The 57,671-nt window shown below is 63.6% G+C and carries 44 protein-coding genes and 1 pseudogene (1 of these 45 running past the window's edge); 28 read left to right on the forward strand and 17 right to left on the reverse strand.

Annotated features, from left to right (window positions below):
* From KF886_13260 to KF886_13270, 3 genes and pseudogenes are all read right to left on the reverse strand, one after another.
* Positions 1-236 (reverse strand): hypothetical protein (locus KF886_13260; GenBank protein ID MBX3178323.1); only part of this gene is annotated, 236 nt, incomplete at its 3' end.
* A gap of 666 nt (positions 237-902) precedes the next feature.
* Positions 903-1,090, reverse strand: a pseudogene (locus tag KF886_13265) (type II toxin-antitoxin system HicA family toxin).
* Between the two features lie 30 nt (positions 1,091-1,120).
* Positions 1,121-1,345 carry a type II toxin-antitoxin system HicB family antitoxin gene (locus tag KF886_13270; GenBank protein MBX3178324.1) on the reverse strand — a complete coding sequence of 75 codons (225 nt, stop codon included), beginning with the start codon at positions 1,343-1,345 and terminating at the stop codon, positions 1,121-1,123.
* Positions 1,346-1,727: 382 nt separating this feature from the next.
* On the opposite strand from KF886_13270, the gene KF886_13275 reads away from it, so the two are divergent.
* Positions 1,728-1,883 carry a hypothetical protein gene (locus KF886_13275; protein ID MBX3178325.1) on the forward strand — a complete coding sequence of 52 codons (156 nt, stop codon included), beginning with the start codon at positions 1,728-1,730 and terminating at the stop codon, positions 1,881-1,883.
* A 96-nt stretch (positions 1,884-1,979) separates the two neighbouring features.
* Here KF886_13275 and KF886_13280 read toward each other — a convergent pair whose 3' ends face one another.
* The 4 genes from KF886_13280 to KF886_13295 form a co-directional block, all read right to left on the reverse strand.
* Complete coding sequence (locus KF886_13280) at positions 1,980-2,870, reverse strand: hypothetical protein (GenBank protein ID MBX3178326.1); 891 nt, start codon at positions 2,868-2,870, stop codon at positions 1,980-1,982.
* A 237-nt stretch (positions 2,871-3,107) separates the two neighbouring features.
* Entirely contained in the window at positions 3,108-3,911 is an 804-nt protein-coding gene (locus KF886_13285; protein ID MBX3178327.1) for a TatD family hydrolase, read from the reverse strand.
* Positions 3,908-4,192 (reverse strand): hypothetical protein, encoded by a 285-nt coding sequence (locus tag KF886_13290; protein MBX3178328.1) that lies wholly within the window; start codon positions 4,190-4,192, stop codon positions 3,908-3,910. The genes KF886_13285 and KF886_13290 overlap by 4 nt, the downstream gene beginning before the upstream one ends.
* A 274-nt stretch (positions 4,193-4,466) precedes the next feature.
* Positions 4,467-5,636 (reverse strand): 3-dehydroquinate synthase, encoded by a 1,170-nt coding sequence (locus KF886_13295; GenBank protein MBX3178329.1) that lies wholly within the window; start codon positions 5,634-5,636, stop codon positions 4,467-4,469.
* A gap of 289 nt (positions 5,637-5,925) precedes the next feature.
* Here KF886_13295 and KF886_13300 point away from each other — a divergent pair, with 289 nt between their 5' ends.
* From KF886_13300 to KF886_13380, 17 genes are all read left to right on the forward strand, one after another.
* Positions 5,926-7,515, forward strand: coding sequence for an aminotransferase class III-fold pyridoxal phosphate-dependent enzyme (locus tag KF886_13300; protein ID MBX3178330.1), 1,590 nt, complete (start codon positions 5,926-5,928; stop codon positions 7,513-7,515).
* Positions 7,516-7,629: 114 nt separating this feature from the next.
* Positions 7,630-8,454 (forward strand): DeoR/GlpR transcriptional regulator, encoded by an 825-nt coding sequence (locus KF886_13305; protein MBX3178331.1) that lies wholly within the window; start codon positions 7,630-7,632, stop codon positions 8,452-8,454.
* Positions 8,448-9,938, forward strand: a complete 1,491-nt coding sequence (locus tag KF886_13310) for an FGGY-family carbohydrate kinase (GenBank protein MBX3178332.1) — start codon at positions 8,448-8,450, stop codon at positions 9,936-9,938. The genes KF886_13305 and KF886_13310 overlap by 7 nt, the downstream gene beginning before the upstream one ends.
* Positions 9,935-11,341 carry a hypothetical protein gene (locus KF886_13315; GenBank protein ID MBX3178333.1) on the forward strand — a complete coding sequence of 469 codons (1,407 nt, stop codon included), beginning with the start codon at positions 9,935-9,937 and terminating at the stop codon, positions 11,339-11,341. Before KF886_13310 ends, KF886_13315 begins: the two co-directional genes overlap by 4 nt.
* A gap of 8 nt (positions 11,342-11,349) precedes the next feature.
* Entirely contained in the window at positions 11,350-13,074 is a 1,725-nt protein-coding gene (locus KF886_13320; protein ID MBX3178334.1) for a sodium/solute symporter, read from the forward strand.
* A gap of 157 nt (positions 13,075-13,231) precedes the next feature.
* Complete coding sequence (locus KF886_13325; protein MBX3178335.1) at positions 13,232-14,299, forward strand: amidohydrolase family protein; 1,068 nt, start codon at positions 13,232-13,234, stop codon at positions 14,297-14,299.
* A 108-nt stretch (positions 14,300-14,407) separates the two neighbouring features.
* Positions 14,408-15,610, forward strand: a complete 1,203-nt coding sequence (locus tag KF886_13330; protein ID MBX3178336.1) for a Gfo/Idh/MocA family oxidoreductase — start codon at positions 14,408-14,410, stop codon at positions 15,608-15,610.
* Positions 15,611-15,639: 29 nt separating this feature from the next.
* Positions 15,640-16,839, forward strand: a complete 1,200-nt coding sequence (locus tag KF886_13335; GenBank protein MBX3178337.1) for a Gfo/Idh/MocA family oxidoreductase — start codon at positions 15,640-15,642, stop codon at positions 16,837-16,839.
* Positions 16,840-17,046: 207 nt separating this feature from the next.
* Positions 17,047-18,240, forward strand: coding sequence for a Gfo/Idh/MocA family oxidoreductase (locus KF886_13340; GenBank protein ID MBX3178338.1), 1,194 nt, complete (start codon positions 17,047-17,049; stop codon positions 18,238-18,240).
* 348 nt (positions 18,241-18,588) lie between these two features.
* On the forward strand, positions 18,589-19,563 hold the full coding sequence (locus tag KF886_13345) for a Gfo/Idh/MocA family oxidoreductase (protein MBX3178339.1): 975 nt from the start codon (positions 18,589-18,591) through the stop codon (positions 19,561-19,563).
* Positions 19,564-20,568: 1,005 nt separating this feature from the next.
* Complete coding sequence (locus tag KF886_13350; GenBank protein MBX3178340.1) at positions 20,569-20,829, forward strand: type II toxin-antitoxin system MqsR family toxin; 261 nt, start codon at positions 20,569-20,571, stop codon at positions 20,827-20,829.
* Positions 20,830-21,001: 172 nt separating this feature from the next.
* Positions 21,002-21,250, forward strand: coding sequence for a hypothetical protein (locus tag KF886_13355; protein MBX3178341.1), 249 nt, complete (start codon positions 21,002-21,004; stop codon positions 21,248-21,250).
* Positions 21,251-21,684: 434 nt separating this feature from the next.
* Positions 21,685-22,077 (forward strand): BlaI/MecI/CopY family transcriptional regulator, encoded by a 393-nt coding sequence (locus KF886_13360; GenBank protein MBX3178342.1) that lies wholly within the window; start codon positions 21,685-21,687, stop codon positions 22,075-22,077.
* The gene (locus KF886_13365) at positions 22,074-24,389 is read left to right on the forward strand and encodes a hypothetical protein (protein ID MBX3178343.1); all 2,316 of its coding nucleotides are present in this window, start codon (positions 22,074-22,076) and stop codon (positions 24,387-24,389) included. The genes KF886_13360 and KF886_13365 overlap by 4 nt, the downstream gene beginning before the upstream one ends.
* A gap of 190 nt (positions 24,390-24,579) precedes the next feature.
* Positions 24,580-24,804 carry a DUF4926 domain-containing protein gene (locus KF886_13370; GenBank protein MBX3178344.1) on the forward strand — a complete coding sequence of 75 codons (225 nt, stop codon included), beginning with the start codon at positions 24,580-24,582 and terminating at the stop codon, positions 24,802-24,804.
* Between the two features lie 160 nt (positions 24,805-24,964).
* The gene (locus KF886_13375; protein MBX3178345.1) at positions 24,965-25,183 is read left to right on the forward strand and encodes a hypothetical protein; all 219 of its coding nucleotides are present in this window, start codon (positions 24,965-24,967) and stop codon (positions 25,181-25,183) included.
* Positions 25,180-25,449: a hypothetical protein gene (locus KF886_13380; protein ID MBX3178346.1), complete on the forward strand. Its 270-nt coding sequence runs from the start codon at positions 25,180-25,182 to the stop codon at positions 25,447-25,449. Before KF886_13375 ends, KF886_13380 begins: the two co-directional genes overlap by 4 nt.
* Before the next feature lie 422 nt (positions 25,450-25,871).
* Here KF886_13380 and KF886_13385 read toward each other — a convergent pair whose 3' ends face one another.
* Positions 25,872-26,123 carry a UPF0175 family protein gene (locus KF886_13385; protein MBX3178347.1) on the reverse strand — a complete coding sequence of 84 codons (252 nt, stop codon included), beginning with the start codon at positions 26,121-26,123 and terminating at the stop codon, positions 25,872-25,874.
* Positions 26,124-26,294: 171 nt separating this feature from the next.
* Between KF886_13385 and KF886_13390 the strand changes: the two genes are divergently transcribed.
* Complete coding sequence (locus KF886_13390; protein MBX3178348.1) at positions 26,295-28,313, forward strand: right-handed parallel beta-helix repeat-containing protein; 2,019 nt, start codon at positions 26,295-26,297, stop codon at positions 28,311-28,313.
* Positions 28,314-28,320: 7 nt separating this feature from the next.
* On the opposite strand, the gene KF886_13395 is transcribed toward KF886_13390, so the two are convergent.
* Complete coding sequence (locus tag KF886_13395) at positions 28,321-29,883, reverse strand: aldehyde dehydrogenase family protein (GenBank protein MBX3178349.1); 1,563 nt, start codon at positions 29,881-29,883, stop codon at positions 28,321-28,323.
* 152 nt (positions 29,884-30,035) lie between these two features.
* Positions 30,036-31,343, reverse strand: a complete 1,308-nt coding sequence (locus tag KF886_13400; protein MBX3178350.1) for a hypothetical protein — start codon at positions 31,341-31,343, stop codon at positions 30,036-30,038.
* A 246-nt stretch (positions 31,344-31,589) separates the two neighbouring features.
* Here KF886_13400 and KF886_13405 point away from each other — a divergent pair, with 246 nt between their 5' ends.
* Both KF886_13405 and KF886_13410 read left to right on the forward strand, forming a co-directional pair.
* A complete protein-coding gene (locus KF886_13405; GenBank protein MBX3178351.1) occupies positions 31,590-32,753 on the forward strand; it encodes an SPFH domain-containing protein in 1,164 nt (387 codons plus the stop codon).
* Positions 32,750-33,784, forward strand: a complete 1,035-nt coding sequence (locus tag KF886_13410) for a prohibitin family protein (GenBank protein ID MBX3178352.1) — start codon at positions 32,750-32,752, stop codon at positions 33,782-33,784. The genes KF886_13405 and KF886_13410 overlap by 4 nt, the downstream gene beginning before the upstream one ends.
* 129 nt (positions 33,785-33,913) lie before the next feature.
* On the opposite strand, the gene KF886_13415 is transcribed toward KF886_13410, so the two are convergent.
* Genes KF886_13415 through KF886_13425 form a run of 3 tightly spaced genes read right to left on the reverse strand, consistent with a single transcriptional unit; the run spans position 33,914 to position 38,308 of the window.
* Positions 33,914-35,503 (reverse strand): ribonuclease H-like domain-containing protein, encoded by a 1,590-nt coding sequence (locus KF886_13415; GenBank protein MBX3178353.1) that lies wholly within the window; start codon positions 35,501-35,503, stop codon positions 33,914-33,916.
* Positions 35,500-37,821 (reverse strand): DEAD/DEAH box helicase, encoded by a 2,322-nt coding sequence (locus KF886_13420; GenBank protein ID MBX3178354.1) that lies wholly within the window; start codon positions 37,819-37,821, stop codon positions 35,500-35,502. Before KF886_13420 ends, KF886_13415 begins: the two co-directional genes overlap by 4 nt.
* Positions 37,822-37,879: 58 nt before the next feature.
* Positions 37,880-38,308: a virulence RhuM family protein gene (locus KF886_13425; GenBank protein MBX3178355.1), complete on the reverse strand. Its 429-nt coding sequence runs from the start codon at positions 38,306-38,308 to the stop codon at positions 37,880-37,882.
* Between the two features lie 433 nt (positions 38,309-38,741).
* On the opposite strand from KF886_13425, the gene KF886_13430 reads away from it, so the two are divergent.
* The gene (locus KF886_13430; protein ID MBX3178356.1) at positions 38,742-38,915 is read left to right on the forward strand and encodes an XRE family transcriptional regulator; all 174 of its coding nucleotides are present in this window, start codon (positions 38,742-38,744) and stop codon (positions 38,913-38,915) included.
* Between the two features lie 46 nt (positions 38,916-38,961).
* On the opposite strand, the gene KF886_13435 is transcribed toward KF886_13430, so the two are convergent.
* A complete protein-coding gene (locus KF886_13435) occupies positions 38,962-41,439 on the reverse strand; it encodes a hypothetical protein (protein ID MBX3178357.1) in 2,478 nt (825 codons plus the stop codon).
* 433 nt (positions 41,440-41,872) lie between these two features.
* Between KF886_13435 and KF886_13440 the strand changes: the two genes are divergently transcribed.
* A complete protein-coding gene (locus tag KF886_13440; protein MBX3178358.1) occupies positions 41,873-46,168 on the forward strand; it encodes a PKD domain-containing protein in 4,296 nt (1,431 codons plus the stop codon).
* Positions 46,169-46,474: 306 nt separating this feature from the next.
* On the opposite strand, the gene KF886_13445 is transcribed toward KF886_13440, so the two are convergent.
* A complete protein-coding gene (locus KF886_13445) occupies positions 46,475-46,951 on the reverse strand; it encodes a hypothetical protein (protein MBX3178359.1) in 477 nt (158 codons plus the stop codon).
* Positions 46,952-47,089: 138 nt separating this feature from the next.
* Here KF886_13445 and KF886_13450 point away from each other — a divergent pair, with 138 nt between their 5' ends.
* Both KF886_13450 and KF886_13455 read left to right on the forward strand, forming a co-directional pair.
* Positions 47,090-47,857, forward strand: a complete 768-nt coding sequence (locus tag KF886_13450; protein MBX3178360.1) for a YHS domain-containing protein — start codon at positions 47,090-47,092, stop codon at positions 47,855-47,857.
* Positions 47,858-48,005: 148 nt separating this feature from the next.
* Entirely contained in the window at positions 48,006-50,936 is a 2,931-nt protein-coding gene (locus KF886_13455; protein MBX3178361.1) for a c-type cytochrome, read from the forward strand.
* A gap of 9 nt (positions 50,937-50,945) precedes the next feature.
* On the opposite strand, the gene KF886_13460 is transcribed toward KF886_13455, so the two are convergent.
* Complete coding sequence (locus KF886_13460; GenBank protein MBX3178362.1) at positions 50,946-52,292, reverse strand: tetratricopeptide repeat protein; 1,347 nt, start codon at positions 52,290-52,292, stop codon at positions 50,946-50,948.
* 496 nt (positions 52,293-52,788) lie between these two features.
* Between KF886_13460 and KF886_13465 the strand changes: the two genes are divergently transcribed.
* The 3 genes from KF886_13465 (at position 52,789) to KF886_13475 (ending at position 56,016) form a co-directional block, all read left to right on the forward strand.
* Positions 52,789-53,184 (forward strand): response regulator, encoded by a 396-nt coding sequence (locus KF886_13465; GenBank protein MBX3178363.1) that lies wholly within the window; start codon positions 52,789-52,791, stop codon positions 53,182-53,184.
* Positions 53,184-54,788, forward strand: coding sequence for an FHA domain-containing protein (locus KF886_13470; GenBank protein ID MBX3178364.1), 1,605 nt, complete (start codon positions 53,184-53,186; stop codon positions 54,786-54,788). Before KF886_13465 ends, KF886_13470 begins: the two co-directional genes overlap by 1 nt.
* 244 nt (positions 54,789-55,032) lie before the next feature.
* Positions 55,033-56,016 carry a DUF3616 domain-containing protein gene (locus KF886_13475; GenBank protein ID MBX3178365.1) on the forward strand — a complete coding sequence of 328 codons (984 nt, stop codon included), beginning with the start codon at positions 55,033-55,035 and terminating at the stop codon, positions 56,014-56,016.
* Positions 56,017-56,187: 171 nt separating this feature from the next.
* Here KF886_13475 and KF886_13480 read toward each other — a convergent pair whose 3' ends face one another.
* Positions 56,188-57,671, reverse strand: the 3' portion of a protein-coding gene (locus tag KF886_13480) for a hypothetical protein (GenBank protein ID MBX3178366.1). It continues 520 nt past the right edge of the window; only the last 1,484 of its 2,004 coding nucleotides appear in the window; its start codon lies off the right edge, out of view; its stop codon occupies positions 56,188-56,190.

The raw sequence follows: 57,671 nt of genomic DNA on the forward strand, positions 1-57,671 counted from the left end.
GTCAGTCCAACGACGGCGGCTACCGAAAACGACGCCCAAGTTGCTAGTCTTTGCGAGCGCTGAAGGTCGAGCATCTTCAGTTCCATCTCGCGCCGGTCAAGATCGTGATACTCGCGGAATAGTCTTTCGGCATCGAGCCGGGCGGACTCAAGCCGAAGTTCATCCTGCGCCCGTGCATCCGGGTCTCCATAGCCGCTGCCAAGTTGGAAAAGTTCGGAGGCAAGATTCGAGGCCAACTAGCTTGCCTCAAGCCATCTCGCTCGTGCTGATTCGGTTGCGCTGCTCGTCATCATTTGATTCATATCGTTACACCATCCATTGTGTTGCCACTCCGTCCAATGAATTGCCACCCATGAGCATTCCCACCCGAAGAAGCAGAGTTCGAAGACAATATCGCCTATATTGTCCGGTCATCGCATTAACCCTGTATACAACTCGACGCTGAATTTGATTCATTTAGAATATCACTCGTCCCGCCCCTCGATCTTCTTCTGCGTCTCTGCGGGCGGCAGGGAATTCTCCTCCGTCACCACGCTCTTTCCGGTTTTTATTCCAATTCGAGCCGCGCCCTTATTTCTCTCGTTACCACGGTCCTCCGTGGTAACGGGATGTTCGTACGCTTCTGCGTACGAAGGCGCGTCGCGAGCACCTTCGTTCATCCAGGGATGCCGGTACGTGCGTTCGCCGCCTGCGATACGCCTGTTCCGCGGTAGCGTAACGGTATGCATTGCCACGGGGACCGTGGTAACGAGGAGAGTCGTGGTTGGCGGTCTGAATCTGGCATTCAAGTTGGGCCATGCGCCAGCCGATTGCCCCAACACAGCGCTCTCCTATTCACTATGCCGCCATGACGGTGTTGCTGGGTTCGGCTTTCGAATCCCAGTCTCCGGCTTAAGCCTTTCTCAAAGCAGTTCTTTCATTTGCTCCACGGATAGGCCGGCACCCCTCAAGATGCTATGCAGGACCTTTGGAGCGTCTTGCCCGCGTGGACGGGAACGGTGGCGCGCTTGCCCGCCGCGTTCTTGTAGATGTGATGGCTTCCGCTCGACCGGGTGAGGGAGAAACCGCGCTGTTCGAGAACGCGGACAATCTCCCTGGCCGTGACGCGGCAGCCGTTCGCTCATACGGCCACTTCGACCGTGGTAAGATTGATGCTCTCGGAGACTTTGATTTCCTCGCCGCCAGCCAGGCGGTCTTCGACGTGGAGCCGGATGGCGTCGGCAAGGTTGGCCCGGGCCTCCTCAAAGGTGTCGCCGCTGGAGTAGCACCCCTGTAGTTCAGGACAGAAAGCGTAATAGCCATCTTCGTCTTTCTCGATCACGGCGGCGAAATGATAGATTCTCATCGGTCTAGCCTTCTTTCATGTTCGGTGCCAGATGTTTGAGTATAGGGCGGCGGGCCAAATTGATCAAGTATTCAGGTATTGGCGGTCGAGAAGGGCGGGACGCCCGGGATGGCGACGATGCCATGCGGCAGGGCAATCGCGTTTAAACTTCGTGTCCGAGTTGATCCCCCGATCAGCCACCTGCATTTTAGAAAAAGGCGCTCCAGCACGCTCACATTCCTTGATTCGAGGTTTCCAATCCTCCCCCGCAAACCCACATCCATCCCGATCCAGTTTAAATGCGATTGCCCTGTGCCATGCGGGCGTGCCTTCCTCGTGGTAGTATGATGGTGTGCGATGCGGATTGGTGCATTGGTTTCAGTACAATGGAAAGTAGACGGCAATGACCACCTATTCGAGAGAGGATTCTCCCGAGACACTGCCGCTGACGGACGGGCAAAAGGCGGAGCTGGATCGGCGGCTCCCCGCGTGGCGCGAGCGGCCTTCGGAGGGGGCGTCGTGGCCGGTCGTCCGGGCGCGGCTTCAGAACCGGGGATGAACCCGGCATTGCTCGTCTGCCCCGAGGCGGAAACTGGATTTGAAGGAAGCGTTCGGGGCGCCGGCGGGGGAGTGCTATCCGTGGTTCGGTGGCGGTTCAGTCCTCACTTGTGTCTTTGATGTGTTTTCGGGGCGCCTTGGGCGGCAGAAAATTCTCCTCCGTCACCACGCTCTTTCCGGTCTTCTTTTCCAATTCGAGCCGCGCCCCTTTCGCGATCCGTCCCCCTTTCCTTCCCGCCGCCGCGTTCTCCGGCATGCCGGTGGCCTGCACGCTTTCGGCGATTTGGCGGGTGGAGAGTTCGGCGAGCGCCGTGAAGATGAGTTCCGCTTCGCTCATGTGGTCGCGCAGGTTTTGCGTTTTCAGGCCCTTGAGGTCTTTGTGCTTCTTGACGGAGACGCCGCTCCATTCCTGGTGGATGATGTTGGTGAGGATGGCGTATTCCTCTTCCCCCGAGATTTCGTGGTCCTTCCAGTAGTCGGTCAGCTTGTTGCGGGTCTCCTGGCCCATCATCCGCTGCTGGATCCACTTTTCGCTGCGGCCGTGCTGGCGCCAGTAATCCCGGGCGCGGTCGAGGGAGCGGGCGGGGTCGCCCATGTCCTGAATCCGCTCGTACCCCACCTTCGCGAGCCAGAGTTTGATGGGCTCGGCCTTCGGGCTGGGGACGGACTGGATGAGGCGGAGGAGGGTCTCGGGATTGGCTACGTCCGTCATATACAATTTTCCGTCGGCCGCGGGTAATTTCAGTCGGTTACAATCTGTAACCGACTGACTGCCCTCTTTCTTCAGGCGGTTCTTCAGGACTTTCCAGTAATTGCGGGCCGCCTGATAATCCGGTTGCTGGATGAGCGCAGCGATGATGTCCACCACGGAGAAGTACCAGGTTTCCGTTGCCTCGTCATAGACCCGGCGGATCTTGAAGTCTTCGAAGACGGCGAGGGCGTTTTCGTTTTTCGCCCCTGTCGTGTTGCCCTGCTCTCGTTTCGCCATCGTGCGCCTCCCCTTGGTGGAACGTCCTGGAGCCGAGTTTCCGTGTCGACGCCCTGGAGTATAGACGTTCCGGAATGCCTGATCAAGTGTTCAGGTATTGGCGGTCGAGACGGACGGGACGCCTATCCTACGTTTGAGCAGGCTTGCGCCGGCAATGGACAGGCGGGACGCCTATCCTACGTTCGAGCAGACTTGCGCCGGCATTGGACGGGCGGGACGCCTATCCTACGCTCAGCCCTATTCCGCCACCCGAAAATTCGCCGACTGCCCCAGGAACGTCCGCGGGTTGTCCCACGTCAGCCGCTGGATCGTCGCGTCCGAGTGCCCCCGGCGCTTGAGCTCGATCCTTGCCTTCGGCACCGCCAGCGGATCGCTGATGCCCCAGTCGCAGGCGGAATTCATCCAGAGCCGCTCCGTGCCGTGCATTTCGATGATGTCGGCGGCGCGCTGGCTGGTGCATTTGGTTTCGGGGTAGAGGGTCATACCGGCCCAGTAGCCGCGATCGAGGACCTCGGCGACGGTGTGTTCCTCGACGTGGTCGATGAGGACGCGGCCGGGGTCGGCGCCGTGGTTCTTGAGGGCGTCGAGGATGATCAGCGTGCCCTTGCGCTTGTCTTCGAGGTGGGGGGTATGCACGAGGATGAGCTGGTCGTGCTGGAGCGCGAGGCTGATCTGCTCTTCGAGGATGGACAGCTCGTTGCGGGTGTTCTTGTTGAGGCCGATTTCGCCGACGCCCAGAACATTGGGCTTCTGGAGGAATTCCGGGATAATCGCGATGACCTCCCGCGCGAAGCCGGGGTCGTCGCCTTCCTTCGGGTTGATGCAGATCCAGCAGTAGTGCTGAATGCCGAATTTCTTCGCCCGCGCCGGCTCGTATTCCGTCAGCTGCCGGAAGTAGTCGTAAAAGCCCTTCACCGATGCGCGGTCAAAGCCCGCCCAGAAGGCCGGCTCCGAAATCGCCACGCAACCCGCCAGCGCCATGCGCTCGTAGTCGTCCGTCGTGCGGGAAACCATGTGTCCGTGCGGTTCGATGTACTTCACGTCGACTTCTCCGGCGCCGCGCCGAGGGCGCCCTTCATGCCGCGCGCGGACTCGGGGATTTCCGTGGAGGGATCGCTCAACAGCTCCAGCACACGCCGCGCGCGCTCGCCCTGGCCGTCGCCCAGGAGCCCCAGCGCGTCCCGCAGCGCGGCCACGCGGAAGTCGTCGCGCGCGGGCGGGCCATCGGCGGCGCGCTCGAGCCGGTCGAGAAACGCCGCGATATCGAGCACCTTCGCCCGGTGTTCCAGGAAGTACGCGTCCACGATTTCCCGATAGGTCATGGGGCAGCTGCTTGGGTAATTCATACGCAACTTCCTACGGTGCGCCCAACAGGGAGCGGTACTGTGCCACGCGATCCGGCTTCGCCGGTTCGTGTGTCAGGAGCAACGTGTGCCGGGTATCCAGCCATTGTGCTCAATCGAGCGGCACAATTGGAAACCGTCACAGGCCGCTGGGTTTCCAATGCTCTTGGGGGCGCCACGCTCATCTCACAACGGGCACACGAACCGGCGTTGCCGGATCGCGTGGCACGGGCGTTGAAGCGCCGCGGTTGGATCATGGTAGTCCGCTCCCCGGTTCAGCGAGGGCCGGTTGCCAGGCCCGGAGCGTTTCCAGGGCCTGTTTCATTACGGCATCGTCTATTTCATGCACTTCGAAGGCGTCCCCCGCCGCGCGGATCATGGGGATCGACCGTTGGCCGCCCAGGTGTTCCTGAAACTCCGCCAGGCCGCAGAGCAGCGCGTCGCCGTCCGCCATCGCGGCGTGATAACGCGGAAAGCCCAGGGCGTCCAGGCAATGGAGGATGCGTTCATGCTCCGCCTCGGGCAGCCAGCCCTGCAACCGCGCATAGGTCACGTCCAGCGCCAGCCCGATAGCCACCGCCGTCCCGTGCCGCACTTCGTAGCGGCTCAGCTGTTCGAGCTTGTGCGCCGCCCAGTGCCCGAAATCGAGCGGGCGCGCCTCGCCCCGTTCAAAGGGGTCGCCGTTCCGCGTAATGTGGTCGAAATGGTGCTTCGCCGAAGCGCGCAAAATCGGGATCGCCGCCTCTTCGTCCCGCGCGTGGATTGCGCTCGCGCTTCGCTCGATGGCGTCAAAAAGCGCCGGATCCTTGAGCAGCGCCACCTTCACCGCCTCGCTGAAGCCCGCGGCCCAGTCTTCGTCGTCCAGCGTCGCAAGCGTAGCCTCGTCGTGGATCACCGCCCACGGCACATCGTAAACCCCCAGGTAGTTCTTCTGGTCGAACGCGTTGATGCCGTTTTTCACCCCCAGCGCCGAATCCGACTGGCTCAACGTGGTCGTTGCGATGCGGATCAGGCGCACACCCCGGTGCGCTAAGGAGGCCGCCAGCCCTACCGCATCCAACAGCGCGCCGCCCCCCGCCACAATCACATACGAGCGGCGGCAGAGGTGCGCCTCGCTGATCAGTTCGAGGGCCCGATCCAGCGTCGCGCGATCGCGCTTGGCCGTCTCGCCGCCCGGCAGCACGCAGGGCGGCGCGACCAACTCCAGGCGGTCGTGGTGCGCGTCGAAATAGCCGGCGGCCTCGCGCAGCAATTCGGACTGGGCGCGCGCCAGCCCTTCGTCCACAACCAGGACGCAACGCGCGCGGGACCCTTCCGGGGCCTCCGCAAGGTCCGCAAGCAGGGGATTGTCTATCTGGAACACCCCGCGGGTACAGCGCAACCGGTGCGCGTACTGAACGCGGAATGTGGCATCGAGTTCCATCGTACTGTGGGGCCTTCTGTCGTGCCTCGCTGAAGCGCGGGCGCCATGGCGGCGGGCGGGCGCGCCAGGAGGGAAAAACCAGCGATTCCAATTGTGCCGCCGCGCGCCAGAGCGACGAATGCGCGGCGATTGACATTCCCGCGGAACCGCAATCGCGACAAAGCCTTATCTTACGCCGGAAGGGGGGCGCTGTCAAATTTCGGGGCGCCGATGGGTTGCGGTTGGGTGTTCGGATGTGCGATTATCGCGGCGAATGCGAACATGAACGAACATTCACGGAGTCTCCCCGATGACACCCTCCCCAGCACCGTTCAGGCCGGTCCAAATATCGCTCGCGGACCTCTGCGGGCGCGAATTCGTCGCGGCGGCGGCGGGCGCCCGCGCCTGGCTCACCGGCGAACACGCCACCGCGCTCGAGGCCGAGGCCGTCCGTCCGGTGTCCTTCTTTCCCGTCGCCTTCGAACAGCGCCTGATCGATATGCTGCCCCACGTCGGCGCGGTGGTCGCGCCCTCGCTTCCCGGATCCGCCGCCGGCGCCTCGACGGCGAATTTCAACCGCGCGACGCGGGCGGCGATGGCACCCCTGAGTGGTCTGGGCTACTTCCGCATCGGGGAAGACGGGCGGCTGTACCTGGCGACGAAGAGCGAACACTACCACGCTTCGCTGGGACACGGGTTTCCCGGCTACGCGCTGGTGGACATCGCGAAGCGCCTCGGAATTCCCAACGCGACCCACAACAACACCCGCGGGCACATCACCCGCCGCCTGGAAGAGGAGCTGGTGGCGGCGGCGAACGGAATCTCCCCGGACGACCACGCGGCGATGGGTCTGGTGCTGGCGTCGGACCGTCTCGACGTCCTGAACCGCGTGCTGAACCTGGAAACGGGCAGCCTCGCGGTGGAGGCCGCCCTGAAAATGATCCTCGCGCGCTTCTACCGCATGCAGACAGGGCTCGCGGAGCCGCGCTACGCGGGGAAGACGCCCGTGGTGCTTGTCATGGGCGACGCCGACGGCAAGGTCGCGGGGAATTACCACGGCACCACCGTCCTGACCCAGGTGATGCGCGGCATGTGGGGGGGGCTGGCGCGCAAGCTCGATGCCGCGGGCGCGTTCCAGGTGCGCGCCATTCGCCCGAACAACATTGCCGATGTGGAAGCGGCCTTTCGCGAGTGCAATACGGGCGACACCCGGATCGCCGGCTTCTTCCACGAGATCGTCATGATGAACTACGGCGGCGTCCTGCTGACGAAGGAATTCCTCCAACAGGCCTACGCCCTGTGCCACGCGCACGGCGTGCCGGTCGTGTGCGACGAGATACAGTCCTGCGTCTGGAGTTCGGAGGTGTTCCTCTTCCGCGAATACGGCCTCAAGCCCTCCTTCGTCTCGGCCGGAAAGGGCTTCCCCGGGGGCGAATATCCCGCCTCGCGCATCGTCTTCAGCGCGGCGATGGACAACGACCTGCCGCAGTTCGGCGCGCTCGTCACCAACGGCCAGGAAGAACTCGCATCCCTCGCTTACCTGGTCACGATGAAGTGGGTACAGGCCAACGGCGCGGCCATCGCCGCCAACGGCGAGTACTACGCCGCGCGCCTGCGCGAAGTCGCCGCGCGATTCGACGGGCTCATCACCGGCATCGAGGGCAAAGGCCACATGTCGAGCATTATGGTCGCCGATCTGGACGCCGCCAAAGCCATCGCCGCGCTCTTGGTGGAGTCGGGCCTCGATATCAGCGTACAGGCCTACAAGGCCGATTGCCCGCCCGCGCTCTTGAGCAAGCTCCCCCTGATCGCGGGGCGTGAAGTAATCGATTGCGTGGTGGCCAAAATCGAGGCCGCCCTGGCAACCTATTCCGGCGCCCTGCTCGCCGCGGGACACTAACGTGACCGGAAACATCGCGCAACCCCTGAAGAGCCTTGTGTCCCTGCTGTCGCTGCGGTCCCTGTTGTCCCTGTTGTCCCTGTTGTCCCCGCAACCCCGCCCGCTCCTCCGCCCATGACGCCTGCCCCCCCCAGAAAACAGACCTCCACGCGCCGCCGCGAACAGATCCTCGAATTCCTGGCGGCGGAGGGCGAGGTCTTCGTGCTGGATCTGGCCGAACGCTTCGGCGTCGCGCCCATGACCATCCGCCGCGATCTGGAGGCCTTGGAGCGCCAGAACGTCCTGACGCGCACGCACGGCGGCGCCATTTTCTCGAAGCAGTCGGTGGCGGAGTTCGCGTTCCTCGAGCGCAACCGCACGAGCATCCTGGAAAAACAGGCGATCGCGCGGGAAGCCGCCGCCCTCGTGGAGCCGGGCATGACCATCGTCATGGACACCGGCACCACCACGCTGGAAGTCGCACGCGCGCTTCGCGGGGTCGAGCGGCTTACCGTGCTTACGTCCTCGCTCGCCGTGGCCTCCGAGTTGCACACCCACCCGGACATGGAAATCGTGTTGCTCGGCGGCAACGTGGGGAAGAACAGCCCCGATCTCTTCGGCGCGCTCACGGAGGACAACCTCCGGCGCTTCCGCGTGCAACTCGCCATCCTGGGGGCCGACGCGCTCGACGAGCGCGGCCTCTACACCTCCGGCCTCCATGTCGCGCGGGTGTCCGAGGCGATGATCGACGTCGCGCGGGATACCGTGCTCGTGGCGGACAGCCGGAAATTCCGGCGCCATTCCTTCGTGAAATTCGCCGACTGGCCGAGCATTCGCCACCTCGTCACGGACGATAGCGTGGCGGAAATTGATCGCGCCTGGCTGGAGCAATCGGTGCGGGATGTGCGCTACGCGCGCCCGGACACCGACGCGTTGGCGGGAGGTCCCGGCGCATGCTGATCGGCGCCGATCTGGGCACCACCGCGCTCAAGGTGGCGCTGTACGATCCGAAAACGGGCAATCGCATCGCGGGCGAGAGCGCGGACCTGCCGATCGACGCTGGCGTGGATGGTCGCCGGGAACAGGCGCCCGACGCGATAGTGCGCGCGCTCGCCCGGGCCGTCCGACGAATCGGCCAGGCCGCCGGGGGCCTCGATCGCGTAAGCGGAATCGGGCTGGCCTCGCAGGGCGGCAGCGGTATCGTGGCGGATCGGAAGTCGGGCCGCGCGCTCACCCCCATGGTGCTGTGGAACGATGCGCGGGCCTTTCCACTGCTGCCCGCTATCGCGGCGGAGCGCACCGCGTCCTTCTGGCGCGCGCGCACCTTGCGGGACGATCCCGGCATGGGTCTGGCCCGGCTGCGGCAGCTCTCCGAGGAGGCCCCGGCGCTGGTCTGCCCGGAGAACATCTACGCGGGCGCGGGGGACTACCTGTACCACCACCTTACCGGCCAGTGGCGCCAGGATGCCTGCCACGCCCTGCAAACCGGCTGTTACGACGCGCGGACCGGTGCCCTGAGCCGCGATCTACCGGCAATAGCGGGCATTCACTTCGATTTCTTCCCGGCGTTGCGCCAGGGCCACGAAACCTTTCCCCTCGGTTCGGCGGCGGCGCGGCGTCTCGGTCTCCCCGTCGGGATCCCGGTCGCGGGTCCCTACATGGACCACGAAGCGGGCTACCTCGCCACCGCCGGGCTGACCCCGGACCCCATCCAGTGCTCTCTCGGCACCGCGTGGGTCGGGAACTTTCAGCTGCCCGCCACCTTTACCGGTTACGCGCCGATCCAGTTTTCCATTCCCGCGCCCGCGGGCGACGGCAGACTGGTCATTCATCCGCTCTTGACGGGCAACGTCACGTGGGATTGGGCCTTGCGCGAATTTGTCGATCCGCGCCCGGCCCGGGCCTTGGCCGAGCAGGCGCGCATACTCGATCAAGATATCCTGCCGCCACCCGGCCTCGTCGCACTGCCCTGGCTCAACCAGCCCAATCCCCTGGCGCCCGACCTGCTCGGCGGGTGCGCACTACTTGGAGCGGGGCCTGCCACGGATCGGGCCGATCTCCTGCGCGCCGTGGCGTCTGGGATGTGTTTCGAGTTGCACCGCGTGTTCGAGAGCGCCGCGACACACGGCGCGGTGGGTAGCCTCGTACTGAGCGGGGGCGCCAGCCGGAGCCCGCATTTCCAGCAGCTCATCGCGGCGCTCTTCGAACCGCTGCCCGTCTGGCAGCTGGACGACGCCGCCTGGATGGGGACGCGCGGCTGCCTCTGGGCCTTCAGCCGCCGCGCCGCGCGGGCCGGGGGGCGGCGGGTGCGCCCCGATGGGACTGTGGATCGCAATGCGCTGGCGCGCGGGCGTAAGCTATACGAAGAGGCCTTTGCGCGCATCTATGGGAAGGTGCGCGCGGGCAGGGCCTATGAAGTTCGACCGGAGGGAAGCGTGTCATGATCCCGTATCCGCGCATCGGCCTGTTGCCGCTGTACCTGAAACTGTATGATTCCGCGTTGCCGGAATTGCTGGGCGCGATCGAGCCCTACCACCACGCCGTCACCGCCACCTTCAAGGATGCGGATGTGGAAGTGGTCGAAGCCCCGGTCTGCCGCGTATTGGACGACGTCGCGGCCGCGGTCGCCGATCTCGAACGGCGGGGCGTGGATTTGATTGTTACACTGCACCTCGCCTACTCGCCGTCGTTGGAGGCCGTGGGCCCCCTCGTGGAGACGCGGCTTCCCATCCTGATGCTGGACACTACGCCGGACGCGAGCTTCGGCCGCGATACGGACCCGGTACGCCTCCTGTACAACCACGGCATCCACGGCGTGCAGGATCTGGCGTCCGTGTTGCGCCGCCGGGGCAAGGACTACTGGGTCGTCGCGGGCCACCTCGACAATCCCGATGTGATGACGCGGGCCGCCGCCATCGCGCGGGGCGCGCGCGCGGCCAGCCAGCTGCGGAAATCTTGCGCGCTGCGTATCGGGCCCCGGTTTGACGGCATGGGCGACTTTCGCGTCGCGGACCTGGAGCTGTACGGCAGCCTCGGCATCGCGGTGGATCAGATCGAGGCCGCGACGCTCACCGAGGATGTCCGCGCGGTGACGGACGAGGAGGTCGAGGCGGAGCTCGCCGCCGATGCAAAGCGCTTCGAGATCGATGCCCCCCGCGACGTCCATGCGCGCTCCGTGCGGGTCGGCCTCGGCCTCAGAAAGTACCTGGATCGCCACGGCTACGCCGCCTTTTCGATGAATTTCCTCGCCTTCGATAGCGCCGACGGTCCCGTGGACACGGTCCCCTTTCTGGAGTGCTGCAAGGCCATGGCGCGCGGCATCGGCTACGCGGGCGAGGGCGACGTCCTGACCGCTTCCTTCAACGGCGCCCTGGCCAACGCCATCGGCGAAGTCACCTTCACCGAAATGTTCTGCCCGGACTGGGAGGGAGGCGCCATCTTCCTCTCGCACATGGGCGAGTTCAATCCCGCCGTCGCGGGCGGCAAACCGCGCCTCTACGAGAAGGAGTTTCCCTTTACGCCCGCGCTGAACCCCGCCACGCTGGCCTGTGCGCCGCGCCCGGGCGCCGCCACCCTCGTGAACCTGGCCCCCGGGCCGGAGGGAAGCTACACCATTATCGGCGCGCCCGTGAAAGTGCTCGCCGATGGAACGCACCCGGCCTGCCGGGACTGGATCCGGGGCTGGGTGAAGCCACAACTGCAACTCGAGCCCTTCCTGGAGCGCTATTCCGAACTCGGCGGCACGCACCACGCCGCACTGCTCTACGGCGACGGGCGCGACGCGCTGGACGCCTTCGCGCGGGGCGCGGGCTTCGGCTTCGCCTGGCTTGACGGGAGTCCGTGCTGATGGGGGCCATCGATACATTTGCCCTCGGGCCGCTGGACTACTTCGCTTTTCTGGCGTTCTTCGCCATACTCTCGCTGGTGGGCTATTGGGCCGGTCGCCGGGAGCGCGGCAGCGCGGACGACTACTTCCTGGCGGGCCGAAACCTGCCGTGGTACGTCGTCGGCGGGTCCTTCATCGCTTCGAACATCAGCACCGAGCACTTCATCGGCATGATCGGCGCCGCGTACATCTACGGCATCTGCGTGGCGGACTCGGAATGGCTCAACGTCGCGAGTTTCTCGCTCATTATCTGGTTCTTCATTCCGTTCTTGATGGCTTCCCGCGTCTTCACCATGCCGGAGTATCTGGAGCGCCGCTTTAACGGAACCCTGCGCCAGTTTTTCGCATTCGTGACCGTGTTGAGCAATGTCGTGGCTTTCCTGGCCGCCGTGCTGTATGGCGGCGCCATCGCACTGCAATCACTCTTCGGCTGGCCCTTCTGGGTCGCGGTCGTCGTGCTCGGCCTGGCGGCGGGCGCCTGGGCCATCTACGGCGGCCTGTCCTCCGTGGCGTGGACCGACTTCTTCACCGTTATCGTGATGGTGCTGGGCGGGCTCTCCGTCACGCTCCTCGGCCTCCACATGCTCGGGGGAGAATCCGGCTCGATTGTCGCCGGATTCAAGAATATGCTTGAGGCGAACCGCGCCACGGCGGGGGTCTGGAAGGAGGCGGTGGACGCCACGGCGGAGCACATCACCGGAGCGCCCGAGTACAACCGCCTGTCTGTGATCCAGCCCGCCAGCCACGCGGTCTGGCCTTGGCCCGCGTTGATCTTCGGCACGTTTTCCATCAGCATCTGGTACAACGCGCTGAATCAATTCATGATCCAGCGCGTCCTCGGCGCCCGGGACGTCTATCACGCGCGCATGGGCATCGTCTTCGCCGGCATGCTCAAGGTGTTCATGCCGGTCATTGTCGTGCTGCCGGGGCTCATCCTCTTCGCGAAGTACCCCGAGGTCCTTTTGAAGCCCTGGGACGAAGTGCAGGGCGCGGCGGATCGCGGGTACGTGCACATGCTGCAAACCCTCGTGCCGGCCGGCCTCCGGGGCCTCTTTCTTGCCGCGCTGTTCGGCGCGATCCAGTCGACCGTGAACTCCGTACTGAATTCCTCGGCCACCATCGTAACCCTTGATTTCTACAAGCGCCTGATCGCGCCGGACGCCACGCAAAAGCAACTCGTACGCGCGGGAATCTTGACCTCCGCGGCCCTGCTCTTGCTCTCGATGGTGCTGGCGGGCTTCATCGAACGGCTCGGCAGCGGACTCTTCGTATACATCCAGTCGCTCTACGCCTTCTTCGCGCCCCCGTTCTCGGCAGTCTTCCTCCTGGGCATCCTGTTCCGCCGGATCAACGCCGCGGGCGCCACGGCCGGCGTGTTCAGCGGGTTTGCGCTGGGCATCGCGCTGAAGGTCTACGTGCAGTATGCGCCCGAACACCCCGCGTGGCTCGGGCCCTTCATGAACCAGGCCATTATCAACTGGCTGGCGAGCGTCGCCGTCTGTGTGGCCGTGAGCCTGGTCACCGCCCCGCCGCGCCCCGACCAGGTGGACCAGACCCTGATGATCGATTGGAAGTCGCTGCGCGCCGGCGCCGGCCTCGGTTCCCACTGGTACACCAGCGTGCTCACGTGGTGGCTCGTATTCGTCGCCGCAATACTCGCCCTGGCCACGGTATTCTCGGGGCTCGTGTTCTGATGCGGGCGACGAAAACCATACCCCCAACAAGGCGGCTTCTCGACCGTCCCTGCGGTCCTGGTAGTCGCCGCCCGCATCGCGGTCACTGTCTAATCTGCCGTCCCTGTAGTCCCTGTAACCCCCCAGTTCCAGCGTACCTCCAGCCCGAGACCCCTTCATGACCAACACCCCGCTCCACCATGTCTACACCTACAACGACGTCGACCGCGCCTTCTGGGCCGAACACCTCGAAGAATGGGTTCCGCGTCGCATCATCGACAGCCACGTGCACATGGCCGATCCGCGCTTCAAAATCGAAACCATTACCGAGGAAATGCGTCGAGACTATTGGGTCAACGAACTCTCGCACGCAGAAGATCCCGATTCCGCCGAGCGCAACCACGCCATCGTGTATCCGGGGCGCGATGTAACCTCGGTCGCCTTTGCGGTGCCCAACCTGAGCTGGGAAGTCGAAGGCTCCAACCTCGACCTAATGCCGCGCGCACGGGCGAAGGGCTGGCGCACGCTCGCCGTCGTCCGCCCGACCTGGCGCGGCGAACAGATCGCATGGTGGCTCGACCAGCCGGGCTGTATCGGCGTGAAGCCCTACTACGCCCTCATCGGCTACGACGCTGCCACGCGCGACCGCTATATCGAAGCCAGTATCTTCGACTTTCTGCCGCACCACCAGCTCGAAGTCATAAACGATCGCGGCGCCTGGGTCACCCTGCACGTCCCCAAAGCCGATCGGCTCGGCCATCCCGACAATATCCGCGAGATCCAGGAGATTCGATCGCGCTACCCTCGGGTAAAGCTCGTGATCGCCCACCTCGGCCGCAGCTACACACTGCCGCACGCGGAAGAGGGGCTCGCCCCGCTCAAGGACGACCCCGGTCTGTATTTCGACAACTCCGCCGTGCTCAATCCCGCCGTGCACCGCTACGCCCTCGAAACCATCGGGCCCGATCGCATCCTCTACGGCACCGACAACCCCATCTTCTACATGCGCGGGCGGCGGCAGTGGTCCGGGCGCACCTACACCAACCGCACCAGCCACGATTTTTATTTCAACAAGGAACGGGAGGCGCCGGAGATCGAAGCGCAGTACACGCTCTACATGTACGAGGCGATGAAAGCGCTCAAGGACGCCTGCGCTGATCTGGGTCTCGGTCGGGACGCGGTGGAGGCGATGTTTCACGGCACAAGCGCGCGTCTCATCGCGGAGATCGAGGCGGGTAAACGTTAAGAGCGCACGCCGTTGGGCCTTGACTGAGCGGGCGTCCCTGTGTATCGTAATGAACACAAAGAAACAGATTCGAACAATTTGGTCTCAAGTAACGGGAGGCGCCGCATCATGACGCGCAACACACGACGGGGATTCCTGCGGCAGATGTCGCTGGGCGCCGGGATCGCCGGTATAGGCGGCTCGGCCTTCGGCGCCGAGAACACCATCCAGGGCTTCGATGAAACGGACACCACCGCCCGGACGGACGCGGTGTGGCAGCCCATCTCCGACCGTAAGGTGCGCGTCGGCATCGTCGGCTATGGCGTCTGCCGCTTCGGCGCGGCTTTCAGCTTTCAGGACCATCCGAACGTGGAAGTGGCGGCGGTGAGTGATCTGTTTCCCGATCGTTGCGCCGCGCTCGCGAAGGCCTGCCGCTGCGATAAGACCTACCCCTCGCTGGAGGAGATGGTGAAGGACGACACCCTGGAGGCCATCTTCCTGGCTACCGATGCGCCAAGCCACGCGCGGCACGCCATCCTGGCGCTGGAGCACGGCAAGCACGTGGCCTGCGCGGTGCCGGCCACCTGGGGCTCGCTTGAAGAAGGCCAGCAGCTCTACGACACCGTCAAGAAGACCGGCCTCAAGTACATGATGTTTGAGACCTCCGTCTATCGGGATGATTGCTACGCCATGCGGACGCTCTACAACGCGGGCAAGCTCGGGCGAATCGTCTACAGCGAAGGCGAGTACTACCACTACGTCGCCACGCCCATCGACTCCTACAAGGGCTGGCGCATCGGCGGACCGCCCCTCTGGTACCCGACCCACTCCACGGCCTACCACGTCGGGGTCTGCGGCGAACACTACACGGAAGTGTCGTGCATGGCGATTCCCAGCACGCGCCCGGATCTTGTGGACGGAAAAAATGCCTACAACAACCCCTTCGGCACCGAGGTCGGGCTGTTCCGCGCGAGCGGCGGGGGCATGTCGCGGATGCTCATGAGCAAGGACTCGCCCGGATACCACGGCGAGGTGGGCCGGGTGCGCGGCGACAAGGGCTCCGTCACCGGGACCCGCTACGAGGGCATCGAAGACATCGGCGGGATCGAACTGGCCAAGCCGCCTCTGCCGCCGGACGTCAAGGCGGGCGGGCACGGTGGCTCGCACGGCTATCTGACCGAGGAATTCATCACCGCAATTCTTCAGGATCGCGCGCCGCTGGTGGACGTATCCTGGAGCCTGAATATGACGGTGTGTGGTATCGTGGCGCACGAGTCCGCCATGAAGGGCGGCGAATTGCTGAAGATCCCCTATTTCGCGCCGCTGGCGTAAGTGGCGAAACCCCGAGGAGCACCAGGTCCATGTCACACGATTCACGGCGCACGTTTCTGAGGCAGCTTTCCATCGGCGCGGGCCTCGCCGGCCTGGGCGGATCGGCCCTGGCCGCCGAGGGGACAATCCAGGGCTTTGATGATACGGCCACCACGCGCCAGGACCGGGCCTGGCAGCCGGTTTCCGATTGCAAGGTGCGCGTCGGCATCGTCGGCTATGGCGTCTGCCGCTTCGGCGCGGCCTTCAGCTTCCAGGACCATCCCAACGTGGAAGTGGCGGCGGTCAGCGATCTCTTCCCGGATCGCTGCGCCGCGCTTTCGAAGGCGTGCCGCTGCAAAAAGACCTACCCCTCGCTGGAGGAGATGGTGAAGGACGACACCCTGGAGGCCATCTTCCTGGCCACCGATGCGCCGAGCCACGCCCGGCACGCCATCCTGGCGCTGGAACATGGCAAACACGTCGCCTGCGCCGTGCCGGCCACCTGGGGCTCGCTGGAAGAGGGCCAGCAGCTCTACGACACCGTCAAGAAGACCGGCCTCAAGTACATGATGTACGAAACATCCGTCTACCGCGATGACTGCCACGCCATGCGCACGCTGTACAACGCCGGCAAGCTGGGCCGCATCCTCTACAGCGAGGGCGAGTATTACCACTACGTCGCGACCCCGATCGACTCCTATCGCGGCTGGCGCATTGCGTGCCCGCCGATCTGGTATCCCACGCACTCCACCGCCTACCACGTGGGCGTGTGCGGCGAGCACTACACGGAAGTGTCGTGTATGGCGATCCCCAGCATCCTGCCCGACCGCAGTTCCGGAAAGAACCCCTACAACAACCAGTTCGGCACCGAAATCGCCCTGTTCCGCACGAGCGGCGGCGGCATGTCGCGCATGCTCGTGAGCCTCGATTCGCCCGGCTACCACGGCGAGATCGGGCGCGTGCGCGGGGAGCGGGGCTCCGTGGCCGGAATGAAATACGAGGGCCTCGACGACATCGCGGGCCTCGATCTGGCCAAGCCGCCGCTCCCGCCCAGCGTGGACCCCGGTGGCCACGGCGGATCGCACGGCCAGCTGACCGAGGAGTTCATCACCGCCATCCTGCAGGACCGCGCCCCGCTGGTGGACATCTCCTGGAGCCTCAACATGACCGTCTGCGGCATCGTGGCGCACGAATCGGCCCTCAAGGGCGGGGAGCTGCTGAAGATTCCCTGGTTCCCGCCGCTGGCCTGACCGGAGACGTATAGTCCTGAAATGAGAATCAACCATTGGCAAGAGCACGGCCAGCGCCAGGGCGCCGGACGCGAGCCCGGCATATTTCCCTGCCGTCCCTGCTGTCGCTGATGTCCCTGAAACGCTGAATCCGCGGCGCCCACTGGCGCCTTAACACGGGTCCCGATGTCTCGGCCACCCGACACGACCATAGGAGCAATAGCAACCATGAGTTCAAATTCACGCCGAAACTTCCTCAAACACCTCTCGCTCGGGGCCGGGTTCGCCGGCGCGAGCGGTTTCGCCTTCGCCGCGGAAGAGACCATACAGGGCTTCGACGACACCGCCACCACCGTCCAGGCCGAAAAGGTCTGGACGCCCGTTTCCGACCGCAAGGTGCGCGTCGGGATCGTGGGCTATGGCGTCTGCCGCTTCGGCGCGGCCTTTGGCTTCCAGGATCACCCGAACGTGGAGATCGTGGCCGTCAGCGACCTCCTGCCCGACCGTTGCGCCGGCCTGGCGAAGGCCTGCCGCTGTGAAAAGACCTATCCCTCGCTGGAAGAGATGGTGAAGGACGACAACATCGAGGCCATCTTCGTGGCGACCGACGCGCCAAGCCACGCGCGGCACTGCATCGAAGTGATGAAGCACGGCAAGCACGTGGCCTGCGCGGTGCCCTCCACCTTCGGCTCCCTGGAAGAGGCGGAGGAACTCTACAAGGTGGTCAAGGAGACGGGCCTGAACTACATGCTCTTCGAGACCTCCGCCTTCCACGACGCCGCCTACGCCATGCGCGTGCTGTTTGACGCCGGGCATTTCGGGCGCATGCTCTACACCGAGGGCGAGTACTACCACTACATGGACGTGCCCATCGACTCCTTCAAGGGCTGGCGCATCGGCCTGCCGCCGCAGTACTATCCCACGCACTCCAACGCCTACCACACCTGCGTCACCGGCGAGAGCTTCACCGAGGTGTCGTGCATGGGCATCCCCAGTTCCATCGAGCACCTCAAGCCCGAAAACAACATCTACAAGAACCCCTTCGGCACCGAAGTGGCCCTCTTCCGCACCAGCGGCGGCGGCATGTCCCGCATGGTCGTGAGCTGGGATACCCCCGGCTACCACGGCGAGATGGGCCGCGTCCGCGGCGAGAAGGGCTCCATGATCAACACCGCATTCCAGGGGATCGCGGACATCTCCGGCATCGAACTGCGCAAGCCCCCGCTTCCCAAGTCGGTCGACCCCGGCGGGCACGGCGGCTCCCACGGCTACCTCATGAACGAGTTCGTCCACTCAATTCTGGAGAACCGCCAGCCGCTCGTCGATATCGCCTGGGGACTGAACATGACGGTGTCCGGCATCGTGGCGCACCAGTCGGCCATGAAAGACGGCGAGTTGCTGAAGATCCCGCAGTACGCGTAGGGCGTGTGCATAGATTGGTTAGCGTGGATCGCCAGGGCCTCCCTGGCGATCCACGTTCTTTTCGGGGAGAGCCCGTCGCATGAGCCGGTGTTTGTCGCAGGCGCGTCCAACCGGTCCACTCCGTGCAACCGGTCCACTCCGTCCAACCGGTCCACTCCGTCCAACCCGTCCAACCCGTCCAACCCGTCCAACCCGTCCAACCCGTCCACTCCGTCCACTCCGTCCAACCCGTCCACTCTGTCCACTTGCCTGACCGCCAGCCTCCTTCTCCCCTTGAACTGTCCGCCGTGCTGCGCCTATCATGCCATCTCGCATTGACCCCAACCCAAGGAGTACCCCATGAGAACCATGCTTGCCGCGGCCATCGCAGCCGCGCTTTCCCTTTCCGCCGCGGCCGAGGATATCAAAGTCGGCATTATCGGCCTCGACACCTCGCACGTCACGGCCTTCACGAAGCTGTTGAACGACAAGGAAAACCCCGCCCACATCCCCGGCGCAAAAGTCGTCGCCGCGTATAAGGGCGGCAGTGACGATATCGAATCGAGCTACTCCCGGGTCGACGGCTACACCGCCGAGCTTCAGAATAACTACGGCGTCCAGATCGTGGATACCATTGAAGAGCTCTGCACGCTCGTGGACGCCGTGCTCCTCGAAAGTGTGGACGGACGCCCCCACCTGGAGCAGGTGAAGCCCGTGTTCGCCGCCGGCAAGCCGGTATTCATCGACAAGCCTGTGGCCGGCACGCTGAAGGACGCCATCGAAATCTACAAGCTCGGCAAGCAGCACAACGTCAAGTGGTTCAGCTCCTCATCCTACCGCTATTACCCCAGCATGACCGCGCTGATGCAGGAAGACGTCGGCGCGCTGCGCGGCGCCATCTCCTTCGGCCCCGCGCACCTGGAAGAGCACCACCCCGACCTCTTCTGGTACGGCGTGCACCCCGTGGAAGCGCTCTACACCGCCATGGGCACGGGCTGCGTGAGTGTCGTCCGCACCCACACCGAAAACACCGACGTAGTGACCGGCCTCTGGGACGGCGGCAAAGTCGGCACCCTCCGGGGACTTCGCAACCAGGCCACGCCGCACCAGGTCATCCTGTTCGGCGAAAAGAAAGTCGCCCACCAGTCCCTCGAGCGCGGGGACTACGCGCCCCTCGTCGCCGAGATCGTGAAATTCTTCCAGACCGGCGTCGTGCCCGTCGACCCAGAGATCACCATCGAAATGTTCGCCTTCATGGAAGCCGCCGACGAAAGCAAGCGCCGCGGCGGCGCCCCGGTCACGCTCGAGGAAGTCATCGCGGCCAACGGCGGCCCCATCGAGTAACCAATCCAATTACGCATACCCGACGGAAGTCAAAGGAGACCGGGCGGCGGCCGAAACATTGGTCGCCGCCCCTCTATTTTGGCGCCCAAAAGGATCGCAGTCATTCCTGCCCGCGGCAACAAGCGCGCCAAATACAACAGACGCCTCATCCTTCTCAATCCACCCCGATCCATTAGCGAACGCCAACGTGGGCTGAAAGTCCGCCGCAGGCGGAATAAGCGTCCACGCTTGTCATGCCACCCGCCAACGACCCCGCCAGACCGTCCCCCTGCTCAATCCACCCCCAACCTGAGCCGCCCGCGCAACGCGATGGCGCCCCAGCACCTTCGTGAGCCTGGAGCATTGTTTACCCAATGACTCCAGCGCCGCCCAAAACGAGCGGCGCATCCGGTGGTCGGGCCTACCGTCCACGATATTGACGGACGAACGCTGGCGGCAAGGATTCCTTTTCGTAATACGTTAGCTGTATGAAGCAGTGAGCAGGTATACTTCCAAGCGCTCCGGTAATTCTGCGAGGAAGCACGGCTAAAGGATCGCGGGCATTCTTGCCTGCGGCAACGCCTGCGTCGGCTTTCAACGGGCATGGCTGGCCTGGAATAGATTCCCGGCGTCCCCAAAACCGGAATCACCAATCGGGACCGGGGTCTATACACAAGCGCAGCAATCACATGAAGTCTTGCGCTCCTCCTGCTGCAGACAGGCCGAAGGTGCGCCGTGGCGGAAATGTCCGCGATCCTTCGATTCACGCTCTCTTGACCGAGACATGCTCTCCCACCAGGGGTGCCTCATACGGCTAAAGTGTTACTCCTTTTCATATATTGACTCTTGTTCCGTCATTGTAATGTATAGCAATCGAGACTTGGAGAGAAAGAATTGCGACGAGGCGAGCAGGGGATACGCGCAGTGTAGGGAAATTAATCGGTTGAAAATTTAAACCATTCAGTTTAGAATGGGGGTATGGAGAAGCGTAAGCCCCACTACACGCTGTCTCGCATAAAGTAGCTTATTGAGGCGGGCCAGTATCGACTCACCAAGACCGCGCTACAGTGCGCCGCGCGGGATTTTGGATTTCTCTCCTCCGCTGAGGTGGCTACGCAATTGCTTGCCATCGAGCATTGGAGTTTTTACAAGTCGATGACTGCCGTACACGACAGTGGCCTTTGGCAAGATGTTTACCGTCCATCAATAAACGGCAGAGAAGCCTACGTGAAGGTTCAAATTCTGAATGATATGACGGTTGTCATATCCTTTAAAGGACGGGAGTAGTAGGCCGATGCGGGAAAAAAAGTGGACAGACTGCCCCGCGTGCGGCGCGCGCGGAAGTATGCGCCAACGGGCGGGTCAGTCGGAACGAATTCAGCCCGCGGGCTATCCTCCGCTTGACATAAGCGAGCTGGACGGTCAGTTTTGTTCGGCGTGTGGCGATGGCTTCTGGTCAATGCGGTCTGAGCGGCGTATCACGCGACTGCTGGCCGCACACAAGGCGGAATTCGACGCGGGACGCGTTGTAGCCGCGGAACTGGCCAGCGTTCGGGAAGGCGCCGAAGCGTTGGGCGTTACGGTGCAGGCCATACACCGGATGATGGATGAAGGGCGGTTGCGGTATGTACTGGCCGGAGGAACCCGGCTGCCCATCCGGAAGGACCTCGAAGCGAAGGCCAGGGCGCGCGGCCGTACGCCGGTCTGATGTTGACCTGATCGACAGCAGCCGCAGGCAACGCGTGATGCCGTCCGGGCCGTAAGTCCGGGAGGCGCTTGCATCCGCGACATCGTGATGGAGCGCGTCGTTCCCCTGCTTCGGAAACGACACTACTGCGACGCCGCAGCGGATCGACTGCTAGCCCAGGTCGGGGCCTGGGCGGAGGTGGGCGTATACATGCGATGGCCCTACCGGCCCATCCTCGCGACCGTAGCGGAACGGCTCCGCCCCCGCGCCCGCGAGGCCCTGCCCGAGTTTTTCCCGGGCTGAAAGTGTCGTTTGAGGGTGCCCCCGTAGGCTGGTGAAGGATGGCGCCCGTGGCGCGCCGCACGTGCTTCAACTTGTACAGATGTAAAATTTGTCTTGACAATATTTACAAATGTAAATATACTGCGCCCATGGACAATCTGAAGGAGGCAACCATGGCGCCATTGATATCGGAAGCGGAAGCACAAGTTTTGCAGGCCCTGGTGGAGATGGAGGAGGCGACAGCCCGCGAATTATATGCGGTACTCGCGGAATCCACAGGCTGGGCGCAGCCCACGGTAGTCACATTCTTGCGGCGGCTCGAGGCCAAGGGGCTGGTGTCTCACAGCAAGGAGAAGGGCCAGCGGGCCTTCCTCTACCGGCCCAACCAGCGCGGGCGCTCGGCGGGCCGGGAGCAGGTGAAGAACCTGGTGAACCGGGTCTTTGGCGGCAACCCCGTGCCGCTTATGTCCATGTTTGTGGAAGAGGAAGCGCTCACGAAAGAGCAGATCACGGCGCTGCGGCAGTTGCTCGATGAGCAGGAAAAAAAGAAGGGAGGCAGGGTATGAACCGCATGATCGAAGCGCTCAACGGGATTGCGGCGGCATGGTGGGATTGGACGGTGGCGTCCACGTGGCAGGGGGCCTTGCTTCTGTCGGTAGTCGGGGTGATCTTGGCCGCGGGCAGGTCGCTGCGGCCGGGCTTCCGCTACGGCCTGCTGCTGGTGGTGCTGCTGAAGTTCGCCTTGCCGCCGGTCTTCGGCGTGGCCTACGGGTTTTCGGATCTGCTGGCGCGCGCATTCAGCGGTGTCCCCGCACCGGCGTTGAACACGGACGTGTACGAAGTTGTGGTTGCGCCGCCTCCGCCAGCAACAGCGACGGTGCCTGCGCCCGCTCCCCTGGCGCGTATAGCGCCTCAAGCGCCCGCGCTTTCTCCGCTGGCGTGGTTGCTGGTCCTGGAGGTGGCGGGCGCCGGGATGCTCCTCTTCCTGATCGCGCGCCAGTGGCGTGTGGCGAGGCAATTACTGCGCGGGGGCGTCGACGGCGATGAACCCTTGCGGCAGCGCTTTCGGGCGGCTGTCCGCGCCATGAAGCTGCGGCGCACGCCCCGGCTCTGTCTCAGCGACGGGGCCAGCGCGCCGCAATCCGGCGGCATCCTGCGTCCCTTCGTTCTGCTGCCTTCGTGGGCCGCGGCGATGCCAGCGGACGAGCTCGAAATCCTCCTCGCGCACGAACTCGCCCATGTGCGGCGCAGGGACGCGCTGGTCAACGGTTTCCAGGCTGCGGCACAGGCACTGCTCTGGTGGAACCCCGCCGTGTGGTGGCTGAACCCCCGCATCCGCGAGGAACGCGAGTTTTGCTGCGACGACCTGGTGCTCGCGCGCGGGATAGCCAGCGGGGAGGCCTATTCGCGGGCCTTGGTCAATGTTGCGGAACGTGTTTCGTTGCCCGCGTCTCCCTGGGCCATGGCGGGCATGGCGGACAACTTTCGCGCGCTCGACCGGCGCGTGCGGATGGCGCTGGACGGCGGACATGGACGCCGAGGCTGGGGGCACTACGGGGCGATGGTGGTCGTAGTGCTGGTGGCGGGGTGGGTACTGCCTGGCGCGACTGATGAGGCGACCGATGAACGCAAGGAGGGGTTCGATCCCGTCGGGAAGAGCGCCGATGAGACGTCAATTGATTCTGTTACGGTTAACGATGCGCCGGGAAGGGCCGATGCGGAGGAGGAACTGGTGATCGCGTCGGAAGGTACAGCCGTGCCGGAACCCGAGAATTTCTTGCCCGGACTCGAGTATCAAATCCTGAACATGACCGCGGAAAGAATTTCCAGGGATCACGTCAAGCCGGGTGTCATGGGACCGTTCGGGCCGCGGGACCACCGGATGACGGTTTTTGAGGAAGTCAGCTTGACGCTCCACTCGGCGCAGCATGCCGTGGACATTAATATCAAGGCAAAACGACTGGAACACACCACAGGCAGCGACAGCGACGGCCTGATGGTGTGGGAAGGCGATGTGGAGGCGCAATTCGCCGAGTTTACCGCACAGGCCGAGCGCCTGGAGTTTACCTCAACCTTTCTGTTTTTCAATGCGAATCTCTTATTGAGGGACTTCGGCACGGTCCAAGCTGAGCAGATTCGCGTGGACCCAGTAGCCAGGCGCATCGATGTACTGAACGGCACCGTTGACGAGGCGCGCCTGAAGGAAGCCTTCGGCGAGAACGCCACGTACGCACCCAGGGGCGAATGGCTGACACTGCCCTTTGCCGTCGTTCGGCAGATTGTGGTCGATGCGTGGATAATGGAGGTTGACCGTGATGCGGACCTGAAATTGCCCGATGCGATGAGGCGCGTATCCGAGAACGACAGCCCTGCGTCAAGAACCGTTACGGGCGGAAGTGAGCAGGATCCAAAGGCTCTTGTTGCGGGAACCGCGAGTAACGAGGAGTGGTCCGTTTGCAAAGCGGGAATCATGGAACTTGTCGACGCGGGCCGCGGCAAAATTGTAGGTGCGCCCAAGTTAATCACCCTTGACGGACAGGAGGCGACGATTTCGATTGGGACCGAAGTTCCATACACGCAGGATGACGAGATCGCTTATGAATTTGAAGGTATGAAATTGGGTGTTCTGGTTTCGGTTGTAACCGCGGAAAATGGCTCGGAAGGCTTCGACATCAGGCTCAACTACACGCGCACAACGCAACAGGACCCTGACGCCACGCCTCCGGTTTTTGAAACCGCCGAGACGGCGCATTCCATTCGGTTGGAAAGTATTCACGATCCGAGATGGATTTACTTCATGACGGTGCGGCCGGGAGCGCGTCATGAGTTGGTGGCGTTCCGTGTTTCGCTGGTCCGGCCGGGCGGTCAACCCGCATAGGCAGTTGCGGGGAACGGTCCCTCGGTCCGTGCGGCCAATTCGATAGCGAAATCACGGTGTTTGGTGTAAAATACAAGGCGGCGCGATCGGTAGGTCGACCGATCTACCGGCGTGGAGTCGTATTGACGGTATGGATCGTAGAGGACGACAAACCCTTTCGACTGGTGACAGCGTACCCGGATGATTTCAAATGATTGCTGAACATTCACTTGTGGTATTGGACTGCGAGCCGCCGCACGACAAACTGAATCGTGGTGACGTGGGAACTGTGGTGCATGTTTACCAAGGCGGTCGCGGATATGAGATCGAGTTTGTCGATGGCGGGGGACGGACAGTGGCGCTTGTCACCGTTGATGCCGGCGATCTTCGGCCAATAGAACCTGGTGAACTTCTCCACGCCCGACGTACAGCTTAGATCGCAGAAACACGATTCGAGGGGAGCGGCGGATCGGGTCGCTCCCCCTCTCTGACAAGAACAGTTCCCAACCACCACCCGCTGAATCGAGTGTGTTATGCACTGCGAACATGATCAACTTCACCTCGGGGTTGTACAATGAAGCAAGGAGGTGCAATCCATGACGAAGCTGCTGGAGAAGGCCTTTGCCGAGGCCGCGAAGCTGCCCGAGGAGGCGCAGGATCGCATCGCTGCGCAACTGCTCCAAGAGCTGGCGGACGAAGCGAAGTGGGACACTTCATTTGCCGCCTCCGCTTCCCAACTCGAGCGGCTTGCGGCCGAGGCTCTGGAGGAGTACCGGGCTGGTCGAACTCTGGAGTCGGGGTTTGACGAGCTTTGAATTCGCATGTCACTGCGGAATTCCGCCGCTTATTTATGAATCTCCCGAACGAGGTGCGTCAGCGCGCACGCCACAGCTACCTGCTCTGGAAGGAGAACCCGGCTCATCCCGGTGTTCAGTTCAAGCGGGTGCACCGCCGCCAGCCCATTTACTCGGTGCGGATCGGTATCGATTGGCGCGCTGTCGGCCTTCGGCAGGGGGAGACGATTATTTGGTTCTGGATCGGTTCACACGCTGAGTACGACGCCTTGCTCAAGCGTCTTTGATGGTCGATGTGAGGTTGCATAACATAGCATGCAGCAGAAGGCGCACCGCACCGCCGCCGAACTGATGCGTTAGACGCCAAGAAGACGTCATGACCGTCAAGAACGCCGTGATGCGTACGGCCGGACGTCCACGCCGGCTCAAGTTGTCCCGACTTCTCGTGGCCGCCGATCACCGCGATGCCCTGGTGAACGCGAGGCTATTGCGCTTCGAATTAATGTGTCGCGGTTTGTCAGTCCCTTGACGCTGCCACATGCCCACGTATCGTCTCCAGCACCATCGCATCCCATTCCGGCGCCACGGCGTGGTTCATCAGCGGCTTGTTGAGCATTTCCTTCTTGCCCTGGAGGTTGTTGTATGCCGCATAGACGCTGGTGGGGCGGCAGTGAGAAAAATAAGCGGAGAGGCGTTAACGACGGCGGCGTCAGCCACGGGAGAGCTCACGGTCGAGGTCGTCAAAATCTACCTGAAATGAATCCCTTCCCATCCGGGCCAGCGCCAGGAGGAAGTCAGTCCGGCACATGCCCGCGACCTGTGCGGCGATTTCCTGGGAGACTTTGCCGCTCTCATACCAGGTGACGGCGGCCGCGAGCCGTAACTCACCGGGAAAGTCCGCCGGTGAAAGGCGCAACGCGCCCAGCACACCTTCTGGAAGTTCGACAGTCATCGTAGTCATCGCGAAATTCTCCGTTTACCAACCATATCACTATTATACCCGCAACTCGGTTGGCCCCGGCAATGCGGCCCGCCGAGGGCGCATGATCGTGTGCAGCCGCAGTCTTCCCGGAGGCGGTGTATGGTGTATAGTTGGCGTGGGGGGAACACACCAGTACGGAAAGGAATCATCATGCGGTACGTTGTTGTCATGGCCCTGGTATTCTATGTGGCGCATGCCCGCGCCACGGAGTTCCACATCGCCCCCGCGGGGAGCGACGGCAACCCCGGCACGGAGGCGTCGCCGCTGGCTACCCTTGGGGCCGCGCGCGATGCCGTGCGAGCGGCCGGTGCGGGGCCGCACACGGTGTGGCTGCACGATGGCGTCTACACGCACACCGAGCCGGTGGTCTTTACGGAGGAGGATAGCGGCGCGGAAGACGCCCCGGTGATCTATCGGGCGGTGAATCAAGGTGGCGCGCGCATCCAGGGCGGGCGGATGCTGCCGGCGGACGCCTTCGAGCCGCTACCCGAAGCGGCGGCCGCGCGTGTTCCGGTCGAGGCCCGGGGAACGGTGCTACAGGCCGATCTCGGCGCGCTCGGTATCGCGGATCTGGGGGCCTTCCCCGACGCCTTCCGGACTCCCCAAGCCCTCCCGGAGCTCTACTTCAACGGCGAGCGCATGACCCTGTCCCAGTGGCCCAACGAGGGCTGGGCCGAAATAGAGGCCGTGGTCGAGAGTGGCCCCGCCACGTGGCGTAATCACGCATCGGAGGATTTCGGCGCCTTCACCTACAGCGGGGAGCACCCGGCGCGCTGGGCCGGTGTGGCCGATGTCTGGCTGGAGGGTTACTGGTGTTTCGACTGGGCGGCCGAGACGATTCGCGTAAAATCCGTCGATCCGGAGTCGCGCACGATCACGCTCGGATCCAAACACGTCTACGGCATCGGCAGTGGCAATCCCGCGCCGCGCCGCTACCGCGCCGTGAACCTGCTCGAAGAACTCGACACCGCCGGTGAGTATTTCATCGATCGCGCCGAGGGGGCCCTCTACTTCTGGCCGCCCGCACCGCTGGAAGGCGCGGAGGTGATGCTCGCGTTGGCGGCGGAACCCCTGATTGCCCTGAGTGACGTGTCCCATGTCCAGATTACGGGCCTCACTTTCGAATACGCGGCGGGAACCGCGGTAACCGTTACCGGCGGGCAGCATGTGTCGCTCGCCGGCTGCACGATCCGCAATGCCGGCCTCGTCGGCGTGGTCGTCGATGGAGGCGCGGACCACACGGTGCAGAGTTGCGACATCTACAACAACGGCACGGGCGGCCTCCACATCAGCGGCGGGGATCGCAAGGCCTTGACCCCTTCGGGCCACCGCGTAGTGAACAACCACATCTACCGTGTCTCCGAGCGCATGCGGACAGCGGCCTACAACATCGTGATGGACGGCGTGGGGGTGTACGTGGCGCACAATGAGATCCACGATGCGCCGCACCAGGCTATTCTGCTTTCGGGCAACGATCATATCTTCGAGCTGAATGATGTGCACCATGTCAGCATGAATTCCGACGACTGCGGCGCCTTCTACATGGGCCGCAACCCCTCGCACCGCGGCACGATCATTCGCCACAACTACTGGCATGGGATCGGCAGCGCCATGGCGCACGGAAGCTGCGCGATTTACTTCGACGACGGCGACGGCGGACAGACAGTGCACGGCAATGTGTTCTACAAGGCCTCGGGCGGAAGTTTCGGCGCCGTATTCAACCATGGCGGCCACGACAACACCGTGACGAACAACGTCTTCATCGAGTGCGGGCTCGCCCTGGGCGCCGCCCCGTGGGGCGATGCGACCTGGAAGGAATGGCTCGGCGGCGATCTGTGGCGGGAGCGCCTGTTGGCGGAAGTGGACATCACCCGGCCCCCGTTTACGGAGCGCTACCCGGAGTTGAAGGATTTCTTCGAGTACGAAGGCCTGCGGCTGAACCGGGCGTCGCGGAATGTCGCCGTGCGCTGCAAGAACTTCGTGAACGGAAATTGGACTATAAGCGAGAGCTTTATTACCCGTGAAGACCCCGGTTTTGTGGACTACGCCGCGCGGGATTTCACGCTGCGGGAGGACGCCGCCGTCTTTGAGCAGATTCCGGGTTTCGAAGCGATTCCATTCGGCGCCATCGGATTGCGCCTTGACGAATACCGCACCTCGCTGGAGTAGGCGACTATCAGGGTTTCATGAACTTGCTCAGCCGCAGGCCCACCAGTACGGTGTTCAGCAGGCCCCGAAGGCCGCCGGTGACCGATGCATCGATCAGGTCGGAAATCAGCTTGTATTTCTCCGCCGTATACGGGTACCAGATCGGTTCCTTCCGGCCGCTGTTCTTGTCGACAAGCACGGATTTCACGTTGGAGAAGGAGTAGAGGCCGTGCGGGCCCTTGTAGCGGCCCATGCCCGAGTGTTTCGTGCCGCCGAAAGGCAGCGCGGAGTTGCCCTGCGTCGCAAGCACATTGTTGATCGAGACATTCCCGGTCACGATCGCGCGCGCCACGCGTTCCGCCAGTTCCGGATCGCCGGACCACACGCTCGCGCTCAGGCCGAAGCGGCTGTCGTTCGCGAGTGCGATGGCCTCGGCCTCCCCGGCGAAAGGCGTCACCGTCACCACGGGCCCAAACGTCTCCTCGCCGTGGATCGCCATCTCGGGCGTGACGCCCGTGATCAGCGTGGGGGGGAAGACCCGCGTGCCCGGGATGCGCTGGCCGCCGCACACCACGGTGGCCCCTTTCTGAACGGCGTCTTCCACTTGGCGTTCCACCTTGTCCAGCTGAAATTCCGCCGTCATGCAGCCCAGATCCAGGTCGAGACGATCAGCGGCCGGCGCGTTCTCGCGGCTGATCGTAAGGCGCTCCATGGCGGCCCCAAGTTCCGATACGAATTGCTCCGCGATGCGATCCTGCACAAATATCCGTTCCACCGACGTGCAGGTTTGTCCGCTGTTGGTCATGGCGCCCCAAAGCGCCCCCTGCACCGCCCGCGGCAGGCAAACGTCCTCGAATACGACCATGGGATCCTTGCCGCCAAGCTCCAGTTCCACCGGTATGAGATCGTCCGCCGCCTGCTTGAGAATAGCGCGACCGGCGGCGTCGCTCCCCGTGAAAAAGATCTTCGCCGGTTTCCGGGCGATTAGCGCGCTGCCCGTTTCCTTGCCGCCATAGACGACCTGCACGGCGCCTTCGGGCAGGCCGGCGTCCGCGAAGATCTCCTCAAGAAGGCCCTGCAGCGGCGTGTGCTCGGAAGGCTTGAAGACAACGGAATTTCCCGCCGCCAAAGCGGTGATAATCGGGGTCATCGAAAGGTTAAACGGGTAGTTCCAGGGCGAAATGATCAACACCGGGCCCAGCGGCTCATACTGGATCCTCGATTTCTTCCCCATAAGAACCAGCGGCGTGGGCTGCGGCTGGTCGCGCAGTATCCGGGCGGCGTTCTTCTCGTAATACTGGATCAGATCCAGCGCCGGAAAGACCTCCGTCATCAGCGCCTCAATGCGAGGCTTGCCGGTCTCGTCCACGACCCGCTGTACGATGGCTTCCTTGTTGGCCTGAATCCAGTCCTTCACGCGCCCGAGGCGTGCCAGCCGCTCGCGGACCGAAAGATCGCGCACTTGCGGGAAGGCGCGGTGCGCCCGCTCGAAGACGGCGTCGATTTCCGGCGCGCCCGGTGGCGTCACACGATAGAGAAGCGCGCCAGTTCGCGGGTTGTGTACCGAAAAACCGTCGTGGGACTCGGCCATGCGTGGAACCTCCTCGTGCGGCGCCGAAGTACCGGCGGGTGCTGCCTGGTATGCCAACAAGAGGGGCCGCGCGGTAAAGGCGGCCCAAGCTGCGTATGGATCTGACCGCCGCGGGGGGCTTCAGGTTACACGGGGTGAACCATGGATTCCGGTCACTCCGGCTCCCAGTAAAACCGCGCGATGGCCTGTTCGATGTCGGGCCCGGTGCCCACGACAACCTCGACCTTGCGGTTCGAGAATCGCTCGACGTCCTCGATGGCGAGCAAATCCATGGGATTCACAACCGCCAGGCGCATGATGTCCTCCGTAGCGGATACGGGAATGCAGGTATGCTGCTCGGCCAGGCGCCGCGAGATGAGTGCCGCGGCTTCCGGGTCCACCGTCGACTCGCTGAAACGGATATACTCCACCCCGCATTGGCTCGCGCGCGCCTGGGCGATTGCTTCGTCGGAAGCAAAGCCCAGTTCCGCCAGCAGGGATCCCAGGTGTTGCTGCGGGTTGCTCTTCTGCAACTCCAGTGCGGTCTGAAGCTGGTCGCCGGAGATCACGCCCGCGTCCAGCAGAATCTGGCCGATAACCCGTTTCGGGCCGTGCTGCGGCTTCCGCGCGGATTCCTGGATGCGGTGCAATTCGTCTTCCGCCGAACGCGACACCTGCGCGGGCGCGGGCGCAACGGCGGCCGGCTCCAGCTCGGGGAATTGCAGGGAGGGGGCCGGTTCGGCGCCTCCCGAGCGACCCAACTCGCCCTTCAGTCGCTCGTTCTCATCTTCGAGGCGCTCGGTCTCCGCGATCGCCTCGGCAAGCTGCTGGGCAAGCACCGATCGGCGGCCCTGTTCCCGCGCGCCCTCCAATTCCACACGGGCGGCATCGCGTTCGCGGGCCGCCTCGTCCAATTGTTGCCGCAGGGAATCCAGCTCGCGCTGAACCGACTTCAGCTCCGTGCGCAGCGCCTCATGCGTCGCCTCGGCATCGCGCACCGTAGCCTGGAGTGTCTCGATGTCCTCGCCCGCGCCCAGACGCGCTTCAAATTCGCCGATTCGCGCTTCGAGCGCCGCGATCATCGCTCCCCGCGCCTCGGCATCCTCGCGGAGCGCGGCCAGCTCTTCCAGTTCCGCCCCGCGCGCCTCCAGCTGCTCGGAAAGGGAAGTGCGTTCGCGCTCGCTCTGCTCCAGCGCCTGCGACAACTCGTCGATGCGGGATTGCAGCGACTCGCGATCGGAGGAGGCGGATTCGTGAACCCGCTTCGCAATGGAATCCAGCTCGCCGCGCGCGGCGTCGGCAAGCGCATCCAGCACTTCGCCGTCGGCATTCACCGACTCCGAAACCGATTGCAGCGATGCCATCAGGGTGGACAATTGATCCAACCGGGCTCTATGCTGTTCTCGCATCTGCTTGATTCCGTTTTCCAGCGTGGAGCCAGGCGCATCCGCTTCGTTGTGCCCGTACTGTGAATCGTCCATCGGTGCGGTCCCTTACGGTCTTGTTTGTCACACTTCCCCTTACTGGAAGTTTAAACACTTTACCCAAAACTGTCAAGATGTGAAATTGTCGCAAATTGGCGTGCGCCAGCCCGTACGCCTCGAATTCCAGGCGCGAAAACCGTAAACTCCCGGCCATCGGGGCCGGTAGCGAATGAATTGCGGGCGCCGGCTGTACTACAAGCGCTATCGGTACACCGCGCCGTGCGGGAAAGGACAGGGAGCCTTATGAGTCGAGGAAAACCAGAGTTTGTGGGTGAAGGCGGGCGCCCCGCGTTTCGGGGGCCGGGCGGCTCCGGCCTCTCGCGCCGTTCGATGTTCCTGGCCATGGCGCTGGCGGCTTTTCTCCTGGCGCCGCTTGTGGTCTTCAATCTGTGCTTCGAGTACGTCCGCCCCAACGAATTTGGGATTAAGGTCGTTCATATCGGCATTAACCGCGGCGTACAGGAGAAGATCTACCCGGCCGGTTACGCGTTCCGTATTCCGTTCGGCGTGGAGCAGGTCCACCGGCTGCCGCAGAGCATCCAGGTGCTCGAGCTCACCAACTATGCCGGGACGCCGGGCGCGGGAGCCCATGTCACCAAGGGGGCCAAGATCCAAACCTCCGACGGCTTCTTCGTGGATGTGGACGCGACCATTCTCTACCGGATCGTCGATCCCTACGAAGTCTTCACGCGCCTGGGGCAGGAGCAGAAGTTCCTCGAGCTCGGGATGCTGCCCAAGGCCGAATCCGTGTTGAAGGAGGCTCTGGGACAACTCACGACGGAGGAGTTCTACGATTCGCAGTTGCGGGTCGCCAAGGCGCATCTGGCGCGCGAAATTCTCAACGAAAAACTGGCCAACGAAGGCATGGAAGTCGAGCACGTGCTGGTCCGCTACTTCGAGTACAGCCCATCGATCCAGCAGAACATCGAAGACAAGAAGCTCCAGGACCAGCTCGTGTTTACCAACGAATCCAAGGGGCGGGCCGCCGAACAGCGGCAGGTCCTCATGCGGACGAAGGAGGAGGGGGAATACATGGTTAAGGTGAAGATGGCCGAGGGCGACGCCTACCGGGTGGAGAAGGAAGCGGAGCGCGACCTGTACCAGCGCACGAAGACGGCCGAGGCCGACTTAATGGTGGCGCGGGCGGAGGCGGAGGGAATCCGCATGAAGAACGATGCCATGCAGACCCTGGGCGCGGACGCTATGGTGGCGATGCGCATGGCCGAGGTTCTCGAGGGCCTGGACACCATCTACGTTCCCGCGGGCGGCGATCTGGGCCTTAACCCGCTTGACCTGGACAGCGTATTGCGCATGTTCGGGGTGGCGCAGGGCGATGCCGCATCCGCGCCGGCGAGGCAGCCCCGGCCGCTCCCGGCGCCCGGCGCGGCGGAGGAGGCAGCCCAATGAAACGCCCGGAACTCTTACTCGTCGCGATACTGCTCCTCGGCTCCCTGGCCGGGTGCATGCCCTACAGCACCGGACCCACGGAGATCGGCGTCCGCACCGTGAAGTGGTCGCCCACCGGCGGCCAGGGTGTGCAGGATCACGTCTACCAGCCGGGCTCAACGCATTTCTTTGTGCCGTTCATTACGGACTGGCATACCTTTGACACGCGCATCCAGAAACTCGAAATGACCGCCTCACCGGGCGCGGGCGATCGCTATGGAATGCGGGATGACCTGCTGTTCAAGACCATCGACGGGAACGACATCAGCCTCGACGTCATCATTTCCTATCGCATCGATCCGGCTCGTGGCCCGTTGATACTCCAGCAGGTGGGCGCGACCGACCTGCAGATACGGGACAATATCGTGCGAACCATCGGGCGCAGCAAGCCGCGCGACATCTTCGGCGAGCTCAAGACGGAAGACTTCTACCAGGCCGAAAAGCGCAGCCGCCAGGCGTTAATCGTTAAGGACAAACTCAATGAGATGCTGGCCGAGTACGGCGTCGACGTGACCGAGGTGCTCCTGCAGGATTACAATTTCACGCCGGCGTACCAGGAGGCGATCGAAGAGAAAAAAATCGCCGATCAGCAGGTGGAGAAGCTGCGCTCGGAGACGAAGGCCGTGGAGCAGGAGTACATCACGCTCGTGAAGGAGGCCGAGGCCGAGATCGCCAAGATTAAGGCCGCCGCAGACGGCGAGTTTGAGCGCGCAAAGATCGAGGCGGACGCCTACTTCCGCCAGCAGGAGCGGATCGCGGAAGCGATCCTGGCGGAGGCCGTGGCGGAGGCGGAAGGTATAACGAAAATGAACGAGGCGCTCTCGGGCGACGGCGCGCCGGACGTCGTCAAGCTGCGGATCGCCGAGGCGCTGGCGAAGAAGAAAATCGTGATGGTGCCCATGGGCGGCGGCGGGCTCGACGTGCGCTCAATGGACATCAACGCGCTGCTCGGGCTCTACGGCGCCAGGGCGCTGGGCGAGAAGAAGGAGTAACAGGGCTCGTTGAACGGAGTAGACCGAACCTCTCACGAGCGATGTCGCGCGGTCCACCCCGTCCACTCCGTCCACTCAGTCCACTTAGTCCACTCTGTCCACTCTGTCCACTCTGTCCCGGTAACGCCCTCAAAAATCCAGCGATCCGCCCCGTCGGCCCAGTTTCTTCTCCAGCCGCTTCAGGCGGTGGCGGAAGGCGCGCGCTTCCGGGCGCTCCAGGCCCGCGCTGCCGCTCCGGGTCGCATACGCGGTGAGCGCCTCGCGGCAAAGGCGAGCGGCCGACTCCAGGTCCCGGGCGCGGTGCTCATAGTGCTTGGCGAGTTCGTGCAGCGCTTCGGGGTCCCCCGGGAATTCCTCCAGCAGCCGCTCCCAGGCCTCCTGCATTTCTTCCCATCGCGCGCGCCGCTTGCACGCCAGCGCGAGCATCTCCAGGCATTCCCGCCGCAACGGCGAATCGCTCACCTCTTCCAGGAATGCGGCGGCATGTTCGATGGCCCCGTCGTACTGCTTCTGCCGGAAGTGGAGCCGCACCACCGAAAGTTTGTCTTCCGTGTGGGCGAATCCCTGGCCCGCGGGCGCATCCAGGCATTGCGACATCCACGCCGTCAGAGAAACCAGCGAGAGAATGTCCATTTCGTGGTGATAGATCACACCCTCCAGCGGGCGGGCGTCGCGCTCGTCGAGATAGCGGAACCACAGCTGCGGGATCAGGTAGCCGGGGACGTCGCCCTCGCGGTAAATGGAGAGGATCTCGCGCTCCACATTGCCGAGGCTGCAATCCTTCAGGCGCTGCTTCCAGAAGCGCCGCGCGGCGTGCACCAGGTCCAGGTGAAGGATGTCGCCCTTGCGGAACGGGATGCGGTTCTGAATAAAACGGGTTCGGAGCAGCGGCAGGTCAAAGCTCTTGCCGTTGTAACTCACCAGCGCGTCGTGCCGGTCAAACAGCTCCGCCAGATACTCCAGCATTGGCTCTTCATCGTCGAAATCGCGCAGGATGCATTGGTCCAGCCGGAAGGCGTCGTCCAAGAAATAGCCCACGCCCACGAGAAACGCCACGGTCCCCGCCCCGCCCATGAGCCCCGTCGTCTCCGTGTCCACGAAGCAGGCCCGGCGCGGATCAAAATCGGCCAGCGTTGGGTCGCACGCGGATAAGGCGATGTGGCGGGACTGGCTCTGAAGCGCCGCGCCCAGTTCGACAATGCCCTGGCGGTAATCGAGCGGGTAATCGTGGCGTATCAGGTAGAAGCCGCGGTCCGGCTCGCCGATTATCTCGCCGGGAATGTGGTTTTCGAGGAGGTAGACGCCGGACTCGCGCTCTTCCTGTGTGATCCGCGGCCCGCGCGCGATCGGGGCCTCAAAGGTATGGTCCACCGGCACGCCCAGCCGATCCGCCAGGCCGCGCAGCCGGTTTACGTTACCCGAGGGCGGCAGCGCGGCCTCGCGCGGCGGCGATCGGCGCGGCGTCGGGTTCTCGGCCAGTTCGCGCTGAAGCGTGGCCCCCGTCTTGAGCCCGTGGGCCTTCAACAGGTCCGCCAGCTTGCCCGTGGGAGTCGCGCCCCGATCTTGCGGAGGCAGCGGGTCCGCCGGTTCGGCCCGATCCGGCGTCTCGGCGGGCCGTTGAGATTCCTGCGCCTTGGCCGCCGCCGGCGCGACATCCCCCGCCGTGCCCAGGCCCGTCATGCCCTTCAGTGCGTCGAGCTTCCTCTTCAAGTCGCTCATGGCAGCGCGGCCTTCTGCTCGGGATCGGCCGGCGCCGCCGCGTCCTCCACGCCCAGCGCCATCCGCACCAGCCGCAGCGCGCCGCCCTTGCCGTGAACGCCCGTCTCCAGCACGCTCCCCACGCAACTCGGGCACCCCTCCCGGCACGGACAATCCGAGAGCAGCGACACCGCCGCCTCCAGAAGCCGCCGGTGGTGGTGGAACAGCTTCTCGCTGATACCCACGCCGCCGGGGTACCGTTCATACAGGTAGACCGTGGGCAACTCGCCGGTGGGCGACCGCAACATCGCCTGCGCGCGGATGTCGCTCGGATCGCAGAGCACCTGCACCGGCGCCACCTGCTTGAGCGTGTTCGCCAGCGCGTTCAGCGCCTCGCCGAGTTCCTCTTTCGCAATGCCGAAGCGCTCCGCCGTGTCCAGGGGGAACTCGATCCAGTAGCCCGTCGTGTGCATGGTCTGCTCGGGTAGGTGGATCTCGCCCCAGCCCACGTTCTCGTGCGAACCGAACTTGATCTTCTTATAGATCGTCGGCAGCCACGTCACGCTCAGCTCGCCGCAGCACCGCTCCACTTCGTGCTCGGGCTTGCTCTCGAAGACGTCCAGCACCTTCAGATCGACCTTCATCTCGGCGTCCGTGTAGTAATCCACCTCCACGGGCCGCGCATACGCCTTGCGGTCCTCCAGGTCCAGCTCGTCGATCGTGTACTGCTGGCTCTGGTGAAGGTAGATCGCATTCTGATACACCTCCACGTGCGCCGCGAAAAAATCCACCTCCCCGATGACCCGCCCGTTGTCCGACGTGTCCAGGATCACCACGTTGCCCGGCGCCGCCGTCCGCAGGCTGATGTCGGAAGCGGGGTAGGTGTCCGCGCTCCAGTGCCACTTGTTCCGCACCTTACGCAGCACCCGGTTGTCCGCCAGATAATCCAGGATTTCGCCCGTCGACTTCGCGTCCAGCCCGAAGGCCTCGCCCTCCACAAAGGGAATCTCAAACGCCGCGCACTTCAGGTGGCTCGTGAGGATTATCAGGTTGTTTGGGTCCACCGTGGCCGTTTCCGGCGGCTGCTCGAAGAAATACTCCGGGTGCCCGATAATATACTGATCGATCGGCGCGCTCGTGGCGATAAGCACCACCAGCGACACCGTGTTGCGACGGCCCGCGCGACCCGCCTGCTGCCACGTGCTCGCGATGCTCCCCGCGTAGCCCGTCATGATGCACACGTCCAGCGCGCCGATGTCGATGCCCAGCTCCAGCGCGTTCGTGCTCACCACCGCCATCACGTCCCCGTTCCGGATGCCCTGCTCGATCTCCCGGCGCTCCGTGGGCAGGTAGCCCCCCCGATAGCCCCGCACCAGGTGGTGGCTCTTGCCCATCTTCCGCACCGCCTCCTTCAGATACGTCGTCAGAATCTCCACGCGCAGGCGGCTCCGCGCGAATACGATGGACTGGATATCCTTGAACAGCAGCGAGGCCGCCAGCCGGCTCGCCTCCTTCACCGAGGATCGGCGGATGCCCAGCTCCGCGTTCACCACCGGCGGATTGTAGAACAGGAAATGCTTCTCGCCCGCCGGCGCCCCGTTGTTGTCGATCAGACGCACCGGCTCCTCGATAATCCGCTCCGCCATCTCCTTCGGGTTCGCAATCGTCGCGCTGCAACAGATGAACCGCGGGTTTGACCCGTAAAACGCGCAAATCCGCTTCAGCCGCCGGATCACATTCGCCAGGTGGCTCCCGAACACGCCCCGGTAATGGTGGATCTCGTCGATCACCACATACTCCAGGTGCTCGAACAGCCGGATCCATATCGTGTGGTGCGGCAGAATGCCCGTGTGCAGCATGTCCGGATTCGTCACCACGATATGCCCCGCGCTCCGCACCGCCTGCCGCGCCGACGCCGGCGTGTCCCCGTCGAAGGTATACGTCCCGATCTTCACCTCCATCGTGTCGATCGCCCCCTTCAATTCGTTCACCTGATCCTGCGATAGCGCCTTCGTCGGAAACAGGTACAGCGCCCGCGCCTGCGGATTCCGCAAGATCGTGTTCAGCACCGGCAGGTTGTAGCACAGCGTCTTCCCGGAAGCCGTCGGCGTCACCACGCACGTGTGCTCCCCGCCCAACGTCGCCGCCACCGCCTCCGCCTGATGCGTATACAGTTGATGGATGCCCCGCTTACGCATCCCCGCAACAAGATCCGGATGCATCCCCGCCGGAAAATCCGCATACCGCGCCGCGCGCGGCGGGATCGTGTGCCACTTCGTCAGATTCCGGCAGAATTCCGGATCCGAGCGAAGGCGGTCCAGGGTTTGGGCTACGTTCATGAAACTGAATATAGCATCAGTGGTTGCGAATTGCAAGAGACGGGTTGCGCCGCCAATTCTAATCGTCGTCCTTTCCCGATATTCGCCGTACCTCCCGGTCAAAGTCCGAGACATATTCCCGGTCCTGCTTCACGCGATAAACGTCAAACTCCTGTTCGGCTTTCAGTTTTGCCTCGCGCGAGTTCACCCGGTAGCCCACGGAGATAATAGCGTCCAGGTTGTAGTATTTCGTGTTGTAGGTTTTCCCGTCGGCGGCAGTTCGTGCAAAAACTGCACATACTGAACGCTCCTCCAGCTCGCCGTTCCTGAATACGTTACGAAGGTGCTTCGTTATGACGCTTCGCTCCGAGCCGAATAGATCCGCAATATCACGCTGGGTCAGCCAGACCGTCTCGTCACGGAGGAATACCTCCACGTTCACCTTACGGTCTTTTGCGGTATACAGCAAAAAGTCGGAGCGCTCGCCTCGCGCCGCGTCATCGTTCATGGCGCCGCCTCTGGATTAGCTGCAAACCGCGCCGCGCGCGGCGGGATCGTGGGCCACTTCGTCAGATCCCGGCAGAATTCCGGATCCGATCGAAGGCGGTCTAGCGTCTGGGCGACATCCATGAGACTGAATATAGCATCAGTGGTGCCGGATTGCAAGGAAAGTAGGATAGCCGTCCCGGCTGTCCACCCCTGAATGTAGGATAGCCGTCCCGGCTGTCCAACCGCGCCGGCAGGCGCGGAGTAGCCACGTCGTGACCACGCAGGCTGGGGCATCGTGAAGGCACGGACAAGTTGACAATTGGCGTCAAATAGAGCGCCAGGAAAGCCAAAAGCCATGTCCGCCAAGACAGTATGTTGGCATGGGGGGATTCTGAAGGTAATATGAAGAAGGACCTGTCGCAAGGACTTCGAAAAGCCCCCCCGAGGTACAAATGGACGAAAGAGCAATCACCGAGGGTTCGGGCAATGTATTCGCCGACTTCGGCATCCAGAAATCGGAAGAAGCCCAACTCAAATCGCGACCGGCCCTACGCATCTACAAGGCCATTCAAGACCAAGGTCTGACCCAACGTCAAGCGGCCGCGACGACACGGGTGGTGCGGTGAGGCAGCGCGCCCGCGGGAAAACTGTTGGGTAACTCAAGTTGGAAGCTCAGCCCCCAGGCCCCAGGAGGGCTTCCAGCCGGGTTTGCGCTTGGGGCGGCGCGGCCTCGCGTATGGGCCCGCGCCCGGCGAGATCGGTGAGGATGGCCATGGCCTCCTCCGTCATGGGGAATTCGCCGGGATAGTCGAGCCACTCTGTATGGCCGTCCATGTAGAGCACGTTGCCGCCGCGGAGTTGACCGTGGTTGTCGGGCCATTCCACGAGCACGGGAATATTTTTCTGGGAAGACCGGGCTGCGCCGGGATTGTTGATATCGGTAATTAGAAAGCGCTCAACCCCTTCGCGCAGGCGGTAGACGGTTTCTTCGCCCACGGCCAGGTCTTCGGTGAAATCTCCGCCATCCGCAATCTGCTGCCCGTATGCCGTGGCGAATCGCTCCAGCGCTTCCTGATCGCGTATCACGTAGCCCAAGTAGGCGTAGCTGTGATCGTCCGCCGCCGGTTGGCGGTAGGCATTCGCGGAACCGGGGCAATTCAACAGCCGCAGTTCGCGCAGGTCATACTTGAGGAACCGCGCGTCATCCATCATGAGTGTACCGCCCTCGGCGGAGAGGGGCGGGAAAAACTCGCCCTCGGCGGTGCTGGCATAGATCTTGAAGGCGAGGCCGACTTGCTTCTCGGCACTCGCGCAGAGACCATGATCGTAGTCATGGAAGCTTTGAAAACGGGGCACGGTCCACGAGGTGGTCGGGGTCCAGTCAGCAAGGCCATCGAGGGCGGCGATGGTGGCTTCGGTCATGGGGAACTTGCCGGGATACTCGATCCACTCCACATGGCCATCCATATAAAGGACGTGGCCACCGGTGTAGCCTTCATGATTGCCGGGCCACTCGATCATGACGGGAATAGTGCGCCGTGGCACGTAAAGAAAGGGGGAGGGCTCGCCATATTCCAGGACGTAGCGCTCGATGCGCTCGCGAATACGCACCATGGTGTCTCCGTAACTCATTTCAATGGCGATATCGTCCGAAAAGTCGCCACCCCCGGCGATCTCATTGCCATAGGCCGTGACAAACTGCTGCACGTCGCTGTCGTTGAGGAGCACATAGCCAAGATACACGTAGTGGCGGTCATCCAGCATCTCAACGGCGGCGCCGTCGACGCCCGCTCCCGGGCACACCCCAATTTCGCGATCAACCATATATTCGGGATAGACCTCCGCGTCGCGGGCGACCAGCTCGCCGGGTACCAGGGAGAGGGGTGGCCAGACATATCCTTGATGCTCATTGGCATACATTTTTTGCACAAGCGACCATTGATTCAGATTAGACGCACAATCGTTACGATAGGGGACGGGTAGCACGGTCGAATCCGCCCAAGTCGTCGCCGGGCTGTTTTGCGCCAGGCCCCGGAGGGTCGTGATGACCGTCTCGGTCATGGGGAATTCACCCGGATAGGGCATCCATTCCACGTGGCCGTCCAGAAAGAGAACGTTGCCGCCGCTTTCACTTTCGTGATTCTCGGGCCACTCCAGCAAGACCGGTATGCTTTTCTGCGTGATGCCGGGCTGGGTCGGATCGGGCGGCCCCTGGGGGATGGCCTCCACGATGTCCTCGCGCAGCCGGAGCAGGGCATTCCCATAGCTGGTCGCGATGTCGAGGTCGCCGGTGAATTCGCCGTCCGCGGCGATGACTTGAGTGTAGGCTGCGGCAAACTGCTGGACGTCACTTTCGGTCAGCATCAGATAGCCCAGGTAGGCATAGTGGACGTCATCGAAGAAGGGCAGAGGATCATCGGATTCACGGCCCGGGCACGTGTACACAATCGGGTCGTTTATATACTCGGGATAAACGGCCTCCGGGGCCAACATGAGCCGCCCGCCCGCATTACTCAAGGGAGGGAGAAATTTCCCCTGGTTATTATTGGCAAACATCGTGTTCACGAGTCCCAAATGCCTCATGTTGTTGCCGCATCGGCCGGGCAGCGGGCTGGTCGTAGCATAGGGATAGTTTTCAAGGAATTCATTGGGCGCCCAGTCCGTGGGCGGGGTGTGATTGGCCAGCCCCGCCAGAACAGCGAAGGCTTCTTCGGTTATGGGGAATTTCTCGCCAAAATGGACGAATTTCACGTGCCCGTCCATATAGAGCACATTGGAACCGTAGCGTTCGTCGTGGTTGTCGGGCCAATCCCACATGACCGGAATCGTAGATCGGAGATTGGCCCCGGCCCCCGGGCTATTGACGTCGGTAATCAGAAAACGCTCGATGCCTTCGCGCAGGCGAAAGACGCTGTTACCGTAGCTTGTCGTTCCGGGCAAGTTGCCGGAAAAGTCGCCGTCGCCCGCGATCTCGGTGCTGTAAGCATCGGCGAAGGCCACGAGGTCGGCCTGCTCCGTCAGCAGATAACCCGTGTAGACGTAGTACTGGTCGGTGAATGGATTTTCCGGCCGCTCGCCCGCCGGTCCCGGGCAATTGAGTATGGTACCGTCCCGAAGTATTTCAGGATAGACCTCTTCCCAGGGAAACATGAGATTTCCCCCTTCACTGCTCAGAAGGGGAAAGGTATTTCCCTTAGACGAGTTCGCATACATTTTGAAGACAATTCCCATTTGCTTGAGATTGTTTTGGCATGACGCGGAAAGGGCCGAGCGGAGGGGGGCGAAGCGATCGAATTCCCAGACGGCGCGGGTCAGCCCATAGGCCAGGCCCGCGATCGGGAGGGCGGCCACAAGCAAAACGGGAAGTGGAATGCGCTTCAAAACACCCATGGGAGAGTTCCCCTGAATTTTAAATAGAACGTGTCAGATGTTAATGCTGGGAGATACACTATAGCCCTTTGGTCCAAAAAATACAACGTTTATCAGGAGGTCATAACCATTGCCTATTTATGAAATACCTGCTACAATCGGAATCTGTTAGCTTGGGAACTTCCGTTTCGACCTTCTACGGGAAAGGTCTTCCATGATCTCTTTTCGACTCGCGGTTGCGGCGCTCTTGATTTCCGGCGCCGCGCACGCCGAAGTATTCCGTGTGGCCATAGATGCCGGCGCCGCCGCGCCGGATGGAGCGACCTGGTCCACGGCGTACCCGACCATACAGGCCGGCGTAAACGCGGCCTACGACGCGGGCGGCGGCGAGGTCTGGGTCGCCGCGGGGGTCTATTCCGGATCGGCGGGCGATCCCCTGAGAAGCGACAACACCCCGGCGGGGGACACCACGGTGATCCTGCGGGAAGGCGTCTATCTCTACGGTGGCTTCAACGGTTCCGAGAACGCTCTGGGCCAACGGGACTGGATCGAGAACCCGACCGTCATCGACGGCCTCGACCTGCGCCGGGGCATTTTCAGCACCGCCATTCCCCTCGGGAAAGCGGCGGTCGACGGTTTCGTCATAAGGCGGGGCCGCGCCAATTTGGGTGCGGGCATGTACAGCGACCAGTCCACGCCCTTTATTGCCCACTGCCGCTTCGAAGACAACCATGCAACTCTTCATGGCGGGGGGCTCTACGCCGATGCGTCCGCGGATATACTAAGTTTCTATTACGGGATAGATCCCGCCATCTGGGACGTGGAGTTTCGGGGCAACTCCGCCGCGATTGGCGGTGGCGGCGTGTATTCCATGAGCGAATGGTTGCTCTTTGAGGACTGTCTCTTTTTTCGGAATCAGGCAGCGATCGGCGGCGCGTTTTACGATGGGGGCACGGGCACGTCGTTCAAACGCTGTACCTTCAAGGAAAATACGGCGGCGGATGTGGGCGGCGGCTATGCCTTCGAAGGCGAAGCGAGCACCGAATTCACCAACTGTATTCTCGGCAACAATAGCGCGGGCGTCGCCGGCGGCGCGATATACCACGGCGGACACCGCGTGTCCTTGACCTACTGCACCGTGGCCCACAACACGGCGCCCCAGGGCGGGGGCGTATACGGCGATCCGGCCTTCCCCCTCATCTTAAACAGTATCCTGTTCGCCAACGGGGCCAGCAATGTGGTGGAAAACACCGTCACACCCTACAACACGCTGGCCTCCAACGTGGAACAGAAGACGCCCGACGAGAGTCAGGGACGTATCGACGGGGACCCGAATTTCGCCGATGGCCCCCTGGGCTTTTTCGGGCTTCGCCCCGGGTCACCCAGCCGCGATGCCGGCATCAGCGGTTGGGCGGCGGAAGTGGGCGGCTACCATCTCCAGACTATCCCCATCTGGCGGGAGCTGTCTGAAGACATCGACGCCAATGAACGTCCCCAGGGCGTTGGCTTCGATATGGGGGCCTACGAAATCCACCCCTTCGCCGCCGAGGGAGATTCCGATAACGATGGGTTGCGCGACACGTGGGAGCAATACTATTTCGGGACGCTGGGCCGGGACGGAACGGGTGACTTCGACGGGGACGGACTGACCGACCTGGAAGAGTTCCTCCTCGGCACGAACCCATTGGAAAAGGACACGGACGGCGACGGCTTCGACGATAAGGTGGAGCGTGATGCTGGGTCGGACCCCTTGGATCCGGATAGCACACCCTCCGAGATAGTCGAATTTCCAGACGCGGGCCTGGAGGCGGCGGTGCGCGCGGCGATCGGCAAGCCGGCGGGCGATATTCTGAAAACCGATCTGGTGGGGCAGGGCTTTGTGTCGCTCTCGGTAACCGACGCCTCGATTAGCGATCTAAGCGGACTGGAACACTGCACGGACCTCACGTTCTTGCGGTTGGACAGGAACGAGATTGCCGATATTGAAGCGCTCAAGCCGTTGGTGTCTCTGCGGACACTAGCGCTGACCGGCAATGCGGTATCCGACCTGACGCCCCTCGCGGGGCTTGCCGAGTTGAGCTTACTTCAACTTGGGGTCAATGCGATCTCAGACCTTGCGCCTTTGTCAGAACTTTCGGCACTCAGAACCCTCGGGCTTCTCCATAACGAGATTTCGGACCTGAGCCCGCTCGCGGGACTCGATTCGCTGGAGCAACTGACTATATCGCATAATGCGTTGACAAGTATCCAGCCGATCAGCAGCATGTCCGGACTCACCAAAGTCGACATCGCGAACAATGATGTCAGTGACTTGGAACCGCTGGCCGCCCTTTCCAATCTGAATACGCTGCAGGTGGACCACAACGTCATTTCCAGTCTGACGCCCCTTTCCGGCCTCACGAAGTTGAGCTATCTCTCGGTCTATGGCAACGATATTTCGGACATCAGTCCCCTCGCGGGGTTGGGCCAACTCGCGACCTTCAATGCGGGCGACAACGCCATTTCCGATCTTAGCGCCCTGGAAAACCTGACGGAACTCACGTTTCTCAATGTGCTGGCCAACAACATTGTGGATCTCTCGCCCCTGTCGGATCTCGACAAATTGATCTTCCTCGGACTCAGCGCCAACCCGATAGCGGATGTCTCTCCGCTGGCGGGCCTCGTAAATCTGGAACAATTCTATATTCGCGACTGCGGGCCGCTGGATTTCTCGGCCCTTTCCGGGCTTGTGAAACTTCGTTCCTTCGACGCTTCGGGCAATGGTGTTGGCGATATCGCGTTCGTGGGCGGCATGACCAGCTTGACAATACTCACCCTCTCCAACAACGACATCCGCGACATTTCGGCCTTAGCAGCATTGATTAACTTGGCGGAATTGCGACTGCAAAAAAACCCCATATTTGACATAGACACCCTCGTGAATAATCCGGGTCTTGGTACGGGTGACCTGATTGACCTGACTTTTACCCCGCTGACCCAAACGGCCCTCTGCATCGACATTCCCGAACTCATCGATCGCGGTGTCGATGTGCATTTCCTCACGGGAACCGGTAGTTGCGGCGATGACCTGGATGGCGACGGCCTTGCCGGGGCCTATGAGTTGTATATTGGCACACGTCCCGACCTCGCGGACACGGATGGGGATGGCGTAAATGACGGCGACGAAGTTCGCGCTGGCACCGACCCGCTCGTTCCTGACAATGTCGGCGAAGGCGAGGGAGAGGGCGAGGGAGAGGGCGAGGGAGAAGGCGAGGGAGAAGGAGAGGGAGAAGGAGAGGGAGAAGGAGAGGGAGAAGGAGAGGGTGAAGGTGAGGGTGAAGGTGAGGGTGAAGGTGAAGGTGAGGGTGAAGGCGAGGGTGAAGGAGAAGGTGAAGGAGAAGGTGAAGGGGAAGGTGAAGGGGAAGGTGAAGGGGAAGGCGAGGGTGAAGGAGAAGGTGAAGGCGAGGGCGAAGGAGAGGGTGAAGGAGAAGGAGAAGGAGAAGGTGAAGGGGAAGGTGAAGGCGAAGGAGAGGGTGAAGGAGAGGGTGAAGGAGAAGGTGAAGGAGAAGGTGAAGGGGAAGGTGAAGGCGAAGGAGAGGGTGAAGGAGAGGGCGAGGGTGAAGGAGAGGGAGAGGGCGAAGGAGAGGGCGAAGGAGAAGGCGAGGGAGAAGGAGAAGGAGAAGGTGAGGGAGAAGGAGAGGGTGAAGGAGAGGGCGAAGGAGAAGGCGAGGGAGAGGGCGAAGGAGAAGGTGAGGGAGAAGGAGAGGGCGAAGGAGAGGGCGAAGGAGAGGGTGAAGGAGAGGGTGAAGGAGAGGGTGAAGGAGAGGGCGAAGGAGAGGGCGAAGGAGAGGGCGAAGGAGAGGGCGAGGGAGAGGGCGAGGGAGAGGGCGAGGGAGAGGGCGAAGGAGAGGGAGAAGGTGAAGGTGAAGTCCTGATACCGGAAGCCAACTTTGTTGCCGATACGACGCGCGGTCGAGCACCCCTTACGGTAGCGTTTACCGATCAGTCCTCGGTGGACAGCGGTCTGATAAGTCGCTGGTATTGGGATTTTGGTGACGGTGGAACGTCCGAAGAGCAACACCCGACCTACACCTATCAGCGCCCCGGAAACTACACCGTTTCACTTTGGGTCTACGCGGAGGATGACGATACGGGCGACGAACTCATCCGGAAAAACTATATTAACGTGCAAGGGGGCGGAGGAAATGGTCAGGGGCGACGCCAGATCGCGCAGGCCCTCCTGGGCAACCTGGTCGCGGCGGATCTTGATGGCGACGGGAGTTTGAGCTTCGACGAGGTCAGGGCCGTTCTCGGAGACTTGTCCCAGGCGGAATTTGACGATATCGACACCAACGGCGACGGCTATCTGGATGTTGGCGAACTAGAGGCCGCGTTGACCCCGTCGCCTCCCCCCGGCTGCGCATTCGGAAAGCGGGGCGCGGATTGGTCACGCATGCTCAGCGACGCTTTCCTGCTCGGCCTCGCGCTCGTCGTGTTGGTCGGATGGCGCGGAGGACGGCAGGGCTCGTAATGCTATCAAGTACTGTAAGGCGTCGGTTGGAATGGGAATGGCCGTCAAGCGTCCTCGCTTGACACGCCACCCCGCCAGGCCGCCACAAAGGATCGCGGGCATTCCTGCCCGCGGCAACGGAGGCCCCGGACAACCCAATACCGCGTAGTTCAATTTCACACCACACCCCCGTGCCACGCGATCGCGCTCCAGCGCGTTCGTGTGCCCGGAGCAACACAAGCCCACATCTCACCATTACCACCTCACACGAGCGGCGCAAAGTCGGATTGGGCATCCCGCCAGGCCGCGTCCCCGATAATCCACCCCTCACCGCCCCACCAGCCCATAAAGGCGCTCAAGCTGAACCTGGAGCGCCCCGGGCTTGCCGTGTTTCGCGTCGAGAAACGCCTTATACAGCCGGATAGTCCGCGCGGGACGCCATCGGGGGAAGAGCACGACCAGGGGGTTGTGCTCATAGTATCCGCCCCAATGCGCGATGGCGCGGGCCTCGGCCGGGTGGCGCGCCTTCCAGTCGGGCCGGGAGCGGTCAATGGCGACGCAGGCGTCCCCCAGGCGTGGAATGACCTCGTTCTCCAGGTAGGGCGCCCACACCGCGCTCTGCGTGTAGGAAAGCAAGATCCACTGCCCGGCCCGCCAGGCGCGGCGGAGCTGCCATCGTATGGTCAAGCTGCGGTAAACGTAGCGCAGGCCTATTGCCGGAAGCAGGATCAGCATAAGAAGCAAATAGAGAGGAAGGATGATCGCGAGAATGACCCAGTCCGGTAGGCGACGTGCGCGGTTCACTATCCTCTCCTCTCTACAGTCCCAATCCTCAACATCCTTCAACCAGAGTATGCATACGCGCGCCGCCGGGTTCCTCCTTTTCCACGAGCGTGATCTATACTGACCCCACAACAGGAACGCCTCGGAGGGAACGCGCAAATGAACATCGATGTCTTGTACGTGGAAGGCTGTCCGAACTACGCCGCCGCGCTGACCATGGCGCGGGAGGCCGCTGCCGAACTCGGCGTGAACGCGGACATTCAGGAGGTCCTAGTCCGCGGTCCGGAAGAGGCGCGCGCCATGCATTTCCTCGGCTCGCCGAGCATCCAGGTCGACTTCGAGGACATCGAGCCGGGCGCGGGGGAGCGGACGGACTTCGCCTATGCCGCCCGCAGCTACGGCGGCGCGCCGCTGCCACCGCGCGCAATGCTCGTCGCGGCCATCGCGCGCGCGGCGGGCCTGGAGCCAAACGAGGAGACCGAGTCCGCCGCCGGCAGCGAGGAGGGGCCAGCCGAGCACGCCCCGGCGCGAGCACCGGGCGAGGCGCGGGTCATCCCCACGCCGATCTGCCCCGGTTGCCTGTCGTCGCTCGTGCGGCTCGGCATGCACAAGCCCACCGCCGTGGCGCACAACTATCGGGGCCGCGAGTACTACTTCTGCTGCCGCGATTGCGTGGATCTGTTCGAGCGTGACGCCGAGCGCTACCTCCTGGAACTCAAAGACCTGATCGTATGCCCTGTATGCCTCGGCGAACGCTACCTCCGGTCGGCGGGCCTCGCCGTGGTCGACGGCGTGAGCTACTACACCTGCCGCTCGCCCCGATGCCAGGCCTACCTGGCGGAAGCGCCGGAATTCTACATGAAACGGCTCGCCGGAACAGTCAAAAACCAGGGCGTGCGCGATCACGACGGCATGCCGCTGGGCTGACGGATCATAGCCCATCGCCCGGTTTCGATTAGACTTTTGCGCGGCCCATTGCCTATCCTACCCGTTTCCAGATTGACCCGGATCCGGCCCGCGTTGAGGGGCTGCGCCTGTATCGCCCGCCGATCCGCCCGACGCCACGAGGTATCCCATGTCCCACCGCCTGTTTTTTGCCCTCTTGATCGGCCTGCTCACTTCCGCCGCGCCGCGCGCCGAGCAACTGGACCCCATCGCCCCGGGCGACGCGCTCGCGACCATCGTGGTTCCGGAAGACGTGGAGATTCAGCTCGTGGCGTCCGAGCCTATCGTGGAGGATCCGGTCGCCCTCGCGTTCGACACGGAAGGGCGCATGTACGTCGTGGAAAATCGTGGCTACCCCACCGACGAAACCCAGCGGGGGCGTGTGAGCATCCTGCGCGACCGCGACGGCGATGGCTGCTACGAATCCCGCACGGTCTTCGCGGAAGGCTTCGGTTTTCCCAATGGCGTCATGCCGTGGAAGGGCGGCGTGCTGGTGACGAGCGCCCCGGCGGTCTACTTCCTGAAGGACACCAACGGCGACGACATCGCGGATGTGCGCGAGGAATTCCTTACGGGCTTCAAGCTCGGCGGCTCCACCCAGCTCTACGTGAGCCACCCCACCCTCGGGCTCGACAACTGGCTCTACTTCACCAATGGCCTGAGCGGGGGAGAGGTAACCGATCCCCTGCGCCCGGACGCGGCCCCGGTAAGCATGGGCAACGACGACCTGCGCTTCCACCCCATCACGCGCGCCATGGAAGCCGCCACCGGACGCGCGCAGTTCGGGCAGTCCTTCGACAACGACGGCCACCGCTTCGTGTGCACCAACCGGAAACACATCTCCCAGGTCATGATCCAGCGGGCGGACCTGGCGCGGAACCCCTACGCCGGGATGCACGAGGTGGAGGACGAGTTCGCTGGGCTCGGCAGCGAAACCCGGCTCTACGCCCTCTCGGACGCCACAACCACCGCCTATTCCCACGCCGGCACCTTCACCGCCGCGTGCGGCCTGGTCATCTACCGGGGAACGGCTCTCCCCGCGCCCTACCACGAAAACGGCTTCACCTGCGACCCCACCAGCAACATCGTGCACCGCACAATCATCGAAGATCGCGGCGGCCCCGCCTACCACGGGCGGCGCGGGCGCGAGGGTGTGGAGTTCCTCGCCAGTACCGACAACTGGCACCGCCCCGTCTTCCTGGCCAACGGCCCCGATGGCGCGCTTTACCTCTGCGACATGTACCGCAAGACGATCGAACACCCGCAATACCTGCCGAAGGACGTCGCGGCCATCACCGACTTTGACAGTGGCAAGGGCCTTGGCCGCATCTACCGCATCGCCGCGAAGGCCAGCGACAAACCTCGCCGCTTCGTGGCGGACGCTGCCGACGCCACGGACCTCGTGGCCGCCCTGGCCCACGAGGACGCCTGGCAGCGCGAATCCGCGCACCGCCTCCTCCTGACCGAGGCCACCGCCGACGAGGCCCTCCTCGGCAGTTTGCGCGAGGCCGCCACGAAGAGCGCCAGCGTCCACGCCCGGCTGCACGCCCTCCACCTGCTCGACGGCCATGCGGCCCTGGATGAACCCACGCTGCTTGCCGCCCTGGCGGATGCGGAACACGCCGTACGGGAGCGCGCGGTAACGCTCGCTCGCCCGCGCCTGGGGGACTCCGCGGCCCTCCGGGAGGCGACTGCCGCGGCGGCCTCCGATGAACACGGTCGCGTGCGCTACGCCGCCGCGCTGGCGCTGGGCGACCTGTCCGGCGACGACACCGTCGCGCCACTGCTGGAAGTCGCGCGGCGAGGCCTGCCGGATAAATGGACCCGGGCCGCCGTATTGACCGGCATACGCGAAAGGGAAGCCGCGTTCGCGCAGGCCTTCGTGGCCTCGGGCGCGGGTTCCGAGGCCGAGGCCCTGCCCTGGCTCGATCCGCTCGCCCGGATGGTCGCCCAGAGCCAGCCCAAAGAAGCGGCCGGCGCGCTGCTCGGGCAGATGCTGGCCGAAGGCGCGCCCCTGGAGGGCGCCGCGCTGCTCTCCGCGCTCGAGGGCGCGGCCGAGGGCATCCGGCGCAACAGCGCATACGACCGAAATGTTGCCCCGCTCGCGCACCTGGAAGCCCTGGCGGGCGAGGCTGGCGTGGCGTCCGGGCTGGAAAGCGCCCTTGCACGAAGCCAGGCCGTGGCGGCCGATCGCGGCGCCCCCGCCGTGGAACGCCTGGCCGCCGTCCGCCTGCTCGGCTACGGCAGCTTCGACCAGGCGGGCGCACTACTCGCCGACCTGCTGCACCCGCGCGAAACGCAGGACATGCACCAGGCGGCTGTGCAGGCCCTGGGCATGATTGCCGACCCGCGCGTGGCGGAACTGCTGGCCTCCCGGGAAGCGTGGGGCATGTTCAGCACCCCGATTCGCGCCGCGGCCCTTTCCGCGCTGCTCTCCCGCCCCGAGCGAACCGCCATTTTCCTCGACGCGCTGGAAGCCGGCAAGATCGCCCCGCAGACCATCGACCCGATCAGCCGGCGTCAGCTGGAAAACCACAAGGACGCGGCCCTGAAGGAGCGCGCAAGCGCCATCTTCAGCCAGGTGCAAACCACCGACCGCACCGCCGTATACGAGGAGTACAAGAGCGTCTTCACGCTGGATCCGGATCCCGTTTCCGGGCGCGAGGTCTTCAAGAACCACTGCGCGAGCTGCCACCGCTTTCAGGAGGACGGCTTCGACGTCGGCCCCGACCTCACGGGCATCCGCAGCCAGCCGCGCGAGTCGATCCTGCTGCACATCATCAAGCCCAACAGCGAGGTATTGCCCGGCTACGAAAACGTGCTGGTGGAAACGCGGGATTTCGAGTCCTTCTCCGGGATTATCGTGTCCGAAAACGAGAGCACGGTGACCATCCGGAGCGCCATGGGCGTGGAAAACACGATTAACCGCGAGGACATCGACGCCATGACCTCGGGAAGCCTATCGTTGATGCCTGAAGAGCTCGAAAAAGCCATGACAAAGCAGGAGATGCGCGATCTCATCGGCTTCCTCAAGGGCGAAGGCCTGCAGGCGCAACGCTGAGCCCGCGCGCTACACGTTGAGGTTCGTTTCCACCTCGCAATCGGGCAGCTGCGCCTTGAAGCGGCGGATCCCCTCGACAGAGATGTTGTCGCAACCCTTGATCCCGACTTTCTTCAGCGTGCGGATGCCCGCAAGCTCCAGAAATCCCTCGGTGGTTACCTCCGTGTACGCAATCCCAATCTCCTCGATGCCCGGCATCAGCCGGAAACCGGCCATCGACGCGTCGGTGATCTTCGTGCCCTCGAACCAGGCGCGTTTCAGTGACTTGAGCGACTGGAGCGATTTCATGGACGCGTCGGTGAGGCCCGTGTAACTCAGGAACAGATGCTCCAGATTCTGGTGCTTTGCGATGTGCCGGATCCCCTCGTCCGTAATGCCGGGCGTGTCGTCCAGGCTGAGAAACGTCAGATTCTCCAGTGGTGGCAGGTCAATCAGCCACGCGTCAGTCAGGTCGGCCCGGTCCGCGTCAATGCCCGTCAGGTACTGCTGCCGCCCGATGAACTCCCGCCCGGTTTCGCCAAGCTCCGTGTCGATTATGGACACGTCCCGCAGCGACGTAAGCCGGCGGAGCATCCGGTAGCCTTCCGGGCCGATAGGCGTGTCGTCGATACTGAGCACGAACAGTCCGGTGAGGTGCGCGATATGCGACAGGTCCGCATCCTGAATCGCGCAGCGGTTCATGTTCAGCGCCTGGATGTCGTTCGGGCCGAGACGCCGGAGCGCCGGCAACTGCGCAATCTGACCGGGTGCGATCGTCAATTGCACTTCCTTCCCGGCGGGAACCCTCACCCGGCCCCGCGCCTCGCCGAGAGATTGCCACGCGCTCGCGGCGCGGCCCAGCGGGTCCGTGGCGAAGCGCCAGTCCCGCATGACAAGGGTTCCCACGCTCGCGTTCTCCGGAAAGCGGAGCACGCGCTCGCCCGGCGCGGGCATGGTGGCGATGGAAGGCGGGATCGGGGCTTCGTAGGCGCTGTAGAACGACCACGCCGTCATGCACACGGCCAGCGTGAAGCAGAGCACGATCCCGCGCTTGAGCGCCTCGGGGGAGAGGATCGGCTTGCGCGCCTTCTTCTCCTCGGGCGCGGCCTTGCCCTCCCGCCGCCACAGCGGGATCTCGGCCCGCAGTTGCGCGCCCCGCGGATCCTTGTGCACGATCGTAATGTGATCGCACAAGAGTTCCGCCTCTTCCTCATTTCCCAGTCGCGCCAGGCACATCGCCCGGTTCAACATGATCTCGGGATCGGACTTGTAGGACAGCGACAGGTCGTCAAACACGCGCAGCGCCTCGGCCCACCGCTCCTGGCGGTACAGTTCCTGCGCATCCCGAAACCGCTGGATCGTCTTCTGATCGTGCATGGGGTCTCCCAACCTCAATCCGCGCGCGGCCCGCGCATACGGATTGCCCAATTCACACTGCATTGCCTGGACGTAGTATCGGCAATTCAAGCCCCAAAGTCCAGCACCGACGCCCGGGCCGAATTCGAACAGATGGACGTCACCCAGACGCAGTACAGGCGCTCGCTTCAAGGGAATCCAGCCCGATGGAGCGCCGGCATCCCTGCCGGCAGAGGTGTTGAAGCCAATCCACGCCATACGCCGGGACATACCCTCGAACCTGGCTCTACTGCCGTAGGTTCGGTCGCACTCGCCGAAAATCATACGCAACAGCCCCAAGTCGAATCCCAATAGATGGTCGTTCCCCAGCCCCACTGCAACGCTTCCGTTCAAGTGAAATGAGCCCGATGGAGCGCCGGCATCCCTGCCGGCCAGGATCAAGAAGCTCGGCCGCGCCCAGTGTGCTACACTGTCGCCGTGAACGCATCTGGCAGGGTTCAAAAAGGGGATTGCCATCATGGCCCTTCCGAAAAAAGTGTTGGTAGTGGATGACGACGAGAGCGTGCGCCTTTTCGTCGCGGGGATTATGGAGGCCGAGGGCTGGGAAGTGATTGAGGCCCTCAACGGACAGCAGGCCCTCGATCAGGCTGAATCCGAGCAGCCCGACCTCATCGTGCTTGACGTGAACATGCCGGTAATGGACGGCTTCACCGCCTTCAAGCTGCTCCGCGAGTCTCCCTTTACGGGGACCATCCCGATTATCATGTTGACCGCGATAAACGAGGAGGAAGGGACCAGCTACGACCGCGGTCGCATGGAGGAGGAGTTTGGTGTCGACGGTCCCAATGCCTTCGTGGACAAACCGGTGGACGCCGTGTTCCTCCTGCAAAGCGTGATGGGGGTCGTCGGCTGATGGCCTCCATCGACGTCGTCGTGCGGGAGGGCGACGCCATAGCCCGTTACCCGATCCCGGAATCCGGTCTGACCGTGGGGCGTGGCGACGAATGCGACATCGTGTTGAACTCCCGGCACGCCTCCCGCGTTCACGCCCGCATCTGGCTCGAGGCCGGCGCGGTGCACCTCCAGGACTTGGGCTCGCGCAATGGCGTAGAAGTGAACGGCGCGCGCGTTGAGTCCTGCGTGCTCGGCGAAGCGGACAAGGTCCGCATCGCGGGCGCGGAAATCGCCATCGCACGCGGAACGGAATCCGGCTTCGGCCGCGCCGCCATCAGCCGCGAGCAGGCCTCGGCTCTCCAGCAATCCATCATGCGCGATGCCGGCGATGCGCGCCTCCTGGTGCTCTACGACGCCGCAAAGCTGCTCGGCGAAGTCTTCGATCTCGACGAGCTGCTGGACAAAATCCTGGCCCTGATTTTCCAGGCGCTTCCGGTCCGGCGCGGGTTCATCCTGACGGCAAGGGAGAGCGATCGCGCGCCGGAAGTGCGCGCCTCCCGGATGCTGGAGGCGGGCGAATCCGGCCTCCCGCTCAGCCACACCCTGATCGAACACGTGTTCGCGAACGCCGAGGCCATTCTCACGCTCGACGCCCAGGCGGACAGCCGCTTCGGCCAGGCGGAGAGCATCATGGGCCACGACATTCACGCCGCCATGTGCGCACCGCTGCATGGGCGCGCGGCGGTGGCGGGCGCCATCTACGTCGACACGGGCAACACCGCCTCGCCGCTTACCGAGCGCGATCTGGAGCTCCTCTCCGCCATCGCGCAGGTGGTGGGCGTCGCCGTCGAGAACGCCAGGCTCTACCGGGAGAACGTGGAGCGCGAGCGCCTCGCCGCGCTCGGCATGGCCACCGCCGGCCTCGGACATTGCATCAAAAACATCCTCACCGGCATTCGCGGCGGCGCGCAACTGGTCAACATGGCCATCGAGAAGCAGGAACTCCGCTACCTGAACCGGGGCTGGCCGATTCTCCGCGGCGCCATGGCGCGCATCGACATGTTGGTGATGAACATGCTTGTGTTTTCCCGCGACCGCGAGCCCGAACGCATCGCGACGGACATCAATGCGCTGATTCACGATGTTATCGCCCTCTTCGAGGAGCGCGCCGCGCGCTACAAGGTCGGGATCGCCTTCGAGCCGGACCCCGTCGGAATGGCCACCGTGGATCCCCAGGCGATCTACCGCGTGCTGGCGAACCTGGTGGTAAACGCGGTCGAAGCCTGCGAGCACAACGGCGGCGCAATCGAGATCGCGTGCGTCTGCGCGGAAGGCGGCTGCACCATCCGCGTGCGCGACACCGGCATCGGCATCCCGGCGGAGTTGCTCCCGCAGGTCTTTCAGGCCTTCGTGAGCGGGAAGGGCAGTTCCGGTACCGGCCTCGGGCTCGCGTGCAGCTATAAGATTGTTCGCGAGCACGGCGGCGATATCCAGGTGCGGAGCGATCCCGGAAGCGGGACCGTGTTCACTGTTTTTCTGCCCGAAGGCAACGCGGAACCGCCCGCGCAGAGAAAGACGACCATACAACGCCGCCAGCGAGAGGATAATGCCAGTGTGGAATAGACTGAAGTCGTGCACGGCGCGCATGGGCGCGGCTATCGCACCACGGCAATCGCATTTAAACCCGATCGCGGCATTTGGACGTAAACTTGAGTTGATTTGGAGCCTTGAATCAATGAAAGTGAGCGTGTTGGAGCGCCGGCATCTCTGCCGGCAAGGATGCCAGCGCTCCAACACGCGCCCTTTTCAACATTTCAGCTGGTTTGTATGGCGCTCGGCTCGGACAGGAAGCTTAAATGCGATTGCCTTGGCTATCGCGCTGCTCGCGCTCGGATCCGGGTGCGGCAACATGGAGGACAGGCAGGTGCGGGCGAATGCGATAAGCAAGGGCACGGAAGCGGGGCTGGTCGCCGTCCAGGCGCCGCCGCCGGAATTGTCCGGGTGCGCCGTCGTGGAAGGCGGCGTGCTGGTTGTGGAGGACGAGGCCATCGGCGCCGTGCTCTTCTGCCCCGATACCGCGGCGCGCCCCCTGCCGCTGCGATCCGTCAAGCTGGAGCGAAAGAAGAAGGATCGCGCCCCCTTCGCGGACCGCGACAAGCTCTTTCCCGTGCAGGATTTCGAAGACATCGCCAGCGACGGGCGCCGCGAGGTGTTCTTCATCGGCTCCCACAATGGAAAAGACGGGGAGCGCCGCCCGGACCGCGAGTTTCTCATTCAGGCGAAATGGAGCCCGAAAGACGCCGAGCTGAAGGTTTCGGGCGAGGCCTACAACCTCCTGGACCGGCTGGCGCCCGCGCTGGAGGAGAAAGGCGTCCCCCTCGGGCTGACCCGCGAGAACGTCGTGGACGCCCTGAACTTCGAAGGGCTGGCCTACCATGACGGGCGGCTGTTTATCGGCCTGCGCGGGCCGCTCGCGCCCACCGGCGGAGCCCTGATCTGCGTGGTGGACGCCGAAGCGGCCTTCGGCGGAAATGGGCCGCTCAACGCCGACATTCTCGTGCTGGATCTCCGCGGCGCGGGCATCCGCGCGCTGGACTGGGACCCCGTGGAGAACACCCTGCTCGTGATCAGCGGACCCTCGGTAGACGGCGGTGGGGGGCCGGTGGCGCTGTGGCGCTGCGATGCGAAAGGCGGCGGCCTGGTCGAAGTGCACGCGTTTGACCCGGCGGTCGCCCGGAAAAAACCGGAAGGCGTCTGCCGCTTACCCGCCGATCAAGGCGGAAACCTGATGGTCGTGCTCGACGGAGACGGGGAAAGCCACGTCTCCGAAGTGCTCTTCCTGCCCGGCTGACGACCCCGCCACACGCATAACGACCCCCACCACCCCGAACTCGTTCCCACGGTCCTCCACCCCGAACTCGTTCCCACGGTCCCCCGTGGGAATGCCGACCGTTCCGCTCAGCGGAACAACGCCAGCAACAAGCGCCTCCAAGCGCCTCCAAGCGCCTCCAAGCCCTCCAGCCTAAAGCAGCTCGACCCGCAGCACAACCGTTTCGCGCGGCGGGAGGGTGAACGCGATCTCCGCGCGCGGGCCCGTGACGTCCAGCGCCTGCGTTTCGTCTCCGATCCGCACCTGGTATACGCCCTCGCGGAGAAGGTAGAACTCGGCCCCCATCGCGCGCGGCTTCGGGCCAAAGTGATACATCCGCGCCTCGAAACCATCCGGACTCGAATCGGTCACCAGCGCCGCAATATTGCGCGGCGGCGTCTTCCAACGCACGGCATTCAGCGGAAAATAGCCCGCCGTGCCCGGGTCCCCGGTGATCGTGGCGTAGAGGAGCATCGGATCGGGCGATTCGATGCCCTCGACCGCCTCGGGGTACATCCCGTTCGCGCCGTAGAGCGTGGGGAACCGGAGTACGCGATCAGTATAGCGCACCTCACTCGTGAAGCCGGGAAAATTGGTTCCCAGCGCCGTAGCGGTGCGTTCCAGCGCGGATACGAGCGGCGCTTTCTCACCCCGGAACCGGAACTGGGCGTACGGTGCGTTCCCGGCGAGCAGCGCGTCAAATTCGGTGCTCCCCGAGAGCAGCCGGTACTTCGAGAGGACGCTCGACTGATCGCCCATCTTCATCGCGCACCACGCCTCCGAACCCGGCGCCGGCTCGGTAGCCGGGGGTTCCAACGTGTACTTCAGGCGAAGCGCCGCCATGCTCCGAACCGGCGCCAGGTACTTATCGTCGCCCGTAATGTGCCACGCCAGCAGCAGGGTGTGCGTCATCTGCGACATCGCGCTCGGGAACACATACAGCGGGTCGTTCGTGTGGTTTTCCGGGTCCCACCAGTTTGCGCCGGTTCCGCCGACCGTACCGCTGGGCCAGTGGATCGCGCTGGGGATGACCCCGGCGGGCTTGCCACGCTCTTCGCGCGCGGCGGCGTCGGCCCAGGTGTCCATCCAGTCGGTGAAAAGCCGCGTCAGGCCGGGGTCGCGGGTGCGCTGCCACAGGATCGTCACGGGCTGTAGCGCGCGGGGGTGATACACCGTGTCGCAGGCCCGCTTGGGGGATTCGTCGACCTGGTCCACGGAGAAATAAGTGCTCTTGAACTGGAGCTGCCCCCGCTCGTTCCGGCCCATCCAGAGCGACTCCGCCAGCTCCACAAGCCGCATGGACCGCTCCCGCCACTCCGCGCTGTCCGGGTCGAGGTGCAGCATCGGCGTCAGGACATCCGAGGAGTCCTCGGCGGTGTGTTCCACGTCATAGACATGGTCGGTGTACCCGCCCTGCATGTGTTTCTGGGAAAGCAGCCCGCGCGAGAGCTTCTCTTGCGCCGCACGGACCTTCGCGTCCTCGAAGCCCATCAGGATCGCCGGCCAGAAGCGCCACATCTCGCAATCGTCGCCCCAGTCGCCGCCGTATTGCCCGTCCGCCTGCTGGCGGTGATCGATCCACCAGTGGATGATATCGGTCAGCCGCTCGATGCCCTCGCGCTGCGCAACGGCCCACG

Source organism: Candidatus Hydrogenedentota bacterium (assembly GCA_019637335.1).
GTDB lineage: Bacteria > Hydrogenedentota > Hydrogenedentia > Hydrogenedentales > JAEUWI01 > JAEUWI01.

Coding starts and splice junctions, on each gene's coding strand:
- KF886_13270 (MBX3178324.1), bottom strand. CDS start 1,345: ATGAGAATCTATCATTTCGCCGCCGTGATCGAGAAAGACGAAGATGGC.
- KF886_13275 (MBX3178325.1), top strand. CDS start 1,728: ATGACCACCTATTCGAGAGAGGATTCTCCCGAGACACTGCCGCTGACG.
- KF886_13280 (MBX3178326.1), bottom strand. CDS start 2,870: ATGGCGAAACGAGAGCAGGGCAACACGACAGGGGCGAAAAACGAAAAC.
- KF886_13290 (MBX3178328.1), bottom strand. CDS start 4,192: ATGACCTATCGGGAAATCGTGGACGCGTACTTCCTGGAACACCGGGCG.
- KF886_13295 (MBX3178329.1), bottom strand. CDS start 5,636: ATGGAACTCGATGCCACATTCCGCGTTCAGTACGCGCACCGGTTGCGC.
- KF886_13300 (MBX3178330.1), top strand. CDS start 5,926: ATGACACCCTCCCCAGCACCGTTCAGGCCGGTCCAAATATCGCTCGCG.
- KF886_13305 (MBX3178331.1), top strand. CDS start 7,630: ATGACGCCTGCCCCCCCCAGAAAACAGACCTCCACGCGCCGCCGCGAA.
- KF886_13310 (MBX3178332.1), top strand. CDS start 8,448: ATGCTGATCGGCGCCGATCTGGGCACCACCGCGCTCAAGGTGGCGCTG.
- KF886_13315 (MBX3178333.1), top strand. CDS start 9,935: ATGATCCCGTATCCGCGCATCGGCCTGTTGCCGCTGTACCTGAAACTG.
- KF886_13325 (MBX3178335.1), top strand. CDS start 13,232: ATGACCAACACCCCGCTCCACCATGTCTACACCTACAACGACGTCGAC.
- KF886_13330 (MBX3178336.1), top strand. CDS start 14,408: ATGACGCGCAACACACGACGGGGATTCCTGCGGCAGATGTCGCTGGGC.
- KF886_13335 (MBX3178337.1), top strand. CDS start 15,640: ATGTCACACGATTCACGGCGCACGTTTCTGAGGCAGCTTTCCATCGGC.
- KF886_13340 (MBX3178338.1), top strand. CDS start 17,047: ATGAGTTCAAATTCACGCCGAAACTTCCTCAAACACCTCTCGCTCGGG.
- KF886_13345 (MBX3178339.1), top strand. CDS start 18,589: ATGCTTGCCGCGGCCATCGCAGCCGCGCTTTCCCTTTCCGCCGCGGCC.
- KF886_13355 (MBX3178341.1), top strand. CDS start 21,002: ATGCGGTCTGAGCGGCGTATCACGCGACTGCTGGCCGCACACAAGGCG.
- KF886_13360 (MBX3178342.1), top strand. CDS start 21,685: ATGGCGCCATTGATATCGGAAGCGGAAGCACAAGTTTTGCAGGCCCTG.
- KF886_13365 (MBX3178343.1), top strand. CDS start 22,074: ATGAACCGCATGATCGAAGCGCTCAACGGGATTGCGGCGGCATGGTGG.
- KF886_13370 (MBX3178344.1), top strand. CDS start 24,580: ATGATTGCTGAACATTCACTTGTGGTATTGGACTGCGAGCCGCCGCAC.
- KF886_13375 (MBX3178345.1), top strand. CDS start 24,965: ATGACGAAGCTGCTGGAGAAGGCCTTTGCCGAGGCCGCGAAGCTGCCC.
- KF886_13385 (MBX3178347.1), bottom strand. CDS start 26,123: ATGACTACGATGACTGTCGAACTTCCAGAAGGTGTGCTGGGCGCGTTG.
- KF886_13390 (MBX3178348.1), top strand. CDS start 26,295: ATGCGGTACGTTGTTGTCATGGCCCTGGTATTCTATGTGGCGCATGCC.
- KF886_13395 (MBX3178349.1), bottom strand. CDS start 29,883: ATGGCCGAGTCCCACGACGGTTTTTCGGTACACAACCCGCGAACTGGC.
- KF886_13400 (MBX3178350.1), bottom strand. CDS start 31,343: ATGGACGATTCACAGTACGGGCACAACGAAGCGGATGCGCCTGGCTCC.
- KF886_13405 (MBX3178351.1), top strand. CDS start 31,590: ATGAGTCGAGGAAAACCAGAGTTTGTGGGTGAAGGCGGGCGCCCCGCG.
- KF886_13410 (MBX3178352.1), top strand. CDS start 32,750: ATGAAACGCCCGGAACTCTTACTCGTCGCGATACTGCTCCTCGGCTCC.
- KF886_13415 (MBX3178353.1), bottom strand. CDS start 35,503: ATGAGCGACTTGAAGAGGAAGCTCGACGCACTGAAGGGCATGACGGGC.
- KF886_13420 (MBX3178354.1), bottom strand. CDS start 37,821: ATGAACGTAGCCCAAACCCTGGACCGCCTTCGCTCGGATCCGGAATTC.
- KF886_13425 (MBX3178355.1), bottom strand. CDS start 38,308: ATGAACGATGACGCGGCGCGAGGCGAGCGCTCCGACTTTTTGCTGTAT.
- KF886_13430 (MBX3178356.1), top strand. CDS start 38,742: ATGGACGAAAGAGCAATCACCGAGGGTTCGGGCAATGTATTCGCCGAC.
- KF886_13435 (MBX3178357.1), bottom strand. CDS start 41,439: ATGTTTCCCTGGGAAGAGGTCTATCCTGAAATACTTCGGGACGGTACC.
- KF886_13440 (MBX3178358.1), top strand. CDS start 41,873: ATGATCTCTTTTCGACTCGCGGTTGCGGCGCTCTTGATTTCCGGCGCC.
- KF886_13450 (MBX3178360.1), top strand. CDS start 47,090: ATGAACATCGATGTCTTGTACGTGGAAGGCTGTCCGAACTACGCCGCC.
- KF886_13455 (MBX3178361.1), top strand. CDS start 48,006: ATGTCCCACCGCCTGTTTTTTGCCCTCTTGATCGGCCTGCTCACTTCC.
- KF886_13460 (MBX3178362.1), bottom strand. CDS start 52,292: ATGCACGATCAGAAGACGATCCAGCGGTTTCGGGATGCGCAGGAACTG.
- KF886_13465 (MBX3178363.1), top strand. CDS start 52,789: ATGGCCCTTCCGAAAAAAGTGTTGGTAGTGGATGACGACGAGAGCGTG.
- KF886_13470 (MBX3178364.1), top strand. CDS start 53,184: ATGGCCTCCATCGACGTCGTCGTGCGGGAGGGCGACGCCATAGCCCGT.